At 62.2% G+C, this 57671-nt stretch carries 50 protein-coding genes (2 of these 50 cut by a window edge); 16 read left to right on the forward strand and 34 right to left on the reverse strand.

Annotated features, from left to right (window positions below):
- Positions 1 to 1484, reverse strand: the 5' portion of a protein-coding gene (gene acnD, locus L0U82_RS27935; RefSeq protein ID WP_233836194.1) for a Fe/S-dependent 2-methylisocitrate dehydratase AcnD. The gene continues 1114 nt to the left of window position 1, outside the view; the window shows 1484 of its 2598 coding nt (coding positions 1-1484); the start codon lies at positions 1482 to 1484; the stop codon falls past the left edge of the window.
- A 130-nt stretch (positions 1485 to 1614) separates the two neighbouring features.
- A complete protein-coding gene (gene prpC, locus L0U82_RS27940; protein ID WP_233836195.1) occupies positions 1615 to 2784 on the reverse strand; it encodes a bifunctional 2-methylcitrate synthase/citrate synthase in 1170 nt (389 codons plus the stop codon).
- Between the two features lie 274 nt (positions 2785 to 3058).
- Here prpC and prpR point away from each other — a divergent pair, with 274 nt between their 5' ends.
- The gene (gene prpR, locus L0U82_RS27945) at positions 3059 to 5074 is read left to right on the forward strand and encodes a propionate catabolism operon regulatory protein PrpR (protein WP_233836196.1); all 2016 of its coding nucleotides are present in this window, start codon (positions 3059 to 3061) and stop codon (positions 5072 to 5074) included.
- 63 nt (positions 5075 to 5137) lie between these two features.
- On the opposite strand, the gene L0U82_RS27950 is transcribed toward prpR, so the two are convergent.
- From L0U82_RS27950 to L0U82_RS27970, 5 genes are all read right to left on the reverse strand, one after another.
- On the reverse strand, positions 5138 to 5776 hold the full coding sequence (locus tag L0U82_RS27950; RefSeq protein ID WP_233836198.1) for a phage tail protein: 639 nt from the start codon (positions 5774 to 5776) through the stop codon (positions 5138 to 5140).
- Between the two features lie 203 nt (positions 5777 to 5979).
- Entirely contained in the window at positions 5980 to 6621 is a 642-nt protein-coding gene (locus tag L0U82_RS27955; protein WP_233836200.1) for a phage tail protein, read from the reverse strand.
- Between the two features lie 187 nt (positions 6622 to 6808).
- A complete protein-coding gene (locus tag L0U82_RS27960) occupies positions 6809 to 7204 on the reverse strand; it encodes a DUF6916 family protein (RefSeq protein WP_233836202.1) in 396 nt (131 codons plus the stop codon).
- 265 nt (positions 7205 to 7469) lie between these two features.
- Positions 7470 to 8072, reverse strand: a complete 603-nt coding sequence (locus L0U82_RS27965; RefSeq protein WP_233836204.1) for a GNAT family N-acetyltransferase — start codon at positions 8070 to 8072, stop codon at positions 7470 to 7472.
- A 166-nt stretch (positions 8073 to 8238) separates the two neighbouring features.
- On the reverse strand, positions 8239 to 9156 hold the full coding sequence (locus L0U82_RS27970) for a LysR substrate-binding domain-containing protein (protein WP_233836206.1): 918 nt from the start codon (positions 9154 to 9156) through the stop codon (positions 8239 to 8241).
- A gap of 125 nt (positions 9157 to 9281) precedes the next feature.
- Between L0U82_RS27970 and L0U82_RS27975 the strand changes: the two genes are divergently transcribed.
- The 3 genes from L0U82_RS27975 to L0U82_RS27985 all read left to right on the forward strand — a co-directional run bounded on the left by L0U82_RS27975 (position 9282) and on the right by L0U82_RS27985 (position 13422).
- Entirely contained in the window at positions 9282 to 10367 is a 1086-nt protein-coding gene (locus tag L0U82_RS27975) for a tartrate dehydrogenase (RefSeq protein WP_233836207.1), read from the forward strand.
- Between the two features lie 264 nt (positions 10368 to 10631).
- Positions 10632 to 11618, forward strand: a complete 987-nt coding sequence (locus L0U82_RS27980; protein WP_233836208.1) for a succinylglutamate desuccinylase/aspartoacylase domain-containing protein — start codon at positions 10632 to 10634, stop codon at positions 11616 to 11618.
- 445 nt (positions 11619 to 12063) lie between these two features.
- The gene (locus L0U82_RS27985) at positions 12064 to 13422 is read left to right on the forward strand and encodes an MFS transporter (protein ID WP_233836209.1); all 1359 of its coding nucleotides are present in this window, start codon (positions 12064 to 12066) and stop codon (positions 13420 to 13422) included.
- 147 nt (positions 13423 to 13569) lie between these two features.
- Here the strand turns inward: L0U82_RS27985 and L0U82_RS27990 are convergent, their stop codons facing one another.
- From L0U82_RS27990 to L0U82_RS28025, 8 genes are all read right to left on the reverse strand, one after another.
- Positions 13570 to 14829, reverse strand: a complete 1260-nt coding sequence (locus tag L0U82_RS27990; protein ID WP_233836210.1) for an MFS transporter — start codon at positions 14827 to 14829, stop codon at positions 13570 to 13572.
- A gap of 16 nt (positions 14830 to 14845) precedes the next feature.
- On the reverse strand, positions 14846 to 16024 hold the full coding sequence (locus tag L0U82_RS27995; protein WP_233836211.1) for a M20 aminoacylase family protein: 1179 nt from the start codon (positions 16022 to 16024) through the stop codon (positions 14846 to 14848).
- The gene (locus tag L0U82_RS28000; RefSeq protein WP_233836212.1) at positions 16021 to 16545 is read right to left on the reverse strand and encodes a 6,7-dimethyl-8-ribityllumazine synthase; all 525 of its coding nucleotides are present in this window, start codon (positions 16543 to 16545) and stop codon (positions 16021 to 16023) included. The genes L0U82_RS27995 and L0U82_RS28000 overlap by 4 nt, the downstream gene beginning before the upstream one ends.
- Before the next feature lie 53 nt (positions 16546 to 16598).
- Positions 16599 to 18074, reverse strand: a complete 1476-nt coding sequence (locus L0U82_RS28005; protein ID WP_233836214.1) for a sodium:solute symporter family protein — start codon at positions 18072 to 18074, stop codon at positions 16599 to 16601.
- On the reverse strand, positions 18071 to 18289 hold the full coding sequence (locus L0U82_RS28010; protein WP_233836216.1) for a DUF3311 domain-containing protein: 219 nt from the start codon (positions 18287 to 18289) through the stop codon (positions 18071 to 18073). Before L0U82_RS28010 ends, L0U82_RS28005 begins: the two co-directional genes overlap by 4 nt.
- 128 nt (positions 18290 to 18417) lie before the next feature.
- Positions 18418 to 19848 (reverse strand): NAD-dependent succinate-semialdehyde dehydrogenase, encoded by a 1431-nt coding sequence (locus L0U82_RS28015; RefSeq protein WP_233836218.1) that lies wholly within the window; start codon positions 19846 to 19848, stop codon positions 18418 to 18420.
- Between the two features lie 77 nt (positions 19849 to 19925).
- Positions 19926 to 20438 (reverse strand): flavin reductase, encoded by a 513-nt coding sequence (locus L0U82_RS28020; RefSeq protein ID WP_233836220.1) that lies wholly within the window; start codon positions 20436 to 20438, stop codon positions 19926 to 19928.
- Positions 20439 to 20464: 26 nt separating this feature from the next.
- Positions 20465 to 21841 (reverse strand): LLM class flavin-dependent oxidoreductase, encoded by a 1377-nt coding sequence (locus L0U82_RS28025; RefSeq protein ID WP_233836222.1) that lies wholly within the window; start codon positions 21839 to 21841, stop codon positions 20465 to 20467.
- Between the two features lie 232 nt (positions 21842 to 22073).
- On the opposite strand from L0U82_RS28025, the gene L0U82_RS28030 reads away from it, so the two are divergent.
- Together L0U82_RS28030 and L0U82_RS28035 are read left to right on the forward strand one after the other, a co-directional pair.
- Positions 22074 to 22631, forward strand: coding sequence for a helix-turn-helix domain-containing protein (locus L0U82_RS28030; protein ID WP_233836224.1), 558 nt, complete (start codon positions 22074 to 22076; stop codon positions 22629 to 22631).
- Positions 22632 to 22808: 177 nt separating this feature from the next.
- The gene (locus L0U82_RS28035) at positions 22809 to 23141 is read left to right on the forward strand and encodes a hypothetical protein (protein ID WP_233836226.1); all 333 of its coding nucleotides are present in this window, start codon (positions 22809 to 22811) and stop codon (positions 23139 to 23141) included.
- 43 nt (positions 23142 to 23184) lie between these two features.
- On the opposite strand, the gene L0U82_RS28040 is transcribed toward L0U82_RS28035, so the two are convergent.
- The 4 genes from L0U82_RS28040 to L0U82_RS28055 form a co-directional block, all read right to left on the reverse strand.
- Positions 23185 to 25149 (reverse strand): beta-galactosidase, encoded by a 1965-nt coding sequence (locus L0U82_RS28040; protein ID WP_233836227.1) that lies wholly within the window; start codon positions 25147 to 25149, stop codon positions 23185 to 23187.
- 90 nt (positions 25150 to 25239) lie between these two features.
- Positions 25240 to 26091 carry a carbohydrate ABC transporter permease gene (locus L0U82_RS28045; protein ID WP_233836228.1) on the reverse strand — a complete coding sequence of 284 codons (852 nt, stop codon included), beginning with the start codon at positions 26089 to 26091 and terminating at the stop codon, positions 25240 to 25242.
- A 41-nt stretch (positions 26092 to 26132) separates the two neighbouring features.
- Positions 26133 to 27038: a carbohydrate ABC transporter permease gene (locus L0U82_RS28050; protein WP_233836229.1), complete on the reverse strand. Its 906-nt coding sequence runs from the start codon at positions 27036 to 27038 to the stop codon at positions 26133 to 26135.
- 98 nt (positions 27039 to 27136) lie between these two features.
- Positions 27137 to 28390 (reverse strand): ABC transporter substrate-binding protein, encoded by a 1254-nt coding sequence (locus L0U82_RS28055; RefSeq protein ID WP_233836230.1) that lies wholly within the window; start codon positions 28388 to 28390, stop codon positions 27137 to 27139.
- Positions 28391 to 28763: 373 nt separating this feature from the next.
- Between L0U82_RS28055 and L0U82_RS28060 the strand changes: the two genes are divergently transcribed.
- Positions 28764 to 29798, forward strand: a complete 1035-nt coding sequence (locus L0U82_RS28060) for a LacI family DNA-binding transcriptional regulator (protein WP_233836231.1) — start codon at positions 28764 to 28766, stop codon at positions 29796 to 29798.
- A gap of 24 nt (positions 29799 to 29822) precedes the next feature.
- Here L0U82_RS28060 and L0U82_RS28065 read toward each other — a convergent pair whose 3' ends face one another.
- Both L0U82_RS28065 and L0U82_RS28070 read right to left on the reverse strand, forming a co-directional pair.
- Entirely contained in the window at positions 29823 to 30998 is a 1176-nt protein-coding gene (locus L0U82_RS28065; RefSeq protein ID WP_233836232.1) for an L-rhamnonate dehydratase, read from the reverse strand.
- A 48-nt stretch (positions 30999 to 31046) separates the two neighbouring features.
- Positions 31047 to 32399: an MFS transporter gene (locus tag L0U82_RS28070; protein WP_233836233.1), complete on the reverse strand. Its 1353-nt coding sequence runs from the start codon at positions 32397 to 32399 to the stop codon at positions 31047 to 31049.
- A 201-nt stretch (positions 32400 to 32600) separates the two neighbouring features.
- Between L0U82_RS28070 and L0U82_RS28075 the strand changes: the two genes are divergently transcribed.
- The 6 genes from L0U82_RS28075 (at position 32601) to L0U82_RS28100 (ending at position 38160) form a co-directional block, all read left to right on the forward strand.
- Complete coding sequence (locus L0U82_RS28075) at positions 32601 to 33500, forward strand: LysR family transcriptional regulator (RefSeq protein WP_233836235.1); 900 nt, start codon at positions 32601 to 32603, stop codon at positions 33498 to 33500.
- A 148-nt stretch (positions 33501 to 33648) separates the two neighbouring features.
- Entirely contained in the window at positions 33649 to 34971 is a 1323-nt protein-coding gene (locus L0U82_RS28080; protein ID WP_233836236.1) for an MFS transporter, read from the forward strand.
- 54 nt (positions 34972 to 35025) lie between these two features.
- Positions 35026 to 36066, forward strand: coding sequence for an amidohydrolase family protein (locus L0U82_RS28085; protein ID WP_233836237.1), 1041 nt, complete (start codon positions 35026 to 35028; stop codon positions 36064 to 36066).
- Complete coding sequence (locus tag L0U82_RS28090; protein ID WP_233836238.1) at positions 36063 to 36734, forward strand: RraA family protein; 672 nt, start codon at positions 36063 to 36065, stop codon at positions 36732 to 36734. Before L0U82_RS28085 ends, L0U82_RS28090 begins: the two co-directional genes overlap by 4 nt.
- Positions 36735 to 36752: 18 nt before the next feature.
- Positions 36753 to 37151: a hypothetical protein gene (locus L0U82_RS28095; protein ID WP_233836239.1), complete on the forward strand. Its 399-nt coding sequence runs from the start codon at positions 36753 to 36755 to the stop codon at positions 37149 to 37151.
- Positions 37152 to 37263: 112 nt separating this feature from the next.
- Positions 37264 to 38160, forward strand: a complete 897-nt coding sequence (locus L0U82_RS28100; RefSeq protein ID WP_233836240.1) for a DMT family transporter — start codon at positions 37264 to 37266, stop codon at positions 38158 to 38160.
- A 12-nt stretch (positions 38161 to 38172) separates the two neighbouring features.
- Here L0U82_RS28100 and L0U82_RS28105 read toward each other — a convergent pair whose 3' ends face one another.
- The 4 genes from L0U82_RS28105 to L0U82_RS28120 are packed head-to-tail and all read right to left on the reverse strand — an operon-like array spanning position 38173 to position 42591.
- Positions 38173 to 38520, reverse strand: coding sequence for a hypothetical protein (locus L0U82_RS28105; RefSeq protein WP_233836241.1), 348 nt, complete (start codon positions 38518 to 38520; stop codon positions 38173 to 38175).
- Positions 38521 to 38558: 38 nt separating this feature from the next.
- Positions 38559 to 39644, reverse strand: coding sequence for a sugar-transfer associated ATP-grasp domain-containing protein (locus L0U82_RS28110; protein ID WP_442793672.1), 1086 nt, complete (start codon positions 39642 to 39644; stop codon positions 38559 to 38561).
- A gap of 2 nt (positions 39645 to 39646) precedes the next feature.
- Complete coding sequence (locus L0U82_RS28115) at positions 39647 to 41029, reverse strand: undecaprenyl-phosphate glucose phosphotransferase (RefSeq protein WP_233836244.1); 1383 nt, start codon at positions 41027 to 41029, stop codon at positions 39647 to 39649.
- A 41-nt stretch (positions 41030 to 41070) separates the two neighbouring features.
- Positions 41071 to 42591: a mannose-1-phosphate guanylyltransferase/mannose-6-phosphate isomerase gene (locus L0U82_RS28120; RefSeq protein ID WP_233836245.1), complete on the reverse strand. Its 1521-nt coding sequence runs from the start codon at positions 42589 to 42591 to the stop codon at positions 41071 to 41073.
- A 715-nt stretch (positions 42592 to 43306) separates the two neighbouring features.
- On the opposite strand from L0U82_RS28120, the gene L0U82_RS28125 reads away from it, so the two are divergent.
- Positions 43307 to 44596 (forward strand): O-antigen ligase family protein, encoded by a 1290-nt coding sequence (locus tag L0U82_RS28125; RefSeq protein WP_233836246.1) that lies wholly within the window; start codon positions 43307 to 43309, stop codon positions 44594 to 44596.
- Here the strand turns inward: L0U82_RS28125 and L0U82_RS28130 are convergent.
- The 6 genes from L0U82_RS28130 to L0U82_RS28155 form a co-directional block, all read right to left on the reverse strand.
- Positions 44572 to 45759, reverse strand: a complete 1188-nt coding sequence (locus L0U82_RS28130; protein ID WP_233836247.1) for a glycosyltransferase family 4 protein — start codon at positions 45757 to 45759, stop codon at positions 44572 to 44574. The two genes, L0U82_RS28125 and L0U82_RS28130, sit on opposite strands and share 25 nt — an antisense overlap.
- Before the next feature lie 57 nt (positions 45760 to 45816).
- Positions 45817 to 47133 (reverse strand): oligosaccharide flippase family protein, encoded by a 1317-nt coding sequence (locus tag L0U82_RS28135; RefSeq protein ID WP_233836248.1) that lies wholly within the window; start codon positions 47131 to 47133, stop codon positions 45817 to 45819.
- Between the two features lie 23 nt (positions 47134 to 47156).
- A complete protein-coding gene (locus L0U82_RS28140; protein ID WP_233836249.1) occupies positions 47157 to 48167 on the reverse strand; it encodes a glycosyltransferase family 2 protein in 1011 nt (336 codons plus the stop codon).
- A 69-nt stretch (positions 48168 to 48236) separates the two neighbouring features.
- Entirely contained in the window at positions 48237 to 49739 is a 1503-nt protein-coding gene (locus L0U82_RS28145; RefSeq protein ID WP_233836251.1) for a hypothetical protein, read from the reverse strand.
- Between the two features lie 18 nt (positions 49740 to 49757).
- The gene (locus tag L0U82_RS28150) at positions 49758 to 50876 is read right to left on the reverse strand and encodes a glycosyltransferase family 4 protein (protein WP_233836253.1); all 1119 of its coding nucleotides are present in this window, start codon (positions 50874 to 50876) and stop codon (positions 49758 to 49760) included.
- A 58-nt stretch (positions 50877 to 50934) separates the two neighbouring features.
- Positions 50935 to 53259: a polysaccharide biosynthesis tyrosine autokinase gene (locus L0U82_RS28155; protein WP_233836254.1), complete on the reverse strand. Its 2325-nt coding sequence runs from the start codon at positions 53257 to 53259 to the stop codon at positions 50935 to 50937.
- A gap of 775 nt (positions 53260 to 54034) precedes the next feature.
- Here L0U82_RS28155 and L0U82_RS28160 point away from each other — a divergent pair.
- Positions 54035 to 55006 carry a GlxA family transcriptional regulator gene (locus tag L0U82_RS28160; RefSeq protein WP_233837530.1) on the forward strand — a complete coding sequence of 324 codons (972 nt, stop codon included), beginning with the start codon at positions 54035 to 54037 and terminating at the stop codon, positions 55004 to 55006.
- Positions 55007 to 55117: 111 nt separating this feature from the next.
- A complete protein-coding gene (locus L0U82_RS28165; protein WP_233836255.1) occupies positions 55118 to 56146 on the forward strand; it encodes an ATP-grasp fold amidoligase family protein in 1029 nt (342 codons plus the stop codon).
- A gap of 74 nt (positions 56147 to 56220) precedes the next feature.
- Here the strand turns inward: L0U82_RS28165 and L0U82_RS28170 are convergent, their stop codons facing one another.
- From L0U82_RS28170 to L0U82_RS28180, 3 genes are all read right to left on the reverse strand, one after another.
- Positions 56221 to 56880 carry a substrate-binding domain-containing protein gene (locus L0U82_RS28170; RefSeq protein ID WP_233837532.1) on the reverse strand — a complete coding sequence of 220 codons (660 nt, stop codon included), beginning with the start codon at positions 56878 to 56880 and terminating at the stop codon, positions 56221 to 56223.
- A 62-nt stretch (positions 56881 to 56942) separates the two neighbouring features.
- Positions 56943 to 57626 (reverse strand): 4-carboxy-4-hydroxy-2-oxoadipate aldolase/oxaloacetate decarboxylase, encoded by a 684-nt coding sequence (gene ligK, locus L0U82_RS28175; protein ID WP_233836256.1) that lies wholly within the window; start codon positions 57624 to 57626, stop codon positions 56943 to 56945.
- A gap of 2 nt (positions 57627 to 57628) precedes the next feature.
- A protein-coding gene (locus tag L0U82_RS28180) for an amidohydrolase family protein (protein WP_233836257.1) crosses the window boundary here: on the reverse strand, positions 57629 to 57671 show its 3' end. The gene runs 983 nt beyond the window's last position; only the last 43 of its 1026 coding nucleotides appear in the window; its start codon lies beyond the right edge, outside the window — the gene reads right to left on this strand; its stop codon occupies positions 57629 to 57631.

The following is a 57671-nucleotide window of genomic DNA, read 5'->3' on the forward strand; positions in this document are numbered from 1 at the left end:
AGATCGCGCTCGATCACTTCTTTCTGGATCACCGGATCCAGTGCACCGGACATGCCATTGCACGACGTGCACGCATACGCGACCACGCCAAAGCCGAGCTGTTCCAATTCGGGCAACAGCCCCGCCGCTTCCAGATACAGCGTGACCGCTTTCGAGCCCGGCGCGAGCGAGGTCTTCGCCCACGGCTTGCGCGTGAGTCCGCGGCGGTTCGCATTGCGCGCGAGCAGACCGGCCGCGATCATGTTGCGCGGATTGTTGGTATTCGTGCAGCTGGTGATCGCGGCGATGATGACCGCGCCGTCGGGCATCAGCCCCGGCTCGTTGTCGACCTTGCCGCTGATGCCGCGCGCGGCCAGCTCCGACACCGGCAGGCGGCGATGCGGATTCGACGGCCCGGCGAGCGTGCGCACCACGGTCGAGAGATCGAACTTCAGCACGCGCTCGTATTCCGCGTGCTTCAGCGTGTCGGCCCACAAGCCGGTTTGCTTCGCATAGGTCTCGACCAGCTTGACGAGTTCGTCGTCGCGGCCGGTCAGCTTCAGATAGCGGATCGTCTGTTCGTCGATATAGAACATCGCGGCGGTCGCGCCGAACTCGGGCGCCATATTGGCGATCGTTGCGCGGTCCCCCAAGGTCAGGTTCGCCGCGCCCTCGCCGTAAAACTCCAGATACGCACCGACCACCTTTTCCTTGCGCAGGAATTCGGTCAGCGACAGCACCACGTCGGTTGCCGTGATGCCCTCACCCGGCTTGCCGCTCAGCTCGACGCCGACGATATCGGGCAGCCGCATATACGATGCGCGGCCCAGCATCACGCTTTCCGCTTCGAGACCGCCGACGCCGACCGCGATCACGCCGAGTGCGTCGACCATCGGCGTATGCGAGTCGGTGCCGACCAGCGTGTCGGGAAACGCGACGCCGTCTTTCACCTGCACGACCGGGCTCATCCGTTCGAGGTTGATCTGATGCAGGATGCCGTTGCCTGGCGGAATCACATCGACATTGCGGAACGCGCGCTTGGTCCAGTTGATGAAGTCGAAGCGGTCTTCGTTGCGGCGATCTTCGATCGCGCGATTCTTCGCGAACGCATCCGGATCGAAACCGCCGCATTCGACCGCGAGCGAGTGATCGACCACCAGTTGCGTCGGCACCACCGGGTTGACGAGCGCCGGGTCGCCGCCTTGCGCGGCGATCGCATCGCGCAGGCCGGCGAGATCGACGAGCGCGGTCTGGCCGAGAATGTCGTGACAGACGACGCGCGCCGGAAACCACGGGAAATCCAGATCACGCTTGCGCCCGATGATCTGCTGCAGCGATGCGGTGAGCGTCGCCGGATCGCAGCGGCGCACCAGATTTTCGGCGAGCACGCGCGACGTGTACGGCAGTTTGTCGTAGGCGCCGGGTTCGATCGCGTCGACCGCGGCGCGCGTATCGAAGAAGTCGAGTTCGGTGCCGGGAAGGCGTTTGCGGTTGGCAGTATTCATGGCGTAGGGACAGGACGGTTATCGGCCGCCGGACAGTATGCCGGCGGCGGCCGGTCGCGCGCAGCGCACGTTTTCGAGCGATGCTTTGCTGGCGGACCGGTCAGGCAGTGGGTGTAGTGTAGCTCGCCGATCAGCCACGCTTCGACAGCGGCACGAACGGCAGATCGTCAGGCCCCGTGTAATTCGCGCTCGGGCGGATGATCTTGTTGTCGATGCGCTGCTCGATGATGTGCGCGCTCCAGCCCGCCGTTCGCGCGATCACGAAGACCGGCGTGAACATCGCGGTCGGCACGCCCATCATGTGATACGACACCGCGCTGAACCAGTCCAGATTCGGGAACATCTTCTTCGCGTCCCACATCACTGTTTCGAGCCGCTCGGCGATCGAGAACAGCTTCGTGTTGCCCGCTTCCTTCGACAGCTTCTTCGCGACGTCCTTGATCACCTTGTTGCGCGGATCGGAGATCGTGTACACCGGGTGGCCGAAGCCGATCACGACTTCCTTGTTTTCCACGCGGCGACGGATATCGGCTTCTGCTTCGTCGGGCGTCTGGTAGCGCGACTGGATCTCGAACGCGACCTCATTGGCGCCGCCGTGCTTCGGGCCGCGCAGCGCGCCGATCGCGCCGGTGATCGCCGAATACATGTCCGAGCCCGTGCCCGCGATCACGCGGCCGGTGAACGTCGACGCGTTGAATTCATGCTCGGCATACAGGTTCAGCGACACGTGCATCGCGTCGACCCACGACTTCGACGGCTCCACGCCGTGCAGCAGATGCAGGAAGTGGCCGCCGATCGAATCGTCGTCGGTTTCGACCTCGATGCGCTTGCCGTTGTGCGAGTAGTGATACCAGTACAGCAGCATCGAGCCGAGCGAGGCCATCAGCTTATCGGCGATATCGCGCGCGCCCGGCAGATTGTGGTCGTCCTTCTCGGGCAGCACGGTGCCGAGCGCGGACACGCCGGTGCGCATCACGTCCATCGGGTGCGCGGCGGCTGGGATCCATTCGAGCACGGCCTTCACGTTCGCGGGCAGGCCGCGCAGCGCTTTCAGCTTGGTCTTGTAAGCGCTCAGTTCGGCCTGGTTCGGCAGCTTGCCGTGCACCAGCAGATAAGCGATTTCCTCGAATTCGCACGCGCCGGCGATATCGAGAATGTCGTAGCCACGGTAATGCAGATCGTTGCCGGTCTTGCCGACCGTGCACAGCGCGGTGTTGCCCGCGGTCACGCCGGACAGCGCGACGGATTTCTTCGGTTTGAATGCGCCGGCGTTCGGCGTGCTGTTGTCTGCTTCGCTCATCGATTATCTCCAGATATTGGCGGGTGGCTTGGGGTCACGGCTTCGGTCACAGCCTGAATGGCAGTCTTGCTGACAGCTTTGGACGGCAGCCTGTAACGCAAAGAATGGGCCAGTTCGCGAAGCGGCTTCTAAGTCCCTGATTTGACGATGATCCGGCCGCAACCCCGGTACGGCCGGGTTTCGCGTTCATTTCATAAATGAAATCCCCATTTCAAATCCGCAACGAACACGCTCATAATCGGCCTATCTCCAACCCCGCCGCGAGCCGACCGCCTTGAGCACGTCCTTGTACGAACCGCCGCAACGTCCGCGCATCTGGGCGTTCTCGATCAGCCGCCTGCGCGATCTGTTCTTCGATATCGCCGGCGAATACGTCGAACGCGCCGATCTGCGCATCGTGTCGCATGGCTTCGAAGACGCGGTGCGCGAAATCGAAAGCGCGGGCGCCGGGCGCCCCGACGTCGTAATCGCCGGCGGCTCTAACGGCGCGTATCTGAAGACGCGCGTCGCGGTGCCGGTGGTGCGGATCAACCCGAGCGGCTACGACATGATGCATGCGCTCGCGCGTGCTCGCCGCGAAGGCGCGCGCGTCGCGCTCGTCACGCACGGCGACACGCCCGACGAAGTGCGCCGCTTCACCGCCGCGTACGCGCTCGACATCACGTTCGCGTCGTATCAGTCGGTGCAGGACGCGGAGAGCGTCGTGCTCGACCTGAGCGATCGCGGCATCGACGTCGTGGTCGGCCCCGGCCTCGTCACCGATCTCGCCGCGAACGCCGGCATGGGCGCGGTGTTTCTGTACTCGCGCGCGTCGGTTCGGACCGGCTTCGATACCGCGCTCGAAGTCGCGCAAGCGACACGGCGCGAAACCGTGCGACGGCAGCGGCTCGATACATTGCTGCAGCATCTGCGTGACGGCGTCGTCGCGCTCGACGCGCAAGGCCGCGTCGAAGTGATGAACCAGCGTCTCGCGAGCGTGCTTGCTATCGATCCGGCAAAAGCGGTCGGCCGCGCGCTGCTCGATCTCGCGCCGGATCTCGCCGGCAGCCTGCCCGATACCGACGGCGACAGCTTCTGCACGGTGCGCGGCGCGAGCTACGTCGTGCATCGCGGACCGCTCGCGAGCAGCGGTGCGACGGCGGGCACCGTGCTGACGTTTCAGGAATCGCGCGCGGTCGAGCGACTCGATCGCACGCTGCGCTCACGTCAGCGCGTGCAGCAGTTCACCGCGCGCTACCGGCTCGACGATATTGTCGGCGCGTCCGAGTCGATCGAACGGGTGCGCGCGCTGTTGCGGCGCTATGCGAGGTCGGATGCGACCGTGCTGATTCTCGGCGAGAGCGGGACCGGCAAGGAGATGGTTGCGCAGAGCATGCATCGGTTGAGCGCGCGGCGCGACTTCGCGTTCGTCGCGATCAATTGCGGCGCGTTTCCTGAAGCGCTGCTCGAAAGCGAATTGTTCGGCTACGAGGAAGGCGCGTTTACCGGCGCGCGCAAAGGCGGCAAGGCGGGGCTGATCGAAGTCGCGCATCGCGGCACGTTGTTTCTCGATGAAATCGGCGAGATGCCGCTGTCGTTGCAGAGCCGGCTATTGCGCGTGTTGCAGGAGCGCGAGGTCGTGCGGCTCGGTTCGACGGAGCCGATGCGCGTCGATATCCGCGTGGTCGCGGCGACGCATCGCGCGCTGACCGACAGTGTCGCGGCCGGCGGCTTTCGCGCCGATCTGTACTACCGGCTCAATATTCTCAGCATCGCGCTGCCGCCGCTGCGCGAGCGGCTAAACGATCTGTTGCCGCTCGCGGCGGAACTGTTGCGCCAGGCCGCCGCGCGCGAGCCGAGGCTGGCCGCGCGCGTGCCTGATGCCGCAACTGCCGCGCGGATGCTCGCGGGTCTCAGTACGTCGTTGCGGCGCTACACGTGGCCGGGGAATGTGCGCGAATTGCAGAACGTGATCGAGCGGATTGCGGTGGAGTTGGCGGATACCGATGCGGATGGGAATGCCACTGCGTTCGCGTCGCCGGCTCACACGCCGGCAGATACGCGGGAAAACACATCGGATAACACCGCCATCGTCACGCGCGACATGCTGCGCGCAGTCGCGCCGGAAATCGTCGAGCCCGCCGCTCGCGCGAAACCCGCCGCGCTCACGTTGCGCGAGCGCAGCCGTCATGTGGAAGCCGATCAGATTCGCGCGGCGCTCGCGGCCCACGATGGCGATCGCGACGCGGTGTGCGCCGCGCTCGGTATCAGCAAGACGACGCTGTGGCGCAAGCTGAACGCGGCGCGTTAGTTATCGCCTCGCTGCCTCGCCGTCTCGCGGTAAGCCGCGGACGGCTGAACGACGACGCGTTGGTTACTGTTGGCGCGTCGGAAAAATGCCCGCCAAAGCAACGATAAAATTAAGGCCGAGATATGGATTACGCACCTCGAACGGCTGATTGCCGCCCGTGACCGAGTTGACGATATACGGCGGCGAGACTCCCAACGAAACGTCAAACGCCTTGAGCGTGGTGTCCGCGGCGGCGGTGTTGTAGATCGTCGCCGGATGGCCTGCCGATAATGCACCGCCGAGCACCGCTGTCGGAGCCGGCACATTGGTCGCCACGGTCGGGTTGGCACCCGTCGTGCTCGCCGTGGCCGTCGAGGCCGGGATCGCGATCTGCCCGGTGGCCGACGACGTGCCCGTGGCCTGCACCGTATGCGTATGCGCGGGCATTTGCGACTGCTGCAACAGCACACCTTCGTAGCCGCCCTGCTGCGCGAGATCTATTGGCTGGAGTCCAGACGCCGTGCCCGTACCGACCGGCGAGCGGCCCCGCAGGTCCGGCAGACCGAAAGTGTTCAGGGAGTCACCGCCATAGAAGGTACCGAACAGCGCAAAGAGCGCCTGGTTTTGCTTGAGGGGCATTAACTGCCCCTGGCAAAGCGCCCAGCCTTTGGGTGCAAAGTTGAAACCCACCATGCGGATTTCGCCGAGATATGGATCGGACATGCTGCCTCCAGAAGAATTGGAAACAAAGACGGCGGAAAGGCCGTGCGGCTGAACGGAACGCGGCGTGCGCCGCGCCCGGCATCAGCAGGACAGCGCTGTGGCGCACGCTGAACACAGCGCGTTAGTCACCGCCTCGGTGCCGCGCGGCGAATCATGACGCGCGGCTCGGCTCGGCGTGCCGCAAACGGCTGACCAGCGACACTTTAGTCGCGCGTCGGATAAATGCCGTTCAACGCAACGATGAAATTGAGGCCGAGATACGGATTGCGCACCGCGAACGGCTGGCCACCGCCCGTGACCGAGTTGGCGATGGACGGAGCCGAGACCGTCAGCGACACGTCGAACGGCTTGAGCGTCGTGTCCGCGGCGGCGGTGTTGTAGATCGTCGCCGGATGGCCTGCCGACAGAGCGCCGCCGAGCACCGCTGTCGGAGCCGGCACATTGGTCGCCACGGTCGGGTTGGCACCCGCCGAGCTTCCCGTGGCCGTCGAGGCCGGAATCGCGATTTGCCCGCCGGCCGCCGACGCACCCGCGACCTGCGCCGTATGCGTATGCATCGGCATTTGCGTCTGCTCCAACGTGACGGTTTCGGCGCCGCCCACCTGGCCGAGGTTCACTGGCTGAAGTCCAGGGCTCACGCCCGTGCCTGTGCCGACCGGCGAGCGCCCCCGCAGGTCCGGCAGACCGAAAGTCAGCTGGCCGTTACCGCCGTAGACGGTACCGAACAGCGTAAAGAGCGCCTGGTTCTGCGTAATCTGCATGATCTGCCCCTGGCAGAGCGCCCAGCCGTAGGGTGCAAAGCTAAAACCCACCATGCGAATTTCACCGATATAGGGATCGGACATGCTGCCTCCAGAAGAATTGGAAACAAAGACGACGGAAAGGCCGTGCGGCTGAACGGAACGCAGCGCGCAACGGAACGATCAACGGCATGCAACGGACGATGAAAAGGGCAATGCATCGCGCCGCGCACAACGATGTGCGGCACGACAAACCGAATGGAATGCAACAGCAGACGAAACGCGGCGCGCGTCACACCGCGTCCGACGCAGCGGCTGGCGCCGTAGCCGGCGACACCTTGCGATGAATCACCGCGCAGAGCACCCCTGCTCCCGATTCAAGCGGCTTCGCCGGCGACACGAACAGCAGCCACGCGCGGCCATCGGATGCGATAAAGCGATAGGTATCCTGCGGTAACGCGATATTGAGCGGCAACTCGAAGCTCGCCGAATAGCACTCGTAGTCGTTGTTCATCGCGACGTCCGCCCATGCGTCGAGCAAACGCGTCTGCACGAGCGGGCGTGCCGCATCGTCCGCGCTTGCCAGTGTGAAGACATGTCCGAGTGCTGACTGCAACTCGTCCAGGGCCGGTAAATCGGAAACCGTGTTCGACAACTTCGCCCCCTGCTTCGATTGCAACGCGCGCACGCTCGGTCTGCTGATGCGGCATGCGGGTTGCCGTGTTTCTGGTTGTGCTTCCGGTTCGCGCGTGCTTTGTCGTACTTCGTCGCATTTCATCGCGCTTGCTTTGCGGATCCGGTTGCGCGTTGCATCACGCTCGCTTGTGATGGTCCAATTTCTATTTCCCAGTGCTTCTCTGTCGTCAAACTTACGGCAGCCGCGCTGCAGTTCTTTAGCGAATTGCACCGCTGTTATGCGAGTTCACTGCTTGCTCATTGCTTGCTCACGTACATCACATAGCCACCACATTCGCGTTACCACGCAGCGCCGCGAGCGAAACGGCCGGCGCGTCGAACGGCGCGCATTCACGACGCATCAGATCGTAGACACCCGACCCGCCGCTCTGCTTGACGAAACCAAGGCGCCGGTACAGCGCCTGCGCGGGGTTGTCGGTTTCGACATTCAGGCTCACCGGCAATTGCTCGCGCACCGCGTCGGCGATCAGCGCATGCAGCAGTTGCGTGCCGATTCCCTTGCCGCGCCATGCGGGCAGCAATGCGATATCGATGATCCGCACTTCGTCGCCGATCTGCGGCGGCCGCCACGCGTGATACAGACGTCCGACCGGCTCCGCGCCGGCCAGCACGACATCGAAACACGCATGCGGATAGTGCTCGTGGTAGTACGTGTGCTGAAACTGGAATTGCTGCCGCAGAAATGCTTCGATGCGTTGCGGCTCCCAGCCGGTGCGGGAGAATTCGTCCCAGCGCGTGCTGATAAATACATCGGCGAGAAACGCCTCGTCGGTATCGTTAGCTGCGTGCAAACTGACGGCGCTTACGTTTTCCGGATGACTGCATTGTGAATTCGCGGCGAAGGTAGATTCGGTTTGCATAAGAAAAGCTTTTCGTGAGAAAAGCATTGGAAAGCCAGTGGTATGACTAATAGCGAGTACCGTCGAATCCTAGTCAATTGTGATTTATGCAGCAACGGAAAACATCGCGTCGCGCGCGATATATGCGGGGTGATTCACGGCTGTGAATCAGAGCTGTAACTCACGCCTATGCGCGCGAGTTGTCGAGCCGTGCAAATTCTTCGCTAAGAAAATCGACGCACACGCGCACCTTTGCCGATTGGGCCAGCCGCTCCGGATACACGGCCCACACGTTCGCCGGCTGCGTGACCTCGGGCAACACCTGGCGCAACTCGCCGCTCGCGATCAGCGCGTGGACGTCCCACAACGACCGCAGCACGATGCCGCGTCCGGCGAGCGCCCATTGCACCGCGACTTCGCCGTGATTGGTCGACAGTGGCCCCGTGACCTTGATCGACGTCTCTTCGCCGCGCGCCGAGAGTCGCCACACACCGAATGGATGATCGCGCTCCTTGATCGCGAGACACGCATGCGACGACAGATCCGCGAGTTGCCGCGGCGTACCGTGTCGCGCAAGATAGTCAGGCGATGCGCACAGCACGCGATGATTCGACGCGAGCCGCCGCGCGATCAGATGCGGCGCGATTTCATCGCCGATACGAATGTCGAGGTCGAAGCCCTCGCCGCCGACATCGACGAGACGATCGAACAGATCGAGCCGCACGCTCAGTTGCGGATAGCGTTCGGTGAAACTTGCGAGCGCCGGCGCGACAAAGCGGCGACCAAAGCCGAAGCTGCTCGAAATGCGCAGCTTGCCGCCCGGAATCCGACGCGTCGTCGATACGTCTTCAACGAGTTGGTCGACGTCGTCGAGAATCTTTTCGGCCCACGCATAGACGCGCTCGCCCGCCTCGGTGATCGCGACGCGGCGCGTCGAGCGATGCAGCAGACGCGTGCCGAGCGTCGTCTCCAGCACGTTGATGCGTTTGCTCACATAGGCGGCCGATACCGACAGCGCATCGGCCGCCGCGCTGAAACTGCACTTGCGCGCGACTTCGCAGAACACACGCAGATCGCCGAGATCGGGAGACGGGACGCTATTCATCGGGACGCTCTTTATTCACGAATTGTGCATAGTGGCTTAACCAAAGCACACATTTTAGGCGCAAACAGCAGGAATAGAATAAGCACCGTCGAATCCCCGATTACATCCCAAAGGAGGAGCACAGCATGTCGAACAGATATCGGATCGCCGTCATTCCGGGTGACGGCATCGGCGTCGAAGTGATGCCCGAAGCACTGCGCGTACTGGAGGTCGCGACGCAGCGCTTTGGCATCGAACTCGACTATCAGCACATCGAGTGGGCGAGCTGCGATTACTACGCGAAGCACGGCAAGATGATGCCGGACGACTGGAAGCAACAACTGCAATCGCGCGATGCGATTCTGTTCGGCGCGGTCGGCTGGCCCGACACCGTGCCGGATCACATTTCGCTATGGGGGTCGCTCTTGAAGTTCCGCCGCGAGTTCGACCAGTATGTGAACCTGCGCCCTGCCCGGCTATTCGCCGGCGTGCCGTCGCCGCTCGCGGGACGCAAGGCCGGCGACATCGATTTCTGGATCGTGCGCGAGAACACCGAGGGCGAATATTCGTCGGTCGGCGGCGTGATGTTCGAAGGCACCGAGCGCGAATTCGTTCTGCAGGAATCGGTCTTCACACGGCACGGCAGCGAGCGCGTGCTGAAGTTCGCGTTCGATCTCGCGCAGCGCCGCGCGCGCAAGAAAATCACCGTCGCGACCAAGAGCAACGGCATCGCGATCAGCATGCCGTGGTGGGACAAATGCGCGGCCGGCATCGCCGCGCAATATCCGGACGTCACGTGGGACAAGCAGCACATCGACATCCTGTCCGCGCGCTTCGTGCTGAATCCGGATCGCTTCGACGTGGTGGTCGCGACCAATCTGTTCGGCGACATCCTGAGCGACCTCGGCCCTGCCTGCACCGGCACGATCGGCCTCGCGCCGTCGGGCAATCTGAATCCGGACCGCAAGTTTCCGTCGCTGTTCGAACCGGTGCACGGCTCGGCACCGGACATCGCCGGCAAGTACATCGCCAATCCGATCGCGATGATCTGGTCGGCCGCGATGATGCTCGACTTCCTCGGACACTCCACCGGCAAGGAGCGCGAGGCGCACGACGCGATTCTCGCGGCGATCGAGGCAACGCTCGTCTCGGGTCCGCATACTGGCGACCTCGGCGGCAAGGCGAGCACCAGCGATGTCGGCAAGGCGATCGCGGCGAAACTCGGGGCATGAGGTGAGCGGCGAATAATCGTTGCGCGGGGCGGATCGACATGCCGGTAATTCGGTCCGCTCGTGCGCGAAGCGGCTTGTGGTGATGGACGATTCGAGCCTATACACCCACTACAAGCTGGTGAAGTTTTCATTTGCCTGCCACCCGGGGCCGTCCAGATTCACGAAGGAACTCGCGCTTTCCGAATTACACTGGCTGGGCGGCGTAAGCCATAACAACGTCTTCATCAAGACCTGATCAACCCTTTTGCGCAAGGACGCATCTGCATGAGCATCGAAGCCTATCCGATCGAAGTCGAATTCCCCGATATCACGCCGCACGAGCAGTCGTCGTCCGGTATCGCGTATGTGCACACGTTCGATTCGGGCCTGCCCGGTCCGCACGTGATGATCAATGCGCTGACGCACGGCAACGAGGTGTGCGGCGCGATCGTCGTCGATGAACTGCTGCGCCGCGCGCTGCGTCCGCGGCGCGGGCGTCTGACGTTGTCGTTCGCGAACGTCGCCGCATACGGGCGCTTCGATCCGGCAAAGCCGGATGCCGCGCGCTTCGTCGATCAGGACTTCAATCGCGTGTGGACCGCGGCGGTGCTCGACGATACGTCGCGCACGTCGAGCGAACTGGAGCGCGCGCGGGCGCTGCGCCCGGTGGTCGACACCGTCGATGCGCTGCTCGATCTGCATTCGATGCACGAGAAGAGCAAGCCGCTGATCGTCGCGGGACCGCTGCAAAAAGGCATCGATCTGGCCACGCGGCTCGGCACGCCGGCCACGGTGATCTGCGACGAAGGGCATCCGGAAGGCCGCCGCATGCGCGACTACGAAGGTTTCGGCGATCCCGCGAGCGCGAAGAACGCGCTGCTGATCGAATGCGGCCAGCATTGGGAGCCGGGCGCGGTAGCCGTCGCGCGCGATACGACCGCGCGCTTCCTGCTGCTCGCCGGCGTGATCGACGAAGCGGATCTGCCGCCCGGCTGGCTCGCGCCGCTGCCGGCCGCGCAACACATCGTGCGCGTCACGCAGCCGGTCGTCGCCACCAGCATGGACTTCCGTTTCGCCGCGCCGTACACGGGCCTCGAGATTTTCCCCGAGGCCGGCGCGTTGATCGGCTGGTCGAACGGCGAGGAAGTGCGCACGCCCTATGACAACTGCATGCTCGTGATGCCGTCGCTGCGGCAGTTGCGCCCCGGCGTGACCGTCGTGCGGCTGGGCAAGATCGAGCAGACGATCGCGAATCCGGGCGCGGCGGGCTGATGATCGCTGTAACGCATTTTCGCGCCGCGCCTTCTCCCGCTTCAGCCTTCGCTTAAACCCCTCAGCTAACGCATGCCGCGCAACCACGCGCGGCATGCCGACGCGCCGCCGCTCCCTCCTTCGACGCGTCGAATTCCACCCAGCCGCACATAGGCCTACGCCCATTTTCCGTCCGTCTCGGGTATTCCCGCGTTGACCCGATACCGTCAAATTGCTTACAGTGGCGCGCGTTCGCGGGAAGAATCACCGTTCTGTAATCGAACAAATCGCAAACACATCGCCGACCCGATGCGGTTCCTGCAAGGCGACCGTCCGGGTATGATTTATTGCCGAAGCACAGCCATTTTTGCCGTGGCGCAGGGATCGCGCGCCGCCTGCAATCGGCGTACGGTCTTAAGGAAAAAATAGCTCGTCGTGCGGGCCTTTTCGCAGTAAGGAGACCATCATGAACCGCAGCACCACTGTGAATGTTCAAACCTTCATCAACGAGCATCCGTTTTCGCCGTTCCAGTGGCTGATCTTCTTCATGTGCTTTGTGATCGTGCTGCTGGACGGCTTCGACACGGCCGCGATCGGCTTTATCGCGCCTTCGCTGATTAACGAATGGGGTATCGACAAACCGTCGCTCGCACCGGTGCTGAGCGCGGCGCTGTTCGGCCTCGCGTGCGGCGCGCTGGGTTCGGGCCCGCTGTCCGACCGTCTCGGACGTCGCGGCATGCTGCTCGGCTCGGTGCTGCTGTTCGGTGTTGCCTGCCTCGGCTCCGCGTTCGCCGACAGCATCGAACACCTGACCATCCTGCGCTTCATTACCGGCGTTGGCCTCGGCGCCGCGATGCCGAATGCGGTGACGATGATGGGCGAGTACTGCCCGGATCGCCGCCGCGCCACCGTGATCAATCTGATGTTCTGCGGCTTCCCGCTCGGCGCCGCGTTCGGCGGCTTCCTCGCCGCATGGATGATTCCGCATTTCGGCTGGCGCAGCGTGCTGCTGCTCGGCGGTATCACGCCGCTGGTGCTGGTGTTGTTGCTGCTCGCGAAGATGCCGGAATCGGTGCGCTACATGGTTGCCAACAACAAGCCGGTCGAACGGATTCGCGCGGCGCTCGCGCGCATTTCCGGCGACGCGGTACAGGCCGGTGCATTCACGATGACCGAAACCGCGCCGCAGACCGGCGGCAAGGGTCTCGCCGTCGTGCTGTCGCGTTCGTATATCGTCGGCTCGGTGATGCTGTGGCTCGCGTACTTCATGGGCCTCGTGATCTTCTATGCGTCGATCAACTGGATGCCGATCCTGCTGAAGGACGCCGGCCTCACGCCGCAACGCGCGACGCTGATCTCCGCGCTGTTCCCGCTCGGCGGCATCGGCGCGGTGTTCGCCGGCTGGCTGATGGACCGCTTCAATGGCAATCGCGTCGTCGCGATCTGCTATGCGCTGACCGCCGTCAGCGTGTACTTCATCGGCCAGGCGGCCGGCAATGTCGGCGCGCTGGTGTTCATCGTGTTCGTCGCGGGCGTGCTGATGAATACCGCGCAATCGTCGCTGCCGGCGCTCGCCGCCGCGTTCTACCCGACCCAGGGCCGCGGTACCGGCGTTGCGTGGATGCTCGGCGTCGGCCGCTTCGGCGGCATCGCGGGGTCGTTCCTCGTGGCCGAACTGACGCGCCGTCACTTCTCGTTCGGCGGCATCTTCGCGACGATCGCGATCGCCGGTCTGGTGTCGTGCATCGCGTTGCTGATCAAGCAGGCAGCACGTCCACAGGCGATGGAAGCCGGAGCGTCGAAGGCGGAGTCGTTCGGACATTGAGCGCGTCGCACAACGGCGACACAGTTCGCTGACGAGCCGCCAGATTCGCAACTAGTCCGGTCGTAAAGTGAAGCCACCCTGCCTCGCGCAGGGTGGCTTTTTTTCTGGCACGCCGAACCGATATCGAATCACGAAGCGCTCTGGAAATCACTTCAGCCGTTGCGCGGCGCGCGCCTGTACGCCGCGATAAAAACCCACCAGTCCCAGCACGGGCCCCGGCACCAACAGCCAGACCGCATCGAGTCCCGCTACCTCGAACAGCTTCGTGGTGGCGGGAATCGCGACGACGGTGATCGCAAAGCCGATCGAGCTCTGGATCGCCAATGCCGCGCCGATCAGATCGCGAGGACAGCCTTGCGCGGACACCGCCGAGAACTGCGGCGAGTCCGCGATCACGGCCGCGCCCCACACCAGCAGCAGCACGAATAGCGCGACCGGCGGCAGGCTTCGCCAGCCGAACGCGAACGCGACCGCGCACAGCCCGGACAACGCCAGCGCGGTCGCCGCGACTCGCGCGCTGCCTACTCGCCGCGACCACCATCCGCCGGCAAGACAACCCAGCGCGCCGACGCCGATCACCAGAAACGACACGCCATACACGCCGCCGACGTCGATCGCTTTCAGTACGCCGGAATGGGACACCAGAAGCGGCACGATCGCCCAGAATGCGTACAGCTCCCACATATGGCCGAAGTAGCCATAAGCGGCGGTTCTGAAGGCCTTGATTCTGAATGCCGGCAATACGCTTCGCGAGCCGCTATCGGCAGCATTTCGCCGATCACTCGCCGCACCCGTCGCGCGACCGTCCTTGCCATCGCCGAGCGAGCCCACCATCAACGCGCCGAACAGCGCAAGCACGGACGAGCCTGTGATGATCCATTGCCACGACAGATCCGCGCCCGCGACACGCAGCAAATACGGCAGGTCGGTCCCGAGCGTCAGCATCGCGACGAGTTGAGCCAACGCGGCGCCCGCCTCCTCCGGTGCCCAGCCGACGACGAGCTTCATCCCCATCGGATAGATCCCCGCAAGGCAGATGCCGACGCAAAAGCGCAACACCATCGCGCTGCCCATGCCCTGCGCGAGCCACGCAAAGCACGCGTTGAAAATCGCGCCCGCCACCGCGCTGGCGAAAAATATCGCGCTCGCGCGGAACCGGTCAGCCGCGCCGGTCAGCGCGATGGTCAGCGTGCCGGCGATGAAACCCGCCTGAACCGCGCTCGTCAGCCAACCGATATCGGCGGTGCTCACGTGCCATGCGCGCATCAGATCGCTGGCCGCGCCATTCGCGCTGAACCACAACGACGTGCCAAACAGTTGCGCGATGGAGATGACCGTGACCGGTGCAAGCCATCTGGCGATTCCGCTTCGGCGCATCATCGCCGTATCGACAGTTTTTTCGATCATGTAGAGCCGCCGCGCGTCAACGCCCGCTGAAGTATCGGTGTGCGAGCGCGACCCAGTAGCGCGCGCCCGCCGGAATCACCGCGTCGTTGAAATCGAACTCGGGATGATGCAGGCCGGCCTGCTGCCCCGTGCCCGCGAGAATATAGGCGCCGGGTTTCACCGCGAGCATGAAGCCGAAATCCTCGGACGTCATATTGGGTTCGATGTCCGCGTGAACCCGCGCGTCGCCGAAGGTCGAGCGCAACACGGACTCGCACAGCGCGGTGTGCGCCGGCGTGTTGACGGTCGCCGGATAGTACTGAAAGAACTCGACATCGATCGATACGCCGTACGACTGCGCGATCCCTTTACAAAGCCGCGTGACGTCCTCTTTCAACTGATCGAGCAACGTGGTCGACAGCGTGCGAATCGTTCCACCGAGTTCGGCCGAATCGGGCACCACGTTGTCGGTGTCGCCCGCATGCATCATGCACACGGAAATCACGCCGGGGTCGACCGGGTCCTTGTGGCGCGCGCACAGCGTCTGACATTGCAGCACCAGCGCACACGCGATCGGAATCGGATCGACGCCGAGATGTGGCTGGGCCGCGTGCGCGCCCTTGCCTTTCACGCGAATCCGAAAGCGCGTGCCGGCCGCCATGATCGGCCCGGCGCGCAGTCCGAAATGCCCTTCCGGCAAGCGCGGCCAGTTGTGCATGCCGAACACGGCCTCGCAGGGAAACTGCTCGAACAGTCCATCGTCGATCATCTTTTGCGCGCCGGCGCCGCCCTCTTCGCCCGGCTGGAATACGAAGTGAACCGTGCCGGGCAATGGCGGCAATTCGCGCAACATGCGCGCCGCCGCCAGCAGCATCACCGTGTGGCCATCGTGCCCGCATGCGTGCATCTTGCCGGGCGACGTCGACACATGGTCGTGACTCGCCGCCTCGTGGATCGGCAACGCATCCATGTCCGCGCGTAGCATGATGGCGCGCGCCGGATCCTTGCCCGCCAGGCTCGCGACCACGCCGGTGCCGCCGAGCCCGCGCGAGACTTCGTAGCCGATCGCGCTCAGCTCCCGCGCAACGCGCTCCGCGGTCCGCAGCTCCTCGAAACGTAGCTCCGGATGCGCGTGCAGATCGTGTCGCAACTCGATCCAATGGCTCAGGTTCGCGTCGATCAACTCTGCGACGCAGTGTTCGTCGAACGTGCTCACGCGTGCGCCTCCATTATCGCGAGGCCGCTCAGATGACGGTCGCTTTCGCTCAGGTTCCGAAGCTGCGCCAGCGCCCCCAACTGATTGACGATCGCGTCGGCAAGCTCGGCGCCCTTGACGGCGAAATGCCCGGCAAAGAACGTCGCGTGCGTGTCGTGCTCGTGATAGTGATGCGGTGTCAGCACCATCGAGAACACCGGCACGTCCTGCTCCAGTTGTACCCGCATCAATGCATCGACCACCGAACCGGCGACGAAGTCGTGCCGGTAGATACCGCCGTCCACGACCAGCGCCGCGCCGACGATCGCGCCATAGCGGCGCGTCTGCGCGAGGCGGCGCGCGAACAGCGGAATCTCGAACGCGCCCGGCACCTGATGGAAGTCGACGTTCGCGCGCGCCACGCAATGTGTGTCGAGACGCGCAAGAAAAGCCTCGCGGCCATGTTCGAGGATATCCGTGTGCCAGCTCGCCTGAACATAGGCGATGCGGTTCGACGGCGGGGGCAAGGAAGTCGCGAGCATTGAATCAGTCCTTCGGAAAAAACCGTGCGCGACGTGGCGCGCACGGACTTGCGTTACAGCGTCGCGGCCTCGCGCCGCGTGCGCGCATCGGCGCGACGCGTGAGCGCGGTCACGACGATCAACGTCAGCACGTTCAGGATCAGCGCGACGATGCCTACATTGAGATCTTTCAGCGCGTCCGGCAAAAACGGCAGCAACTGCGCAATCGTCGATTTGGTCACCGACACATAGGCGACCGTCGCCTCGCCGACGATGATGCTGGCGAACGCCGCCGTCCGCGTGACCGGGTTCGAACGCAACAGCGACGCGAGCAGCACCGGGAACAACTGCGTGACCAGCGCATAGGCCATCAGCAGCAGCGACACGATCGTACGGCCGCCCTGCAGCGTGAAGTACACGGCGACCAGCATCACGCACGGCGCGACCCAGCGCGCGGTCGACGCAATATGTGCCTTGCTCGCACTGGGGCGCGCGAGACGATACACGTTGTACGACAGCAGCGTGGAGGCGGTCATCAGAATCATCGACGCAGGCACCAGCGCGGTCAGCACACCGGCCGCGCCGATCACGCCGACGAACCACGGGTCGAACGTTTGCAGCGAGATCTTCAGCAGCGCGAGGTCGATTTCACCGCCCTTCAGGCCCGGCACCTGCAACACCGCCGCGAAGCCGACGAAGAAGATGAACAGCAGCATCAGCTGATAGATCGGCAGCACGAACGCATTTCTGCGCAGTACGTCCTCCTGTTTGGCCGTATACGTCGCCATGAACATATGCGGCCACATATAGAAGCCGAGCGTCGACAGCACCACCGTCGACACCAGCCAGACGGGACTTTCGCCATGCGGCTGCAACGCGAGGAAACCGGGCTTGGCCTGCTCGATCGCGGCGAACATCGGGCCGACGCCGCCGTAGTAATGGAACGGCAGATACAGGCCGAGGAAGACCGCGACGCCCATCACGAGAATATCTTTGACGACAGACGTCCAGGCCGAACCGTGAACACCGGACACGGCCACGTAGATCGCGACCACCGTCGCGCCGATCCACACGCCTTGCGTCGACGACAGCGCGGAATACGACGCGACCCCGACAATGATGCCGAGCCCCTTCAATTGCAGCACCAGATACGGAATCAGCGCGATCACGCCGACGATCGCGACGAACACGCCGAGTGCCGGACTATCGTATTTCGCGGCGAAAAAGTCCGGCTGCGAAATCAGGCCTCTCTGTTTCGCGTAACGCCAGATCGGCGGAAGCAGCCAGTACGACAGCACGAAACACAGGCTGCCGTAACCGAGCATGTAATACGCGGCGCCGCCATGGCCATACGCGTAGCCGCTGCCGCCGAGAAACACGAAGGTCGTATAGATTTCGCCGGCCATCAGCAGAAACACGATGATCGTGCCGAAGCCCCGCCCGCCGACCGCCCATTGTTCGAGGCTCATCGGTTTGCCGAAGCGCGCGCGCACGCCGAGAAACAGCGCCAGCGCCATCGCGCCGAAGATCAGAAGAAGCGCCACGTTCATGCCGCGTCTCCTTCGACCTGACCGGCCGCGAGCCGATGCTGCCGGTCCGACAGATAGATCAGCGCCATCACGATGGACGTCACGACCAAGGTGCCCGCGAGCCACCCGAGCAGCAACGGCATGCCGAGCACGAAAGGCGTCACCTGGTTGATGAAAAATGGCATTACGAGTACGAACGCCACGGGCAGTGCAACTAGCGCATGAATGGGACGCATGCAATCTCCATTGGGCCTTTGTTAAAAGACGAGCGCGGACACGGGGCCCTCATGTCCCGACCGAACAACGAATCAGCTGATACGGTGTCGTACTGCGCTGAGCGTGCCCACCGTCGGCGCGCCCGGCTCTATAGCATCAGATGCGAGATGCTTTTGACGGTCGTGTAGCATTCGAGCCCTTCCACGCCGCCTTCACGCCCATAGCCGCTTTCCTTGATGCCGCCAAACGGCGTTTCGGAGACGGCCGACACGAAATGGTTGATCGCGAGATTGCCGACTTCCATTTCCTGGCCCAACCGGTAAGCGTTGGCGGCCGAGCGCGTGAACGCGTAGCCGGCGAGGCCGTACGGTGTCGCATTTGCTTTCGCGATCGCTTCGTCGAGCGAATCGACCGGCATCACCAGACAGACCGGACCGAACGGTTCCTCGACCAGCGCCCGCGCGTTGTCGGGTACGTCCGCGAGCACCGTCAGCGGGAATCTGAAACCGGGGCCGTCGGCACGCTTGCCGCCACACACGAGCCGCGCGCCCTTCGCGACCGCATCGTCGACCAGCGCGGTGATCGCGTCGAGCCGGCGACGGCTCGTCAGCGGACCGATGTCGCTATCGGCCGCGAACGGATCGCCGACGCGCACGTCCCGGCCGTGTTGACCGATCGCGTCGACGAACTGCGTATAGATCGAGCGGTGCACGAAGTAGCGGGTCGGCGCGACGCACACCTGGCCGGCGTTGTTCAGCTTGCCCTTGATGCAGGCGAGCGCGGTCTCCCACGGATCCACGTCGTCGCAGATCACCACCGGCGCATGACCGCCCAGTTCCATGATTGCCGGCTTCATGTAACGCGCGGCGATTTCGGCGAGATGCTTGCCGACCGGCGTCGAGCCGGTGAACGTAATGCCACGCACGATCGGACTCGCGATCAGATGCGCGGAGATTTGCGCCGGGTCGCCATACACGAGATTCAGCACGCCGTGCGGCAAACCCGCGTCGAGCAGCGCGGTCGCGAGCAGAACCGCGCCGGCCGGCGTTTCCTCGGCCGGCTTCAGGATGATCGAGCAGCCGCTCGCGAGCGCGCCGCCCACCTTGCGCGCCGGCGAACTCATCGGGAAATTCCACGGCGTGAACGCGGCAATCACGCCCAGCGGCTCGCGGATCACCGTATGCCGCATGCCCGGTTCGGCGGGAATCACGCGGCCGTAGATCCGCTTCGCCTCGTTGGCGTCCCAAGCCATCAGGTCGCAGCTACGCAGTACTTCGGCGCGCGCCTGCGCAAGCGTTTTGCCCTGTTCGAGCGCGATGACCGGTGCGTACGCATCGACCCGTTCGCGCAGCAGTTCGGTCGCCCGCAGAATGATTTCCGCGCGGCGCGCCGGCGCCGTCTGTTTCCAGATCTGCAGACCGTGCCGCGCCGCTTCGAGCGCGTCGTCCAGATCCTGCGCGGTGGCCTTCGGCACGGTGCCGATTTCGCTTTCGTCCGCGGGATTGATGACGGGCAGACCCGGCGCGTCGCGCCATGAAGCGCCGATCAGCAGACGGACTTTCGGATATTGAATCGTCATGGTGGTGTTGGGTCGGTTGATTCGGATGGGCGGCAACAGCGCCGCCAGCTGGCGCGCACTGATGCCGATACCAGCAGTTAGCCTTGCGCCGTGGCCAGTGCGGCCATCGCATTGCCCACGCGATGAAAGTCGCGCGCGAAGTAGATGAGGCCCTCGCCTTGCACCGGCGCGCGCGCCGCCTTGATCGTGCAGAAGAACACCGTGTGCGTGCCGACTTCGACGCTCGACTCGATGTCGCAATCGAGTGCGCTGAGCGCGTCGCTCAGCACCGGCGCGCCGGTGTCGAGCTGCTCCCACTCCGCGCACGCGAAACGTTCGTCGAGGCTCAGGTCTTTGGTCGAGAAGCGCATCGCGACATGCTGCTGCTCGGCGGACAGCACGTTCACGCACAGCCTGCCGTTTTCGCGAATCACCGCGTTATTGCGGCTCGCCCGATTGATGCAGACGAGCAGCGTGGGCGGCTCATCGGTGACCGCGCACACCGCGGAGGCCGTGCAGCCGGCCTTGCCCGCCGCGCCGTCGGTCGTGATTACGTTGACGGACGCGCCCAGCCCGGCCATCGCGTCGCGAAACATCGTCTTGCTGATCATGGCGCTCTCCTTCCGGTCGACGGAAATCAACGTTGTCCGGCGCTGCCGCCGTTGCGGTACTGCGCAGCGGTGTGCGACTCAGGCAGCCGCGCGTGGCCGAACAGCTTCTCGCGGTACGTGCCGTCGCGATACGCGGTCTTGTATGCACCGCGCTCCTGCAGGATCGGCACGAGCAGTTGCGTGACGTCGTCGAAGCATTCGGGCACCACGGTGCGCGACAGATTGAAGCCGCTGATGCCGGTCTCTTCCGACCAGCCGATCATCTGTTCCGCGATGCTTTCCGCGGAGCCGACCCACGGCGTCTGGCGGCTGCCCAGCACCATCTGTTCGAGCAGCTTGCGGCGTGTCCATTGCGGGCCCGCCGCGCGCGTCATCGCCGTCACGTTGGAGGTGATCGCCTGGCTGTTCTGCGTGTTGATCGGCTCGTCGATGTCGTAGCGCGCGAAGTCGATGCCCATCGACGCCGCCGCATGCGCGAGCGCCGCTTCCGAGTTCACATAGCGGCGATAGTCTTCGAGCTTGTCGCGCGCTTCGGCATCGGTGCGGCCGATCACCAGCGACGCGCCCATGAACACCTTCACGTCGTCGGCGTCACGCCCGTAGCCGACCGCTCGCGCGCGGATGCCGTCGACGATCTCTTTCACGCCGTCCTTCTTCTGGCCGTTGACGAACACGCATTCGGCGTGCGTGGCCGCGAACTTGACGCCGCGCGGCGACGAACCGGCCTGATACAGGACCGGCGTGCGCTGCGGCGAGGGCTCGCACAGATGCATCGCATCGACCCTGTATTGCGCGCCGCGATGATGGATCGCGCGAACCTTCGCGGGATCCGCGTAGACGCCGCGCGCGGCATCGCGGATCAGCGCGTCGTCATCCCAGCTGCCTTCCCACAGCTTGTAGACCAGCGACATGTATTCGTCCGCGAGATCGTAGCGGTCGTCGTGCGCCAACTGATGATCGATACCGATCGCGCGGGCCGCGCTGTCGAGATAACCGGTCACGATGTTCCAACCGATCCGGCCGCCGGTCAGATGATCGAGCGTCGACATGCGGCGCGCGAACAGGAACGGCTGCTCGTACGTCAGATTGCAGGTCACGCCGAAGCTGAGATGGTTGGTGACGGCGGCCATCGCCGGAATCAGCAGCGTGGGGTCGTTCACCGGCACCTGAACCGCACCGCGCAGCGACGCATCGGGACTCGCGCCATACACGTCGTACACGCCGACGACATCTGCAAAAAAGATACCGTCGAACAGGCCCGCTTCGAGTTTCTTCGCGTAATCAGTCCAATACCGCAGTTCGTTGTAACGGCTCGACTGATCGCGCGGATGGGTCCACATCCCCTGCTGGATGTGGCCCACGCAATTCATATCGAACGCATTCAGATGGATTTCTTTTGCCATGACCTTTCCCTGGTTTCAGTCGACCTGCACACGCACCTGCACACGCACGTGCATCAAAGTGTCGCGTCGTTTCGTTTACTATAGTGGACAATAGGACACTACAGTAAACAAATACGCTGGGGTTTACACCAGCCTGGGTGAACGTCGCCGGCATCAAAACGGGCGTGCCGGCCGTGTGAGACCGCCCGCTTATAATTCGGGCCCTCAGGCCTTTCGACGTACAGGAGCACGAGTGGTAAGCGATCCGACCGAAGCAATTGCTTCGCGCATCAAGACAGAACGCGAGGCGCGGAACTGGTCTCTCGCCGAACTGGCGGAGCGTTCGGGCGTGTCCAAGGCGATGATCAGCAAGATCGAGCGCAACGAGGCGAGCCCTACGGCGACGGTGCTGGGGCGGCTGTCGGGCGCCTTTGGCCTGCAACTGTCGACCTTGCTCGCGCTGGCCGAGCAGGCCGGCATGCGGCTCAGCCGGGCCGACGCACAACCGCTGTGGCGGGATCCGGAGACTGGATACACGCGGCGCGTCGTGTCGCCGCTGAACGGCTCGGCGCTCGAACTGGTGCATGTGACGTTGCCGCCGCAAACGCGCGTGGCCTATCCGCCGTCGGCGTTCTCGTTCCAGCACCAGCAGATTTGGGTAACGTCGGGCACCCTCGTCTTCGAAGAGGGCGAACTCACGCACGTTCTCGAGGAAGGCGACTGCCTGCAGTTAGGGCCGCCGGTTGCCTGCGCATTCGAGAATCGGACTGCGGATGAATGCGTCTATCTGCTTGGGCTGCTGAAGCGGTAGGCCGCCTGATGTGGCCGCGTGATGTGGCTACATGAGGTGGCCATATGCAGCAGGCCGCGTGGAAAAGCGCCCCGCGCTGCTTCCCGATACACTACGCGGTTGTTTATCCGCGCGCCGGCCGAACGGCGACGACCGCCGTCACCGCGCCGCCGCCCGTCTCATCTCAGGATTCAGGTAATGAAACGCGTCGTCGTATCCGCGCTCGTCGCGCTGTGCGTCGCGCAACCGGCCGCCCAGGCCGTTGCGCAAACCGTCAGCGATCAATGTTTTGCCTTGGGCGATATCGCCGGCCAGGTCGCGTCATGGCGCACGCACAAGAAAACCAAAGCGCAGGCGCTCGATCAGGCCGCCTACTACTACAAAGACCCGTCCGATCGCGCGGCGGTCGACGCGATCATCGACAAGATCTACCGCCCCGACGCGCCGCACATGACGCCCGATCAGGCCAGCATGGCCATCACGTCGGACTGCGTGAACCAGCAGAAGGAAAAGGCCGCGCCGGCGAAGTGATGTATGCGTGCTGCGGCGCGTGCGTTTTCGCGTATGCGCTGCATCACGCGTCTTGCCACACGCAAACATCTCCGCTCTTCAGCCGCGGCTCGCCGAGCACAAAGGTCGCCTTGGCCGGCGCAGGCACCTGCACCGGCTGCGCACTGAAATTGAAGGCGAACGTCAGGCCGCCGCGCCGGCGAATCCGCAATCCATCGACGAGCAATTGCGTATCGAGGCGCGCGTCGCGCGCCGCCTGCCGCAGTACCGTGCGATGCAGTTCGTGCGACAGCCATCCAGCGACATAACGCACATTGCCGTGCATCAGCAACGCGGGCCACGCATCGTCGAAGCGCGCGGCGACGCGCGTCTCGCCATTGGCGCGCACATGCTCGCGCCAGTGCAGCGCACTCCCCTGCATGTCGTCGATAGCCAGCGCGGGCGTCAGCGTCGGCCGCAGCGTTTCCACTTCCAGCACCTGAATCGGCAGCACGCGCTGCAATGCACCAGGCGGCAGATTGCCGGGAATCGCGAACGTGCTCGTCTTCGAACCGCTGCGCGGACCGAACACCCATTGCGCCGTGCTACGCGAGATCTGCGCGACGAGCGCGTCGTCGATCACCGCGAGGCTCGGCACGACGACGAGCCGATATGCCGAAAGATCCGCGCGGCTCGACACGATATCGACGTCGAGTCCGAGTTCGCGCAGCGACGCGTAGTAGTCGAACGCAAGCGTCTGATAATCGAAGCTCTTGCCGTGCCGTTGAATCTCGAACATCCATTGCGTTTCGTAATCGAACACCAACGCGACGGCCGAGCGCGCGGGCGCGGCGAGCGTCGACAGTGCCGTTGAATTCGCAATCTCGCGCGCCGCCTGCCGCACCTCCAGACCGCCCGGCGACAGCTCGCTATTCGGCAGATTGAGCCCGGAGTGCATCTGCTCCTGCGCATAAGGACACTGACGCCAGCGGAAATACGACACCAGCTCCGCGCCGTGCGCAAACGCCTCATACGCCCACAGCCGCACCATCCCCTGCGCCGGCACCGGATTCCACGAGGCCCAGTTCACCGGCCCCGCCTGCTGCTCCATCACCCAGAAGCGGCCGGCGCCAACGCCCCGATAGCGGTCGTGATCGAACGCGGACACATCGGGATGCCCGGTGCGCGCGAAGCGCGCTTTCTGTTCGTCGGGCAGCGCGATCGTTTCGGTGCGCGCGATCGGATAGCTGTCCCATGCGGCGACGTCGATCGCGTTATCCGCGGCAAAGCGATAGTGATCGAAGGTCGTGAAAAAGCCCATGAAGTTGTGCAGCAGATCGGCGTTCGGCGCGTGCTCGCGCAGCACGTCGATCTGCTCGCGATGGAAGCTCGCCACTTCGTCGGACATGAAGCGGCGAAAGTCGAGCAGATGGCTCGGGTTCGCGTCGGTGGGCGTCAGGTTCGGCAAGCCGATTGCGTCGAACGATGGATACTCCATGCTCCAGAACACGTTGCCCCACGCGTCGTTCAATGCGTCGACGGTTTCGTAACGCTGCCGCAGCCACGCGTGAAAACGCTTCAGTGCCGCGTCCGAATAGCTCGGCACCGTGTCGTGGCAACCGAGTTCATTGTCGGTCTGCCACGCGACGATCGACGGATGCCGTCCATAGCGTTGCGCCATCGCGGCGACGATACGCACGCATTCGCGCCGATACGTATTGCTCGAAATATCGTAATGACGGCGCGAGCCGAAATTCCAGCGCGTGCCGTCGTGACGCACCGGCAACACGTCCGGATAGGCATCGACGAGCCACTTCGGCGGCGACGCGGTCGGCGTGCCCAATACGAGTTTCAGGCCCGCATTCGCGAGCGCTTCAACGGCTTCGTCGAGCCATTGCCACGCGAATTCGCCGGCGCGCGGCTCCATGCGGCTCCATGCAAATTCGGCGATCCGCACGTGCGTGATGCCGAGTTCGACCATCCGCTGTGCGTCGTCGGCCCACATCGTGCGCGGCCATTGTTCCGGGTAGTAGCAGACACCTAGTTGCATGTGAAAGTCTCGTGGTGAATTGACGCCGACGTGTGCGTCAATCGTTGTTCAGGTCGTGATGCCGTTGCTTATCGGTTGCTTGTGCGTTGCTCATCCCTTGCTCGCGCCGAACGTCAGCCCAGCGACGAAGTGCCGTTGCATCGCGAAGAACATCAGCACCGAAGGCAACGCGGCCAGCACCGAGCCCGCCGCGACCAGATTCCACGCGGTGGTCCACTGCCCCTTCAGCGCGGCAACGCCGACCGTGATCGGTGCGGCATCGTCGCCCTGCGTCAGACACAGCGCCCAGAAATAGTCGTTCCATACGAACGTGAATACGAGAATGCCGAGCGCGGCCAACGCCGGACGAATCAATGGCAGCACGATGCGCAGATAGATCGTCCATTCCCCCGCGCCTTCGACGCGCGCCGCTTCGATCATCTCGAACGGCAACTGCTTGATGAAGTTGCGCAGAAACAGCGTGCAAAAGCCGGTCTGAAACGACACGTGAAAAATCACCAGCGCCCACACGGTATTGAAGAGTCCGACTTTCAATGCCATGTCGCGCACCGGAATCATCAGGATCTGGATCGGCACGAAATTACCGGCGACGAACGCGAACAGCACCGCCGTATTGCCCGGAAAGCGATAGATCGCCAACGCGAAGCCCGCCATCGACGCCAGTACGATCGCGCCGATCACCGAAGGCACCGTAATCAGCACGCTATTGGCGAAGTAATGCAGCATCGGCGTTTGCGTGAGCGCGGTGCCGTAGTTTTCGAGCAACGCGAAATGTTTTGGCCAACCCCAGTAATCGCCCTGCACCAGTTCATCCGACGAGCGGATCGACGTGACGAGCACCGCGAGCATCGGCAGCAGCCAGATCACCAATGCGAGTGGCAACGACGCCTTATAGAGCGCGCGATTGAGTGGTTTCCAGCGTTCGACCGGCAGCGGATACATGACGAAGTACTCCTCGGGAGCAGCGAAATCCAGCGATGAAATCAGCTTTCCTCGCGCAGCATGCGGCGCAAATGGAACACGATATAGACGAGCATGATCGCGAACAGCACGACGGCAATCGCCGCGGAATAGCCTTCTCGGTAGTACTTGATCGCCTGGTCGTACATGTAATAAGCGAGCACGGTCGAACTGTCGAATGGCCCGCCACTACTCATTACCGCGATCAGATCGAAGCTGCGCAGCGCACCGATCACGGTCAGCACGACCGCCATGAAGGTGGCGGGCCGCAATTGCGGCAGGATCACGTGCCACAAAAGACGCAGCCCTTGCGCGCCCTCCATCCGCGCAGCCTCGACCACCTCGGGATTGATGCCAGTGAGCCCGGTCAGATACAGCACCATACAGAACGGCGTTTGCGGCCACAGCGCGGCGAAGATGATGCCGAAGGTGACCGTGTGCGGATCGCCGAGCACCGGAATGCCGCGCCCGACGATCAGGCGCAAGAGCCCGAACGTCGGGTCGTAGAACCAGCTGAATACAAGGCCGACCACCACGCCCGACAATACGAACGGCGCGAAAAACAGCGACTTCACGACACGCATGCCGCGCACGTGCTGATTCAGATACAGCGCGAACATCAAGCCCAACGGCGGCGCCAGAAGAAACAACGCGAGCCAGATCAGGTTGTTCTTCAGCGCCGTATAAAACGTATCGGACTGAAACAGCTCGACGTAATTGGCGAGACCCGCGAAGGTCTTCGGCGTCATGCCGTCCCAGTTATAGAAGCTCAGCGAAATGCTGCTGATGATCGGATAGATCACGCACAGCGTGAACAACGCGCAGCCCGGCAGCAGAAAGAAAAACGCCGCGCGATGCTGATGACGGCGCGTCGTCGAGACGCGACGGGGCCGCGCCGCTGGCAGGCGGCGCGCTGCGGTATCGGACATGGATCGGCCTCGGCGAAAATCGAATGCGGAAAAACGAAAGCGAAAACAAAGACGCAAGCGAACACCGGCCGCGATCACACGGCCGGGCGTCGTGAGACTTACTTGTGATAGATGCGCTTGCGCGTCGCTTCGAGGTGAGCAAGTATCGTATCGATTTGCGACGGGTCGCTATAGAACTGCTGCATCGCCTTCATGCCTTCGTCGGCCATTTCCTTCTGCATGTCGCGATCGTAGAACTGCGCGATGCCGCCTTTCGTATTCGCGAGCGTCTGGAAGCCGACTTTCGAAATCGCGTCTTCCGGCTCGGCCGCCTGGCTATTGGACGGCAGTTGACCCCAGCCCTTCGCGAGTTCCGCGTTGATCTTCGGCGTCTCCATGAACGCAAGCAGCCTGCGCGCGTCGGCCTTGTTCTTCGCCTTCGCCGGAATCAGCAGTACGTTGACGGGACCGTCTTCGGCCATCGGCACGTTCGCATCGATCACCGGGAAACGGAAAAAGCCGATCTGGTCCTTGATCGACGCCGGGAAGCTCGCCGAGAAGAACGTGCCCATCAGCATCATCGCGGCCTTGCCGTTGACGAGAAACGGCGCGACCGAATCGACATCGTAGGACAGCGCATTGTCGATATACGCGTGATTGTCGAGCAGCGTTTTCCACGTCGTGTAGACCTTCTTCACGCGCGGATCGGTATAAGGGATTTCGCCGGCCATCAGCTTCTGATGGAACTCGTTGCCGTTGATACGCAGATCGAGGTAATCGAACCACGCGGCAAGCGTCCAGCCATCGCGCGCGGGCACCGCGATCGGCGCGACGCCGATCGCCTTCAGCTTGTTCGTCGCATCGATAAATTCTTCCCACGTTTTCGGCTCGCTTTTGATCCCCGCCTTCTCGAACAGATCCTTGCGATAGAAAAAGCCGTACGCGTCATACCCGAGTGGCGCCGCGTACTGCTTGCCCTGATATGTCGACGCCTCCTTGACCGACGCATACTGCTGCGACCAGTTGTTCTTCGCCCAATCCGGGCTCAGATCTTCGAGCAGCCCGCGTTGCGCGTAATAGGCCATCCGTTCGCCGTCGTGCCACGACACGACGTCGGGCGGATCGGTCGCGAGCCAGCCGCCCATCTGCACCTTGTACGCTTCCTCGGTGATGTACGTGACTTTCAGATCGACGTCGGGATTGGCTTTCTTGAACTGGTCGAATGCATCCTGCCAGGTCGAGCGCTGATTACCGCGCGCCGATACGTTGACGTTGAGCGTGGCCGCGTCGACGGCGGCGCTGCCGAGTGCACCGGCCACCAGCGCGGCGGCGATCGACACCCGGGCAAGACGGCGAAGGCGAAGAGCAATCATCCTGTGTCTCCTTGTCTACCTTGTTGACCGGCTACGCAGCGTGGCCGGCGATGTAAGCCGCTCTGTGGCGGAATCCGTAATTCGTCACTCGTCATTCGCAAGCCGGCCGGCTCATCGGCGGATGCTCGCCTCAGGCTTTCTGCGCATCCGCCAAACCAGTCGCCGCCATGCTTTCTCCGCGCTGATTTAACCGCTTAAATTGCGCGCAAAAATAAACGTGCCGCCCTTGTGCCGGCGGCATTTAATCGCTTAAATTCGAGTTCGATGGAGAAAGTCATGGTAGGTGTCTCCTGATGTTTTCCAGAAACTTAGCAATGTCGCCGATCGTCCGCAACATTTGAATTGCGCTCCCTGAATATGGGATATATCGAACATGGTCACGCTGTCTGAAGTGGCGAAGCGCGCGCAGGTTACCGCCGCCACCGTCTCCAATGTGCTGCGCAATCGCGAGAAAGTCCGCCCGGAAACCGCCGAGCGCGTGCTCAAAGCGATCGCCGATCTGGGCTACCGGCCCAACCTGAACGCGCGCGCGCTGGCCGAAGGCCGCTCGTCGACCCTGGCGCTGATGCTGTCGAATATCTCCAACCCGTTCTACCCGGAGTTCGTGCTCGCGGCCGAGCGCGCGGCGCGCAAACGCGGCTACTTCCTGATGGTCTGCAATACCGACGACGACGCCGAAATCGGCCGCGCGTATCTGAACCAGATTGCCGGCACGCTCGCCGACGGCGTGCTGGTAATGAACACGGACATCACGATCAACGACCTGTGCGCGTCGGCAACGCATAGCGCGCCGATCCTGCTGGCGATGTGGGAACACCCCGAAATGCCGCCCGCACTCCCCTGCATCGCGGTCGATTTCGCGCGTGCCGGCGAGTTGGCCGCGCAGCATCTGCTCGAACTCGGCCATCGCGACATCGGCCTGTTGATCGGTGACGGTTGCGGCGGTTTGCAGGATGCGCGCTCGAACGGTTTTCGCGCGGCAATGCGCGCGGCCGGCATCGAAGCCGACGCCGCCGCGGTGCTGCAGATTCGCGACTCGATCGACGCCGGCTACGCCGCCTGCATGCAATTGATGACGAACCGGCCGCAATTGAGCGCGATCTTCGCGACCAACGACCTGCTCGCGATCGGCGCCGTGCAGGCGCTGATCACGCTCGGGCGCTCGGTGCCCGGCGACGTATCGGTGATCGGCATCACCGACATCCAGCTCGCGCACCAGGTTCACCCCGCGCTGACCACCGTCGCGATCCAGACGGCGGCGGTCGCGGAGTTGTCGATAGACAGTCTGATCAAGCTGATTCAGACGCCGGCACGGCAGCCGCCGATGGTGCTCGGCCCATCGCCCGAGCTGATCGTGCGTGCATCGACGGGGCCGCGTAGAAAGCGCGCGGCGCGGCGCCAGCGCTAATATCAACGGCCGTTACTTGACGACTCACTCGACGATATTAAAGTCGGCAAGATACTTATCGCTCAACGTAATGCCGAGGCCCGGCACATCGTCCGATAGTTGCAGATAACCGTTCTCCGGCTGCGGTTCGCCATCGAAGATGTAGTAGAACAATTCGTTGCCCACTTCGACGTCGAACACCGGAAAGAACTCCGACATCGGGCTCGCGGTACTCGACATCGTCAGATGGTAATTGTGCATTTGCCCCGCGTGCGGAATCACCGGCACCGACCACGCTTCGGCCATTGCATTGATCTTGCGCGCGGCCGTAATGCCGCCGACGCGATTCGTGTCGTACTGGATCACATCGAGCGCGCGGCGTTCGAGCAGATCCTTGAAGCCATAGCTGGTGAACTCGTGTTCGCCGCCCGACACCGGTATCAGATTCATCTTCTTCAGTTCCTGATAGCCTTCGATATCGTCACCGATAACCGGCTCCTCGATCCAGCGCGGATTGAATTCGGCGAGACGCGGCAGCATCCGGCGCGCGTATTCGAGCGTCCAGCCCATATAGCACTCGACCATGATGTCGACCTCGTCGCCGGCCAGCTCGCGCAATAGCCGCACCTGTTCGAGGTTTTTCGCCATGCCTTGCGGGCCGTCCTTCGGCCCGTAACCGAAGCGCATTTTCAGTGCGGTAAAGCCGCTGTCCAGATAGCCTTGCGCTTCACCGAGAAACGCATCGCGATCGTCGTTGTTATAGAGCTTCGACGCATAGCACCAGATCTTCTCTTTCGTGCGGCCGCCGAGCAGCTTGAATACCGGCTTTTTCACGGCCTTGCCCATGATGTCCCACAGCGCGATATCGACCGCGGAAATTGCCGCCATGCCGATGCCTTTGCGGCCCCACGCAAGAGTGCGGCGATACATCTTCTGCCAGATGTACTCGTTGTCGAATGGATCTTCGCCAATTGCAATCGGCGCGAGGTATTCGTCGATGATCTGTTTGGCGATGCGCGGCGCGAGTGCGCAATTGCCGATGCCGACCGTGCCGTCGTCGCATTCGATTTCCACCACGAGCCAGCCGTGGAAGCGAAACGAACCCATTGCATCGCCGCGCTCGTAAAGAATATCGACCGCGTTCGTGCAGAAATGCGCTTGCGGCGGCACGACCTTGCCTTTCCATTCGAAGACGCGCGTACGGATATGCGTGATTTTCATCTGCAACGATTCCTTGAAAAGAATGCCGTGAAGAGTGAATGACCCGAGTCAATGGCCCGCGCGCTCGCCGAGCGGACCGCCGCGATGGGGAGCGGCGGTGGATGTCGGCGTGGATAGGCGCGGCGCGAAGCGAAACACGAGCAGCAGCAATGCGCCGATCATGCCGACCACCGCGAGCGAGAACATGCCCGCCTGCGGCGAGCCGATCATGTGTTCGGCGAGGCCCTTCAGATTCGGCGCGACGAAGCCGCCGAGATTGCCGATCGAATTGATCAGCGCGATCCCGCCAGCGGCAGCCGCGCCGCCGAGATAGCCGGTCGGTAGCGTCCAGAACAGCGGCTGCACGCAGACGAAGCCGATCGCCGCGACACAGAACGCCGCGATCGCCAACGCCACCGACGAAGTCATCGCCGATGCGGCGATCCCGAGTGCGGCGAGCACCAGCATCGCCGCAGCCCACTGCCGGTGATAGCCATGCCGGTCGGCGAAACGTGTCACGCAGAACGTGCCGATGATCGCGGCAATCCACGGAATCGCGGTGAGCAGCCCGACCTCGACGCCCACGTGGCCGCCGCTCGCGAGCGCGGCGACACGCGTCGGCAGATAGAACACGACACCGTATACGCTCATCTGCACGGCAAAGTAGATCGCGCTGCAGAACAGCACGCGCGAATCGCGCAGCGCGGCGAGCACCGACGCGGGGCCATGCGCGAGCTTCCGGCGGTCCTCCTCGCGCAGCGCGTGATCGAGTGCTTTGCGCTGCGCGTCATCGAGCCAGTTCGCCTGCGCGGGCCGGTCGGTCAGATAGAAGTAAGCGACGACACCCACCACCGACGCGGCCAGTCCCTCGACGACGAACAGCCACTGCCACGGATGCATGCCGAACGGACTGGCCGCATCGAGCAATAGACCCGACATCGGACTGCCGAACAGCATCGCGAGCGGAAAGCCGAAATAGAACATGCCGACGGTCTGCGCACGCGTTCTGGCCGGAAACCAGTTCGACAGGAACAGGATGATGCCGGGGAAGAAACCCGCCTCGGCAATCCCGAGCAGCGTGCGCAGCACATAGAAACTCGTCGCGCTATCGACCAACGCGGTGCACGCGGACACGATGCCCCACGTCACCATGATGCGGCTCATCCAGATCCGCGCGCCGAAGCGGTACATCAGCAGATTGCTCGGCACCTCGAATACCGCATAGCCGACGAAGAAAATGCCCGCGCCGAATGCGAATGCCGCATCGCTCAGGCCGGTGTCGGCCTGCAGCACGTTCTTCGCAAAGCCGACGTTCGCGCGATCGAGAAAAGCCAGCATATACATCAGGATCAGAAAAGGCAGCAGTCTCGTGCGCGCTTTGGCAATCGCGCTGTCGAGCACCGGGCTCGCGGTCATCGTCATGCATCGTCTCCTGGTTTTTTAAGGGCACGGCGGGCATCGCGACGACCGTCACGGCCATCCTGCCCATCGGGCGACAATCGCTAGTGTGCGAAACTATCCAGTCACTGACCACTGATTAATTCGAATCGGCCGATTCGTTAAAGTTATCGCTCGCGATCCTTATGCGGATTCATCGCAACCGGTCATGACAGGAATACGGATATGAATCTCAGGGCCCTTCAATGCTTCGTGATTCTCGCGGAGGAGCTCAATTTCAGCCGCGCGGCCGAACGGCTGCATATCGCGCAACCCGCGCTGAGCCAACAGATCCGTTCGCTGGAAGAAAGACTCGGCACGCAACTGGTCGATCGCGCGCGGCGGCCGCTGATGCTGACCGAGGCGGGACACTATCTGTGCACCGAAGCGCGCCAGATACTCGGCTCGCTGGACCAGATGGCGCTGGCCGCGCAGGAAATCGGCATCGGCCGGCGCGGCTGGCTGAGCATCGGCTTTACGCGCTCATCGATGTACAGCGTATTACCGCCCGCGTTGAAAAAATTCCACAAGGCGTATCCGCAGGTCGAACTGAAGCTGTTCGAAATGCTCACCGAGGAACAGACCGATGCGCTGCGCGACCTGCGCATCCATATCGGCATCGGCCGGCAACCGCTGGCCGCTGAAGGCTGCACGTCGGTCACGCTGCTGCGCGAGCGTGTGATGGTCGTGCTGGAAGCGGGCCATCCGCTCGCCGCACGCAAAACGGTGCGTATCGCCGATCTCGCCGATACGCCGCTGATTCTTTATCCGAAGCATCTGAATGCGCCATTCAAGCGCTCGGTGCAATCGCTGTATCGCGATGCCGGCGTGACGCCGCTCGTCGCGCACGAAGCTTACGAAATCCAGACAGCCATCGCGCTCGTCGCGGCAGGGCTCGGCGTGACCGTGGTCGGTGAATCGGTCGCGCGTCATGGACGTACCGATGTTGTGTTCCGTCATCTGGCGGGGCCGGGTTCGTCGCACCGCTCGACGCTGGCGGCCACCTTCCGCACCGACGATGCCTCACCGCATCTGCGCGCGTTCCTTGAATGTCTGCCGGCGCCGCTCAGCGACGCCGCACTATAAGCAAAAGCCTATACAAGCATAAGCAAGCGGTCTTGGACTCCCGGCCCGTGCGTTCCTATCATGGGCGGTACGCCGATTGCATCATCAGGCGCACATACGACAAAACGCAGCGACGGCGACAGCCGTCCGCGCATGGGACGGAGACAGCATGACCGCATTCGATGAAGCCGCAACGATGCGCAAAGTGTATGGGCGTTTGATGCCCATGCTCTTCGCGATGATGTTCGTCAATTATCTCGACCGGATCAATATCGGTTTCGCCGCGTTGGACATGAACAAGCAGCTAGGCTTCAGTCCAGCGGTGTTCGGGTTCGCCGGCAGCATCTTTTTCGTCGGCTATATGCTGCTCGAAGTGCCGAGCAATCTGATTCTGCATCGCGTCGGCGCGCGTGTGTGGATCGCGCGCATTCTGCTGACGTGGGGCGCGGTGGCCGCCGCGACCGCGTTCGTATTCAACGATACGAGCTTCTATGTGCTGCGCTTTCTGCTCGGCGTGATGGAAGCGGGCTTTCTGCCCGGCATCGCGGTCTATCTGACCAAATGGTTCCCGGTACGCTACCGGGCGCGCGCGGTCGGCGGCTATATCATCGCGGGCTCGTTTTCCGCGGTGCTCGGCGGTCCCATTTCGACCATGCTGATGACCTACGCGAACGGTATTTTCGGTCTCGCCGGCTGGCAATGGATGTTCATTCTCGAAGGCCTGCCCGCGATGCTGCTGGGCGTGCTGACGCTGCGCATCCTGACCGAGCGTCCCGCCGACGCGAACTGGCTGTCGAGCGCGGAAAAGAACTGGCTGGAAGCGACGCTCGCCGCCGAACGTGAAGCAGTCGGTGGCAACCGGCATTTTCCGCTGCTGCGGGTCGCGAGCGATATCCGCGTATGGAGCCTCGCCTGCCTGTTCGGCTGCGCGCTGGTCGGCATTTACGGGCTGTTTCTGTGGCTGCCGCAGATCGTCAAGAGCCTGGGCAACCTGAGCAATATCGAAGTCGGTTTTCTATCGGCCGCGCCGCCGCTGCTCGGCGTATTGGGCACCTTCCTGATCAGCCGCAGTTCCGACCGCACCGGCGACCGCAAGAAGCATCTCGCGTTCGTGTACGGCATGAGCGCGCTCGCGATTGCCGGCAGCGCATATGCGCCGAATCCCGTGATCGCCTATGCGCTGCTGTGCCTGACCGGCCTCTTTATCTACGCGGGCAATCCGCTGTTCTGGAGTCTCGCCTCGTCGTTCAGAACCGGCGCGGCGGGCGCGGCGACGATCGCGCTGATCAATACGATCGCGCAATTCGGCGGCCTGGTCGGGCCGTGGAGCATCGGGCTGGTGCGCAGCGCGACCGGCAACTTCAAGCTCGCGCTGTTGACGATCGCGGCATTTCTGGTCGTCGCGACGATCATCGCGCTGGTGATGCGGGTTACGCCGGCCGACGAGGAAGCCGCATCGCTCGCGCCCGGCGATGCCGCTCCGCGAGTTTGAAGCCCGCTTCGAAACACATGCACCGAACGCAACTGTAGAAAGGTCATTGCCTACATGATTATCGATTGCCACGGTCATTACACGACCTCTCCGCCGCAGCACGAAGCGTGGCGCAAACAGCAGATCGCCGCGCTGAAAGACGGTCTCGCGCCACCGCCACGTCCCTTTATCAGCGACGACCAGATTCGCGAAAGCATCGAAACCGGCCAGTTGCGCGTGCAACGGGAACGCGGCACTGATCTGACGATCTTCTCGCCGCGCGCGGCCGGCATGGGCCATCATCTCGCCACCGCTGACGCCAATGCGCACTGGTCGAGCGAATGCAACGACCTCGTGCAGCGTGTGTGCGAGATGTTTCCGCGCAACTTCGTCGGCGTGTGCCAATTGCCGCAAGCGCCCGGCGTCGCGCCCGCCAATTGCATCGGCGAATTGCGGCGCTGCGTGGAAGAACTCGGCTTTATCGGCTGCAACCTGAATCCCGATCCGTCCGGCGGACACTGGAGCGGCTTGCCGCTCACCGATCGCAGCTGGTATCCGCTGTATGAAGCGATGGTGGATCTCGACGTGCCCGCGATGATTCACGTGTCGTCGTCGTGCAACCCGAATTTCCATGCGACCGGCGCGCACTATCTGAACGGCGATACGTCGGCGTTCATGCAGCTATTGCAAGGCAATCTGTTCGCGGACTTCCCGACGCTGCGCTTCATCATTCCGCACGGTGGCGGCGCGGTGCCTTATCACTGGGGCCGTTATCGCGGACTCGCGCAGGACATGAAGCAGCCGCTGCTCGAAGAGCATCTGCTGAAGAACGTGTTCTTCGATACCTGCGTGTATCACCAGCCCGGCGCGGAATTGCTCGCGAAGGTGATTCCGGTCGAGAACATTCTGTTCGCGTCGGAAACGATCGGCGCGGTGCAAGGCATCGATCCGCGCACCGGTCACTACTACGACGACACGCGCCGCTATATCGATGCAATCGAATGGCTCAGTGAAGCGGACCGGCAACGCATCTACGAAGGCAACGCGCGGCGCGTGTATACGCGGCTGTCGGATCAACTCGATAAGCAATTCACCACACGGGGAGCAACGGTATGAATCCATTGGGATGGCGCGAATACGCGTGCGCGCCGCAGGCCAGCGCGGCGACGCTGGCTGCATTGCGTGAACTTGCGGTATCGCTGCTCAGCGACAACATGGCGCGCGCGAGCGGCACGGTCGGCCTGCAACCGTTTCATCGGCCCAAGCCGATGGCCGGTACCGCGCTGACGATTCGTACACGACCCGGCGACAATCTCGCGATTCATCGCGCGTTCGAGTTCTGCCGGCCGGGTGACGTGCTCGTCATCGACGGCGCCGGCGATCTGACCCAGGCGCTGATGGGCGAGATCATGGCAACCTTCGCGGCAAGCCTCGGCGTGCAGGGTCTCGTGATCGACGGCGCGATTCGCGACGTCGGCGCGTTGCGCGAGCGAGATTTCCCGGTGTACGCGCGCGGCGTCACGCATCGCGGCCCCTACAAGAACGGGCCGGGCGAAATCAACGTCCCGGTCACCGTGGGTGGCATGGTCGTGCATCCAGGCGATATCATTGTCGGCGACGAGGACGGTCTGCTTGCGATCCCACCCGCCGACGTCGATGCGGTGATCGAAGGCGCGCGGCGGCAGCAGGCGAAGGAAGCGGCCGCGCTTGCGTCGATTGCGAACGGCACGTTCGACCGGACCTGGGTCGCCGCGCAACGGGACCGGATGATGAACGGATCATGAACCACGACCATTAACTACATGGCGCAATATCTGAACGCCGCAACCCTGCTCGAACTCGCGCGCGCCGCGCAACAGCGCGCCACCACTGAGTGCGAATGCACTCGCACGCCGCTCGACGGCTGGCAATCGCAACCACTGTCGCTCGACGAAACGCTGTTCGAGGAAATCGGCACGCTGATGCCGGAAGACGATCCCGAACCGACATTCAGCGAATATCTGCCCGACAAGACCACCTACTGGGCCGCTAACGCGCCGATCGCGCCGCGCTATTTCCCGTACAACCGCTGCGGTGTCTGGCAATGCTCGTCGTGCAACCGTCTTTATCTGCGCTATGTGGAAGGCGGCGGGTACTTCGTCGATCGCAGAATTCGCGCGCTCAACGCCGAGTTGATCGAGGACGTGCCGCTGCCCGCATAGCGCCGTTGAATGCACATGCAACGAACGCAACGAAAGAAGTGCTGACGGCGCCGCAGGAAAATCACCGTACGCGGTAACATGGCGGCCTTGCACAACCGTCAAACACTATTCAATGAAGTCGACGCGCTGGACCGGGGTGTTTTTTCTGCTCGTCACCGCAACCGGCTGGGCCGTGAACTGGCCCGCGATGAAAATACTGCTGCGCGAGTGGCCTCCGCTATTCTCGCGCGGCGTCGCCGGTATCGTCGCGGCCCTGCTGCTGATCGTGATCGCGCGCTGCGCGGGCGAACGTATCGTGATTCCTCGCCGGCTGCTGCCGCGCGTGCTGCTCGCGGCCAGCACCAACGTGTTCGCGTGGATGGGCTTCTCGACGATGTCGATGAAATGGCTCAGCGTCAGCGAAGGCGCGCTGCTCGTCTACACGATGCCGATCTGGGCCATGCTGCTGGCGTGGCCGATCCTGTCGCGGCGGCCATCCGCCGAAGGTTTTATCTCACTGATACTCGGACTCGCGGGCGTCGTCGTCCTGCTCGGCGGCCAGGGTTTCGCATTCGATAGCGGCAAACTCGTCGGCGTGATGTTCGCGCTGCTCGCCGCCATATTGTTCGCGCTCGGCACCGTCATCACACGCACACCGATTCCCGTGCCGCCGATCACGCTGGTTGCATGGCAGGTCGGTATCGGCTGCGTGCCGATGGCCATCGTGGGATTGCTGGTCGAGCACCCGGACTTCCATGCGCTCGATAGCGCGGGCCGTGCGGTGATGATCTATATGACGCTGGTGCCGATGGCCGTCTGCTATCTGGCGTGGTTCGCGACGCTGCGTCATCTGCCGCCGGAGGTTGCGTCGATCGGCATGCTGCTCGTGCCGATCATGGGTATCGCCGCGGCGGCGCTATCGCTAGGCGAACCGCTCGGCCTCCGGGAATTCGCCGCGATGGCATTGACCTTGAGCGGCGTCGCGCTCGCCCTCAGACGCAAGCGCCCCGATACGCGCGTCGCGACCTGAAACGGAACCGGGCTACGCGTCGTCTTCCCGGTCCGCGTGCGTGACGGTCATCAGTTTCTTCACCCGCCTTGTAATATCGGCCAGCACGCCGCCGGAGCGATTCGCACCATCTGTGGCCTCGCGCCGGTGCGACATACGCTGCAGGTCATGCCAGTCTTCATCGAGCGCCCGAGCGTGAGCCGGCGCGCTAAACGGCCATTCGAGCGCGACCGCGCGCATCAGCGCGGCGCGCGAATCTTTACCGGCACTGTCGATATACGCATTGATGGTCGCCGCCTCGTGCCGCGCAGAGTCCTCTGAATCGACCGCAATGAAGTCGTTCAGCCCTTCTATATGGACGCACCACAACTGTTCGCTCACGTCGCGTCTCCTGCTGCGTGCCTGTTCCTCCGCGGGCTTCAGGCTATTGATCTGCGGGGCGAAGCTCGGCGCACGGCCCGAAGCCGTTCCCAGTTCAGATCCGAAAAGCACGGACCTTGCGTGGCTTCGCTGAACTTCACATCGTTGTGCTCGCCGTTCCACTCCATCACCTGCACGCGATTGTCCGCATCGACAGTCAGGTCCCAGCCCACGCAGCGCGCAAATGGAATCTTGCTGTGCAGCCGGAGCACGGTCGCCACGCACTGCGCAAATGATGGAATCGTGATACCCGCAAAACGCACGCCTGAATCCGGATGCGTTTCCGTCGCGCCCCAATCGCTCATATAGCCTTCATCGCCTAGCTCGCCAGTCGCGAGCCTGACCGGCACGCAGACTTCGCGATCGGGCTTGATATGCGTGTCATCCGCCCTGCCGAGGCGCAGAAAACACGCGCGAATCGAAATATCGCCAGTGTCGTCCACCACGGTCGTAAAACGCAGCGTCGCCACCGCTTTGGATGCAAACGCATCGAATAGCGGATGTTGAATGATGAATTTCTGTATCACCCCATTACCGAGCGACCGGATGAACTGGGGATCGAAATTCGTTCTGTCGAAGATATGAACGCCCGCGCCCTGGCGCGAGCCGTCGAGCTTGAAAACTACCCGCTCCACGCGTTCGAAAACCATCTCTTTCACGTCGCACTGCGGCACCACGACACTGTCGGCCGTGAAGAACAGACCATTGGCGAAATAGGCAATGTCCGGAAAAGCGTCACCATCGAAGATCAACCGCGTCAGCGGCTTCAGACTCGATATCCTGCCGTACCAGCCCTTCATATGCGGCACCACGACGCTTGCATAGTAGTTGTCCGGAATCCAGCCTTCCTTGAAGGTGCCGCTAAACGCGGTGTAGACCCGAAGCCACGGCGCGTAGATCGCATCGCCGAACACGTCGGACGCATACGTGTCCGCGAGTTTCAGGTTGGCCGGATCGGCCTTCCCGTACTTTTTTTCCAATAGCTGCAATACCCTCCTCGCCTGCGCGCCGTGCCCCCAATGAAATGTGTACTGGGCGACCCGCTTCGCGGATCGTCTCGCGATATGCTCGAAATTTGTTAGCATTTTTAGTAAGCGTTTGGATGATGCAGTCCCTTGAAGATCGTTGCCAGAATGATCTTGACGTCAAGCCAGAACGACCAGTTTTTCAGGTAGTAAAGATCGTGCGCGACGCGGCCCTCCATTTTTTCCAACCGGTCGGTTTCGCCCCGGAATCCATTGATCTGCGCCCACCCGGTAATACCCGGCTTGATCCGGTAGCGATGGATATAGCCGGACACGATGTTCTGGTAAAGATCGTCGTGTTCGATTGCGTGAGGACGCGGCCCCACGACCGACATATCGCCGCGCAGCACGTTAAAGAACTGCGGCAGCTCGTCGAGACTGGTCCGGCGCAGAAATGCGCCGACCGCAGTAATACGTGGATCGCCTCGCGTCGCCTGTTCGAGAATGCCAGGCTTCTGCTCGTGCAATCGCATCGTGCGAAATTTGTAGATCGTGAATACGCGGCCGTCAGCCCCTTTGCGGCGCTGCTTGAAAAACACCGGGCCGGGCGAACTCAATTTGACCGCAATCGCGCAGCCGAGAAGGATCGGCGAGATCGCCATCAACGCGCCGAGCGCAAACAGTCGGTCGAACAGTTCCTTTTTCAACAATGCATTCGGTGGCAACGGCGAAGCAGCGAGATTGATCGTCGGCAGACCGAGCAGATCGGTCATGCTGCCTTCGAACAGCGCGAGCGCGCGGACGTCAGGCATGAAGCGGATATTGATCAGGTCGTTGCGAAACTCCGCAACCAGCTTCAAAATCGCGCGCTCTTCGGTTAGCGGCAACGCGAGCCATACCTCGCCGATGTTGTGCTCCCTGACGTAGCGGGCGAAAGCGTCATGTTCTTCAAACACCTGCACCGCCGAGCGCATCGCGATGTTGCAGCCAGGGCTCAGGCTATACAGCGCATTCGCGCGAAAGCCGGCTGCCGGCGCCATCGCGATCTTGCGGATCACCTCGTCGCAATGATCGCCGCACGCGGCCACCGCAACCTGCTGCAGATTCATACCCGCGTAGCGCATGCGGCCGAGCAATGCGTGCGTCACCAGCCGGCCGGCCATCATCGCGATACCGGAGATGCCGGTCCAGTACGCAAACCATAGACGCGACACGAAATCGATCCGGTGCAACGAAAACATCAGCACCATCGCGCAGCACTGCACGAGCAACCAACCCAACGCGACATGGCTTGCCAATGCCCGCTTCGAGCGGCCGCGCCACGATTCATACACGCCGAGTGCCGGAAAGAGCGCGAGCGCGAAGGCCGCGGCAAACGCCACGAACGCGAAATAGAAACCCCGTTGCGAGCCGCCGTCGAAACGGATCTGCGAGGCCGCGCAAGCCCCCGCCACGATCATCGCGACGTCGAACAATCTTGCCAGTAGACCCGTCAGCAATCGCATAGCAGCCTCCTCAAAACACGTGTCGGTTCGACTCGCTCGCATTAGCCGCAGCGCCCGTACTTGTCGTCGAAACGGACGATGTCGTCTTCGCCGAGATAGGCGCCGGACTGAACTTCGATGATCTGCAACGGTACGCGGCCCGGGTTTTCGAGCCGGTGGCACACGCCCAGCGGGATGAAGGTCGATTCGTTCTCGCCGAGCAGAAACTGCTCTTCACCCCGTGTGACCAGCGCGGTGCCGCTCACGACCACCCAGTGTTCCGCGCGGTGATGGTGCATCTGCAACGACAGCCGTCCACCCGGCATCACGACGATGCGCTTCACCTGAAAGCGGTCGCCGTGATCGATCGAATCGTAAAAGCCCCATGGGCGACGCACTTTTCGATGCGCATCGGCCTCCGGCGATTTCTCGCTGCGGATACGCGAGACCAGCGTCTTGACGTCCTGCACGTGCGAGCGGTCCGCAACGAGCACCGCGTCGTCGGTTTCGACCACAACCAGATTGTGGGTGCCGACACAGGCGAGTAGCCTGCCGCCTTGCGAACGCGCGTAGGTCGCGCTCGAGCCTTCGAACAGCACACGTCCGTTCGATGCATTGCCGCACTCGTCCTTTTCCATCGCCTGCCAGACCGCGTCCCACGAACCCAGATCAGACCAGCCAGCCTCCAACGGCACCACCACGCCGGTGAAGTTCGAGCCGCGCTTGCCGAGTTGTTCCATCACCGCGTAGTCGATCGAGTCCGACGGCGAATTCAGGAACTCGCCGGCTTCCGGCATCACGCATTCGTCAGTTCTTTTCGCGTTGCGCCACGCGTGAACACAAGCGGCGTGCATGTCGGGCTGGAACTGCTCGATGACCGTGAGCCACACCGATGCGCGCACCACGAAGATGCCGCTGTTCCACCAGTAATTGCCCGAGCTGACGTACTGAGCCGCGAGTTCAGCGGCCGGTTTCTCGACGAAGCGCTCGATATGGCGCGCGCCATCGCGCAATGCGCCGCCCAGCCGGATATAACCGAAGCCTGTATCGGGCCGTTCGGGCGGCACGCCGAGCGTGACGATCGCCCCCTTGTGCGCGTGGCTCGCCGCGAGATCGATCGCCTGGTGCAGCGCTTCGAGGTTCGCTATCGCATGATCGGCCGGCATCGCGACCAGAATCGCGTCGTCGTTTTCCGCGTAGGCACTCAACGCGGCGAGCGTCAGCGCGGGCGCGGTATCGCGACGCGCGGGCTCGACGATGATGCGCGCATTCACACCGATCTCGCGCGCCTGTTCGTAAGTGGCGAAATAATGCTCCGCGCCGCACACGATCACCGGATCGGCCGCGATGTCCCATGCGCCTTCAAAACCCGCCATGCGTCCCATCGTTGCTTGCAGCAGCGTCTGATTACCGATCACGTCGATCAACTGCTTGGGAAACTGCTCGCGCGACACCGGCCACAGCCGCGTGCCGGAACCGCCGGCGAGAATCACCTGAACGAGAGGCGGCGAATCGACCGTGGCCGAATTCGATAGTGTCGTTTCGACATTCGTCGCGGCGGCTATTGCATCAACTTTGTCCATTTCTAACTCCGTCGCATTGAGCCCGGTTCGCAAATAATTCATCGACGACGCCCACGCGAAAAAGCGTGGCGACGCCGGGTGCGCCGAAACCGTCTCATGTGATTAGTGTGACCGGACGTCCGTGTCGGATGGACCAGACCAGCCCGTACAGTTCGCAGTGAAAAGATGCACGTGCCGGCAATGTCCAGCGCGATTGGAAAGTACGGAACCAGATTGGCCGGATCGCGGTGGTCTGCTCGACAACAACGACCGGATAAACGAAAGAAACGAAAAGAACGAATGGGGCGATGGCGTTCACTACCCTTTACTACGCGGTTCGACATCGCACCTCGATGTGATTCATCTTAGTCAGAGCAAACCCTTACCCTGAACTTGTGGCGCGAACAGCGGAGATTTTGGCTCAGCCTGGCGGCCTCATTTCGCCAATCGATGAAAGAGCTTGCACTTCTATTGCAGACGACTGGAGAAAACGGGAGAAGATTGGAAATCGGGCACTACACGTGCTACCGTTTATACGAACGTTCTGGTCCGTTTTCATGTCATAACCGCACGAGGATGCGGAAAATCCGTGCGGAAACCTCGTGTGGAAAGACCCGGTCCCACCCATGCCGTTCGGCGCGGAAGCCATGCGAGCTTCCCGCTTTTCAATTGATGCCATCGTCCAGTGCACGAGCCCATCGTCGACGTGCGCGATCCGTTTTTTTCTGGAGTTGCAATGGCCTATATCTCGCTGCTCGCTCTGTTTCTGACCGTCACCAATCTGGTGCCGATCAGTGCGATCGGGTTTGTCCCGCTGCTGTTCTGCTGGTGGCGCTTCGTCGGCCGCAGCTATCCTTCTTTTATCGCGCCGCTGACGGCCTTCACTGCGTTCGCGATCGTTTCGACGCTGCTCTACAATCCGCAATCTTTCCTCGAATTCGATTTTTACCGCCGCGATGGCAATTTCTTCATTTCGTATGCACCCATTTTTGCCGGCTGTTTGTATGCGCATCGCTGGGATCTGAACAAAGTACTTCGCGCATTCTTCACATTCGCGGTGATCGTCAATCTGCCGATGTACGCGTACTACATTGCGCAAAATGGTCTGCTGAGCATCTTCGTGAATCCGAATGACAGCTTCGGCAGCTATTTCATTGCCCGCAACGCCGCCGGCGGCTTCTTTGCGATGCTGTTCAGTCTGGGCGTGGCCTGCTACCTGCAAAAGCGCAGCAAATGGACGCTCGCGCTAATCGGCTGCAATGCGTTGATGCTGTTTTCCACCTATAGCCGCGGCTCGCTGCTCGGCGCGCTGGCGGTATTGCCGTATCTGTATTTCGGCCGCAAGCGCTGGGTACTGGCGTCGCTGATCGCGATCATGCTGGTCGCCTCGGTATCGATCGCGCTTTACCATACCGACCCGACCGTCGATTACATGGGCTATACGTTCTCGATCCACAATCAGGACGCGAAGGTGGCCAATCTGAACATCCGCTATGAATGGCTGTGGCCGCGTGCGCTGACCTATTTCGAACAGAGCCCGATTGTCGGTCTCGGCTTCGGCTCATTCGACGATCACATCGGCACGCTTGCATCGTACTTTCATCTGTTCAGCGTGCCGTCGAACATCGTGGTCGAACATAGCGACTCTCACGCGCACAACTCGTATCTGAACATCCTCGCGGAGCTCGGCGTGGTCGGCTTGATGTTGATGCTTGCTTTCTACTGGAAGCTGATCGAATGGAGCAAGCAGGGGGCGGCATTTTCCGCGCTGGCTGACGGGGGTCGAAACTTTGCGGCTTATCGCTTCGTCGAGATTGCGTCGATCTGCCTGCTGGTGATGTCGGCGACCGAACACCGGCTGGTCACGCCGTCGAATGTTCTGATTCTTTCTCTGGTCATCTCGCTGCTGATCGCAGCGCGACCGCTCGCATCAAGGGTGCCCGCGTTCGATCCGCGGGTGCCGCGCAAGGCGGCGACCACTGTCGTCGCGCAGCGCCCGTCTCAGGGCGTGACGTCGGCAAGGTGACGTTCGACCGATAGCGGCTCGCTCGCCTGATACGGCAGAAACTGTTCGACACACGCGTAGGGAAGGCGCGAATCGACGAAACTGGTCAGCGCCTTCTTGAAGTTCTCCGTTGAAAAGCGCTCGGCATTCTTGCGGCACTGGCGCGGATCGAAAGCGTCGCGATTGCTCTCGAAGTGGCTCACCGCTTCGAGCAGCGAATCGGTAGTCTGCTCGCCAAAAAATACTCCGGTAGCACGCTCGAGCGGCAGGCCCACGACCGATTCGAGCGCACCGCCCCTGCCGAACGCAATAACCGGCGTGCCGCACGCCTGTGCTTCCACCACCGAAATGCCGAAATCTTCCTCGGCCGCGAATACGAATGCACGAGCGCGGCGCAAATGGTCGATCAGAACATCGGACGGTTGATGTCCGAGGATTTGCACGTTGTCACCGGCAACCGCTCTGACCTTCTTCATTTCGGGACCGTCGCCGATCACGACGAGCTTGCGCTCCGGCGTTTGTGAAAACGCCTGCACGATCAGATCGATACGTTTGTAAGGCACCATGCGCGACGCCGTTACATAGAAATCTTCCTTCTGCGTGCCGAGCTTCATATTCGCCAGATCGACCGGCGGATAGATCACCGTCGCATCGCGTTGATACGCTTTGCGAATTCGCCGGGCAATGAATTGCGAATTGGCGACCAGGTAATCGACGCCATTCGCCGAACGCGCATCCCAGCCGCGAATGTAATGCAGCAGTACCCTGGCGAGCGCCGAGCGCAGGCCTCGGTCCAGATGCGATTCCCGCAGGTATTGATGCTGCAGGTCCCACGCATAGCGGATCGGCGAATGAATGTAGCTGATATGCACCTGGTTCGGCCCGGTCAGCACGCCTTTTGCCACCGCGTGCGAGCTGGAAATGACGAGGTCGTAGGCAGACAGATCGATCTGCTCGATCGCAATCGGCATCAATGGCAGATAGGCGCGATAACGCCTTCGCGCAAACGGCATCCGCTGGATGAACGATGTATTGACGGACTTTCCCTTCACGCACTCGCGGTCTTCGAGAAAATCGACAATCGAGAAGATGTCCGCATCGGGGAAGCACTCGATGATGTTCTTCAATACTTTTTCGGCGCCCGCCGACACTACCAGCCAATCGTGAACAATAGCGACTTTCACTGCGACCTCCTGTGACATTCCAACCCTACCGTCGGTAAATCCATGTAACGCAACGCGTCAATCATCCTTGCCGGCCGGTGCCTGAGCGCGAAGCCCGAACGCCATGCGAACCCGCCCCAGTGCCCGCTCAGCGCCGGGCACCAGACCGATCAGTTCGAGGCGGATCATCACGCCTAGCAAAATCATCGCCAACGTACCTTCGCCGATCACCCGCGCACACGCCATGCCTATCGCGCCGAAATGCGGCGCCAGCGCCAGTGCGGAGCACAGATTGACGAGCCCCGATGCCACGCCGCAAATGGCGAGCAACCGGTCTTTCTTGCGTGGCACGAATACATAGAACGCGACGAACTCGTTGAAGGCCGCGAACGGAAACATCCATGCGAATATCTGCAGCACATGCGCACTCGGTTCGAATGCGGGACCCAGAATCAAAGGCAGCACGAAAGGCGACAGCGCCAGCGCGCCACAAAAAGCCAGCAGTCCATAGCCGAGAAGTAGCGTCGCGCCGTGACGCGTCGTCACGCGCGCGCCGTCCTTGTCGCCGAGCGAGAGTTGCCGGGTTATCGTCGGAATAAAGACCTGAGCCGCTGGGCCCATCAGACTCAGTCCGATCGTCGCGAAGCGCTCGGCCGCGCCGAAATAACCGACCTCAGCGGGCGTGGACAATAGCGTCAACAGATAGGTCGACGATGCGGTGAGCACCACTGAGCCGGATGAATAGCAGAACAGCATCGTCGAGCTGCGCACGAGCGGCGCGACGCCCGATAAGCTCAGACGCGGCAGGCCAAGCTGCCACGTCGTCAGCCCATATGAAATGATCGACGACGCTATGCCAGCAATCAGCAGACTCGCAAGCACCCATACCGCGTCGCCCGGACCTTTGACGAAAGTCAGCACCAGCACGAGGCTGACCGCGAAGCCGAACACCTCGATCATGATCGGGGTTCGAAAGTACTGACGCCCCTGAAACAGCCAGCCCAGATTCAGTGCCGACACGATGCCGAGCACGGTCGCGAGCAGGCCGATCAGCGGCCGCTCGGATAGTACCGGCGAACTCAACGTCGCCACGACGCCGATCACGGCGCCGCCCGCGGCCAGTAGCAACCTCGCGCTGACGTGCAGCGAGTAGATCTGGTTGCATTCCTGCGCCGAGTGCGCTTTCGATACCTCGCGCATGCCGACGAACGTGAATCCGTAGCTGACGAGCATCCAGATCACGTTCATCAGCGACATCGACGCAAGGACCCGTCCGTACTCGGCGACGCCAAGCACGCGGCCATAAAACGGCACCACGATGATCAGGTACACGTACCTCATCAGGTATCCGCCGTACACAAACGCGATGACGTTGGCGCGTGCTCGTCTATCCATGCCGTCCTCCATGACTCCCGACTTCAGCGCCCGGCCGCGCGGCGACGCGCGAGCGGGTTGGCGATATAACGCACGGCGAAGTCGGACAGCGGCGAGTAAGGCACCAGACACAGACTCGAAAGCACGAGCGTGCCGAGCTTTTTCTTCAGACTCCAGAATGGATTCGCCACGATCGTGTGCAGATAGTTGTGCGAGTCATGCAACATCCAGCTCCAGCGCGACAGCAGTTTGGCTCGATAGAGACTCGAGCAGAACGTCGCTTTTTCATGCGAAAAGTCCAGAAATCCCGGTGGAAGTTCGATGTCGAGGCGGTCCCGCGCAATGTTCCTGAGGATCGCCCAACGCATGTTGAACGCACGCGGCGCTTTGGTCGGCTGTTCGGAGTTCGCGAACGACACCGATTCGCCGTCGGCGTTATGCACGCGGTAACCACCTAAAGACTTCGGCAGGTTAGCAATCGGCCCGGTCAGCGCGACGCCATAGATCGCGTAAAAGTCCGCGCCGTAACGATTCACGCCTTCTTCGGGAACCGGAAAGATCCGCCGCAGCGAACTGACACGGTAAGCATTGCCCGACGCGGGCGGCGACGGATAAAGCCACCCCCCGCGCAACAGCTTGCCGCAGTCGGCCGGCGGCTCGCTGTGCGGCACGAACGCGCCGGTCAATTGGCCATCGCCGTCCATCACGTCGAGACGGAACTGCACTTTTGCCCACGCGCTGTTTTCAAATAGTCGCATCACTTCGGACGCCGCGCCCGGGTAGAGCACGTCGTCCGAATCGAGAAAGATCACGAATTCGCTATCGATAAAGCCGATCGCGTGGTTGTACGCGGAGACCTGTCCGCCATTTTCCTTGCAGACCGACAGAATGCGACTGCCGTAGCTTTCCATCAACGCGCGGGAGCCATCGGTCGAACCATCGTCGATCACCATGACCTTGGTCGCCGGATAGTCCTGCGCTAACGCGGAGTCGATCGCCGCACCTAGAAAGTGCTCGTAGTTGTAATTGCAAATTGCAATGGTGATCTGTTTCATGATGCCTCGACGCTATCTGTCAGATTCAATACGCCGGCATCCGGCGTTCGTAAAGTTTTCGACATGCCGCTACGCCACGCGTTGCGCGGCGCCGCGCACAACGAGGTAAGCCAGATGATTCGGCGCATGGCTGCCGGGTTTGCCGCCTTCACCCTTCTGTTCATCGTGACTGTCACCATTCACCTCATCGGGTACTCTGAAGCGCACTTTCATCAGATCGTTATCCCAGCTCACCGCGACATCGTCGGCCGCGCTCGCGTCGCCGCTCAGCGCATCGATGAAATCGGCCCGCGCCGCGCCTGAACGCATCGATGCGAGCCCCGGAATAGCGACGGTTTGCCAGCCCGCGGGCGCGCGCACCTGCATTACCAGATCGTTACCGGACAACAAGGTATTCACAGCAACGCCCGGACCACCCTGCACCTGCTTCGGGAAACTCGCCAGTTGGCCGCCCGCGGTCTGGCGCAGCACGATCAGGCTGCGGCCGGACACGTTGTAAGTTCGCGCGGGCGGACCGCGATGCGTGAGACGGAAAGGTTCATAGCCGTCCCAGTGATAGATCATCGACACGTATTTGTCCGGGTCGTCCCAATTCCTGCCGAGCGCCCACACCGCGAGATCGAAGAAATAGCGCGGCAGGTAGTGCGGATCTTTCATGTACTCGTTGCCGATCTCCGTTTGCCAGATACCGCGCGCGGGACCGTTCTTCACGTATTGCTGATACAGCGATTCGAAATCGGACACCGGAAGATAGTGCGTATCGATGTAGTCGACCCAATCGAGCATCCGCTGGTTCGATGCCGGGCTGCGGTATTCGAGCCATTGGCGGAAGTTGTCGAGACCGCCCTGATCCGGCCAGCCGCCATAGACCACATACGCGTGATAACGGCGAATGATCCGCGCCGCCGGAATATGGATCCGCTCGACGTAGTCCTGCATCGCTCGCGGATAGGGTTTCGAGCGCTTCTCGTCCCTGCTGAAATCGGGGCCATGCCAGAACGTTGCCTGCGGCAATCCACCGGATAATTTCCCGGCGGCCTCGTTCCAGATCTGGAAATAGCGCAGGTTATAAGGCGGCGCCGAGTACTTGCGAACCACGGCTTCGACGTATTGCGTCCATGCATCCACATCGACCGGCGCCGAATTCGAATCGCCCGGCACGCTCGCATTCCATTTCGGCGTATAGCCGAGCAATAGCAGCGAGTTGATGCCGTTGCGCTCGTTTCGAATCAGGACCGACGGTAGATCGCCATCGAATGCGGAGCCGGTCCTGTCGATGCGCATGATCTCGCCGCGCCGGTCAGGTTGACCTGGACCGACCGAGCCACGCCCCCAACTGATACCCATCGCGCGCCACATTTCGATGTCGGCACTCGAACCGGCCCAGCCATTGGTGCCGATCAGGTCCGTGATCATGCGCGCGCGGGCGCGCGGCGGCGGTGAGCCTTGCGTCACTGCGGTCACTGCGCGCGCGGGCGCGACGTATGTCAACGGTATCGCCGCCTCGGCGGCCAATGCCGCGAGTGCGCGCAATGCACGTCTTCTGCCAGCACGGGTCTTCACGCGATCCATGTTCGGTCCCGTCCATCGCTAGCTCGTCGACGCGCGCGGCGCCAGCTCGGTCAGCCGGTCGCCGGTCTGCCCGTAGACAATTTCGAGAACCTTCTGCGCCGCGCGCTCCCAGCGAAATTCGTGCGCGTGCCGCAAGCCGAGCGCGCGGTGGCGTCGTCGCAGATCGGCGTCGCTCATCATCTGCTCGATCTTCGCGGCGATGTCGTCGGCGGACGTCGCGTCGCAGTACATCGCGGCATCGCCGCACGCTTCCGGTATCGACGTACGCGCCGAAGCGATCACCGGGCAGCCGCAGTACATCGCCTCCAGAGGCGGCAAGCCAAATCCCTCGTAGAGCGACGGGAAAACCAGACAGCCCGCGTTCTCGTACAGCGACTTCAATTCGCCATCCGACACGAAACCCGCCCATACGACCTGGCTGGAATGCGCGGCATGATCGTCCGCGCCATCGTTATTGAAGATGCGCGGATTCTTGCCGCCGACAATGACGAATTTGACCGCGCCCAGATGACCGAGCCGCTCGATCGCGTCGAGCACCCCGTGCAGGTTCTTGCGCGGATCGAGACTGCCCACGACGACGCAATAAGCGTCTTTATCCAGTTCGAGACGCGTGAGCACCGACGGATCGGCGACGATGCGGTCGAGATGATCCGCACCGGGATTCACCACGTTGACGCGCGATTCGTCGATCTTCAGGTGATGGCAGATGCGCGTCTTCGAGTAAGCCGATACGGTCAGGATCGTCGAATGCGTGCGTGGCAGCATCGAGAAGCACACGTGATACCACCAGCGGAATTTTCTGGAGAAGCCCTGAGGCACGTCATAGACCGCCATGTCATGAACCATGACGATCTGCTCGCGCTTGAATAGCGGATTCGTATTGCACAGATTGAGCAGCGTGATGCCGCGCGCGGCAAACGGCAACGTGATCTGTTCCCACAGCGTGCCGCGCAGCCACGGAAAACGCCGCTGCGGCTCCAGCAGCGCCCCGGGCGCCACCGCGTTGCGCGGCATGAATACCTCCGGCTTGTCGCCGTGTGCCGCGCGCATCTGCATCGCCCTCGTCAGTTCATACGCGACGCGCTGAACCCCCGTGACGGGTTGCGAAGTAAACTTTCCGTTGATTGCAAACGTCATCAGGTTCTCCGTGTTACGCCGTCGGGAGCGGTTCGGTTACTTTTCGCCGTTGACAGAATCACGCTCCATGCGGTGCTTGAGGCGGGATCCCCGGCTCGCCAAAGTCGCTGGCGTAATTCGTCTCGTAGCCATACTTCTTCGTGCTTCGACGCAGCGGAATGCCGTTGAACACCGCCCCCGCGATGCGCCCTTCCGCGCGCTCCATCTTCTTGAGCGTGTCGGCGATTTCCTCTTCGCTCTGCATACCGGAGCGCAACACGAGCAACGACGAACCGGCATCGCTCGCGATGATCGAGGCGTCGGTGACGGCAAGAAACGGCGGCGTATCGACGATCACCAGATCGAACTGGCTCGACAGGCGCTCGAGAATTTCCCTGAAACGCGGCTTCATCAGCAGCGCCGCCGGGTTCTCCGGACGCATGCCGCACGACAGGAAGGTCAAGCCCTCGACGCTGGTCGCGCGCAATGCGTTGCGCAGCGGCATCCGCTCCGACAGTACTTCGGACAGGCCGCCACGATTGCTCTCGTTGAATAGCGAGGCCAGATGGCCGCGCCGCATATCGGCGTCGATCAGCACGACACGCGCGCCGGTTTCCGCCTGCAGGCTCGCCAGATTCGCGGCGACGAAGCTCTTGCCCGCTGAAGGTGTCGGCCCGATGACCATCACGATGTTGTTGCGCGCATGCGCCACATCACGCGTGAGCGCGGTGCGAACTCCGCGCAGTGCTTCGACCGACGTATCGTGCGGGAAGCGCGCGGCAAGAATCCGGTTGTTGTCGCTGGCACCGAATTGCAGGTCGTGCATGCCCTTCTGCAGCGGCGGATGGGCGCGCGCGGCCGCGCCCGGCAGCGATTTATGGCCCGTGCTGCCCGCGGTGCGGTCCATCAGCAGTTGCTGCTGACTGAACAGGATTTCACCGAACACCGGTACGCTCAGCTGACGTTCGATAAAGCGCGGATCGGTCACGCCGGTCAGTACATGGCGGCGCATGAAGACCAGCACGACGCCCGACACGATGCCGAGTATCAATCCGCCGCCGAGCACGAGAATCGGCTGCGGCATCACCGGACGATGCGGCCGGATCGCCGAATCGAGGATGTGCGCACCGCCCGTCGTACTGGCGCGGCGAACCTGCAATTGCTCGGCCTTCTGCACCATACCCATATAGATCGTTTCCGCCACCTTCTGCGCGCGGATCAGATCGACGCTCTCACGCTCGGATGCCGGCATTCCGTTGAAATGGCCGTCGAATTTCCCTTTCGCCTCTTTCAGCTGTGCAAGTTGCTGGTCGATGTTCTGTACCCAGCGACTTTGTTCGGTATAGCGATCGAGCATTTGCGTACGCTGCACCTGCAACGTCGCGATCTGCTTATCCAGATCGAGGCCGCCTTGCAGATAGGCCTGAGCCTCGCTGGTCGGCTGCATCGATTGCGAATTCGAACGGTAGTTCTTTAGCGCCTCTTCGGTTTTCTTCAGATCGGCAAGCAGATGCGGCAACTCGCCGTTGATGAATGCAAGCGTTTTCGTATCGTTCAACTGGCGGCTCGCAATCGCCGAAGCGAGATACTGCTGCCCCAATGCATTGGCGACCTGCGCAGCCTTGTCCGGATCCTTGTCGCGGTACTCGACATCCATCAGACCCGAGTCCTTGACCTTGTCGCCGATCTTCAGCTGCGTCGTGAAGCGCTTGACCGCGTCGAGTTCATTCCAGCGGATCACTTCGAACTTCGTACCAGGCCGCGCGGCCAGTTCCTTGACTAGCATCGATACGCCATTGCCCGTGGCAGCCTCGCCCACTACGCCGGTCAGCAGCACATCACCGGAGGGGCCGCGCAATTCGTACGCACCGTTATCGCGCGTGACCAGGGTCAGCTTCTCTTCCTCGAGATTGCGCGGCACATCCAGCGAACCGATACGAACACGCTCGCCGCCCCACGCGAAAGAACTCAACCCGAGCCATGGCGCGGACGGATGTCCCGGTGTGGCAAATTTTTCAGCGATGTCGCCGAGAATCGGAATCTTGTGCGGTGTGACCGATACGTCGAAACGGAATTGATCGATGACCGGTTGCAATACCGAGCGGCTTTCCATCACCGCCATCTCAGTGACGGGCGATGGCGCGGGTGGAGGCAGCGCTTCCTGGTTCTGCAACGCAAGCCCGAGCGCATTCGGCTCGGGTGGATCGACCCGCACGGTGACGTCGGCCGAATAGATCGGCGTGGCGATCAGCAGATACGCGACCGCCAATGTGAGAACAACGGCCGTCGTGACGACGATCTCCCAGATGTGGTCACGCATCAGCGTGAGCATCCCGCGTGCACTGAGTTGACGCCGATCGGTCTCGATGGCGGGATAGAGCGAATTCTGCGGATAGTAGTCCACCGGTCTCATCCTTGCAGGTTGATGCGCAGAGCGGAGAGCAAGCTCGCTTTGCGTCGCTACGTCGCCTGGTACGCTGCCACCGGCCGCATCAGCCCTGAATAAATGGCAGGCCGCACGGCGAAGCGACGTGCTGGGTCGGGTTAGGTCGGGGAACCGCGTTCGGGACATCTCGAACGACGGATGGCTGCATACGCCTATTGCTTATCCACTTCGGTATTGCCAATTGTTCTTCTCGTGAATTCGAAATGCGAACTCCAATGCGCCGAATCACGGTGACAATTTGTCTATGGATGGTGCAGTGAAGCATAGACTCCAAAACAAGTGCGCAATCGCTCGCGGCATAAATTCGGGTGTTATTGGCCGATTGTGCGGAGCGTTTTACAGAAGCCTGCGAATAGCGTAAAGCCTTGTTGCGATCTGCAATTGGTGTAACAGATTTATACGGGGCGGCGCATACATCGCGACAGAACGCGTCACGCGCCAATCATGTGCGAAGACGAACCCGTTTATCGGGGTGCATCCCTCTCTTTCCTTGTGAGACGGTGCATTCGCCGATTTTTCGCACTGCACAATCGACGCAATGGCATTGAAATGGATCAGAAAAAACTTCTGCCCTCTTATATGTACTAGAACGCATTTCAATAGAGTGCAAGGTAACATTTTCTCGATCATGACTATTACGCCAAAACACCCGCGCATGCCAGCCAAGCTCGTCTCACTCAATTCGATGCGCTACTCTCAATGCAGAATTTTCCCGTCTGGAGAAGCACGCGTGATGAAGCATATTGGTCTGTTCGTCTTCCAGGATTGTTCGATGGCAAGTACCGGCGCGATCGGCGACGCGTTCCGTCTTGCCAATGAGTTCAAAAAAGCCGCCGGTGAAGAGCCCACCTATCGGTTCTCTGTACTGTCGGACGGCGGTGGTCTCGTGACCAGTTCGTCCGGCATCTCCATCTGGACGCAACGCCTCGAGCGATATTGCCTGTCCGATTTCCATGCGTTCTTTGTCGCATGCCGTGACGTCACTGAAGTGGCGGAATCCAACGATCGCTTTCTGTCGTGGATCTCGCTGCAAGGCTCGATCGCGTCGTTTGGCATGCAACAGGGTGCGAACCTCGCCGTCGTTTGCAACGATCCGCTGCAATCGACAGTACCTATATTTCTATTCGATGACAGCGGCGATGCCGCGCGGACTCAGAGCAATGTCACGCCCGCCGATCTCGCGATCGCGCAGATCGAGCGCGACGTCAATTCCGACACCGCGCGCAAGATCGGCCGCATTCTGCAGGTGGGCTATGTAGAAAAGAGCAAATCCGAGCTCGACGACGTGAACATCACGACGACGGCCGAAAAAATTCGCGAATCAGCTCGGTGGATCAAGGAAAACTACAGCAAGGCGATCTCGGTTGCGCAAGCCGCCGAATCCGTTGCGATGAGCAAGCGAAACTTTCAACGCCGTTTCAAATGCGAGTTCGGCATGACGCCGCTCGAATACCTGTTGCGTACCCGCTTCGAGATCGTTCGCTCGATGCTGAAGAACACCGACTTGCCGGTCGACAAGATCGCGCGCCGCTGCGGCATGGGCGATGGCAATCGGCTGGGGCGGCTATTCAAGGAACGCTATGGCATGTCGCCGACGCAGTTTCGCGCGCAACAGCATGTGGAAGCCGAGGAACGCTGGCTGACACCGGAGGAAAGCTGGACCGCCGCGACCGGCATGTTACGGCAGGCGGCCGCCACGCTCTGATTCTCTAACCCCAACTCTCTAACCTTCTTTTCCGGATTGCGCTTCCCCCACTCTCGATTCCTTCGATTCTCCGAGGACGACACCGTGCCTCGACCGCTCAGGGATTAGAACATGACAATTATCAGATCCGCCGAACTCGACGGCGAGGACGCGATATCCGCGCCGGAATATGGCGATGCGGAGCCTGCCGTCCACGCTATTATCGAAGAGCATCCACTACTGGGAACGGACCCACATGCGCTCGCACAGCTGAGTGCGCATCCATCGGCCCCGCAACCACCCTCCACGGTCAGAAGGATCAAGGAGGCCGCGAAAACGCTATTGCCGGACTCGCTATTTGTAAGCCTGTTACATCACAAATGTATCGGCCGCTACCCCAATCTGATTCATCCGGTCACCTTCAATGAAAAGATCCTGTTGCGCAATTTGCGACCGGACCCTCGTTACATTCATCTGACCGATAAGCTGCTGGTGCGTGAACATATTGCCGAAAAAATTGGCGAGCAGTATTTGATACCGCTACTCGCGGCACCCGATGTATTCACGCAGCAAGTATTCGACGCACTGCCGGATGCTTTCGTGATGAAAGCCAATCACGGCAGTACGTTCGTTGAAATCGTCAGGAACAAATCGGAAACGTCGTTCGAGAAGCTGCAGGTACTCGCCGAGCGCTGGCTTGCCACCTCTTTCTACTACGTTGCGCGCGAGCGGCACTATCGGGCGATCAGGCCGCGCATCTTCTTCGAGCATCTGCTGTTAGACCAGCAAGGACGGATACCGGCCGATCTGAAGATCCACTGCTTCGGCGGCAGGCCCGGGCGGCCGATCATCTATATCCTCGTGATCTCGGATCGCTTCGGCAACTCGCACGGCGATGTGTACGACGTCGACTGGAATCACCTCGATATCACAATCGGCCCGTACAAACGCAGTGCAGCGCCCGGCCCTCGACCATCGAATTTTCCGGACGTGCTGGACATCGCAATCCGGCTAGCCGAAGACTTCGACTATGTACGAGTCGATCTGTACGCGCCGGACAATCAGGTCTTTTTCGGTGAATTGACGTTTACGCCGGGCGCGGGCGTACTGCCCTTCAAACCGGATAGCGTCGACTACGAGTGGGGAAAGCTGCTGGCGTGAATGAAATCGATTGCATGAAGCGCCGCCTGGGCGGCGCTTCATGCATCGCTTCATACTTCGTTATTGCGCCGTTATTAGGCCGGCGTCATACCGTTGGCGATCTTTGCTCGGTCCGCGTCACGCGAAGCCAGAAACGACAGCAATTGACGTGCAGCGTCGCGCTGACGCACGGCCGTGCATAACGCAGCGGTAAAGACCGTCGTGGCCTGAGCATCCGCAGGCAATGGACCCAGCACGTCGATACCCTGCACGTGAATCAGCTCGCTGAATTGCTGAAAGCCGAGCGCGACGTCGCCCTGTGCGACGAGCTTGCCCACCGGCACACCCGGCGGCGCCTTCACGAGGCGCGGCGCGATATCGCCGGCAATCCCCCAGCGTTCGAACAGTTCGAGCAGATGCGTACCGCTCGGGCCGGTCGAATAACCAATGCTACGAGCGCCGAGTACCGCGTCGCGCAGCGCTGCCTCGCTGCCGATGTCGGGATGCGCGGCGCCTGCCGCCACCGCGACCGCAATACCCGAGCGCGCCAGTTCGACCCGGCTATCGTGATCGACATGGCCTGTGCTCGCGAGCTTGTCGATCGCGTCGGCCGCGAGCACGACGATATCGAATACCTCGCCCTGCTGAACGCGGCGTGCCGCATCGACGCCTCCAACCGACTCGATCGCCACTGTCTGTCCCGTCTGCTGCTGATACGACGCGGTGAGTTCGGCCAGCACCTGGCGCGTGGCCATCGATGAAATGCCGGTAATCGCCAGGTTCACGGCTTGACCATTGATGATCGCATCCACGCTCGTCAGTCCTTGTAACGCAAGCCGGCCTGCTCGAGCGGCCCACGCATGTTGTACATGTCGAGACCCAACACGCCGGAAGCGAGCTTCGCGCGCTTGTCCGCTTCATTGGCCTCGCGCGCGGCGGCTTTTTCGAGCACCGCGGGCGCGAGTGCGGTCGGCACGATCACCACACCGTCATCATCCGCGACGACGACATCGCCCGGCGTGACCAGTGCGCCTGCACACACGATGGGAATATTCACCGAACCGAGTGTCGCCTTGACCGTTCCCTTCGACGAAATGGCCTTGCTCCACACCGGAAAATTCATCTCGGTCAGCACGCTGACATCGCGCACACCGGCATCGATAATCAACGCATGCGCACCGCGCGCCTTGAAACTCGTGGCGAGAAGATCGCCGAAATAGCCGTCCGTGCAATCGGCAGTGACGCCGGCGATAACGATATCGCCAGGACGGATTTGTTCGGCCGCGACATGCAGCATCCAGTTGTCACCCGGTTGTAGCAATACCGTGACTGCCGTGCCACTTGCGCGCGCGCCGACATAAATCGGCCGCATATAGGGCTTCAGCAGACCGGTGCGCCCCATCGCTTCATGCACGGTAGCCGATCCGAGCGCGCCGAGTTTCGCGGCGACGTCACCGTCCGCGCGCTGAATGTTGCGATAAACAACTCCGAGTTCGTACATGATTACTGTCCTTTCGATTTGAGCATCGCGTCGAGACGCGGATAG

It is taken from the genome of Paraburkholderia sp. ZP32-5 (assembly GCF_021390495.1).
GTDB lineage: Bacteria > Pseudomonadota > Gammaproteobacteria > Burkholderiales > Burkholderiaceae > Paraburkholderia.

Coding starts and splice junctions, on each gene's coding strand:
- prpC (WP_233836195.1), bottom strand. CDS start 2,784: ATGAGCGAAGCAGACAACAGCACGCCGAACGCCGGCGCATTCAAACCG.
- L0U82_RS27950 (WP_233836198.1), bottom strand. CDS start 5,776: ATGTCCGATCCATATCTCGGCGAAATCCGCATGGTGGGTTTCAACTTT.
- L0U82_RS27955 (WP_233836200.1), bottom strand. CDS start 6,621: ATGTCCGATCCCTATATCGGTGAAATTCGCATGGTGGGTTTTAGCTTT.
- L0U82_RS27965 (WP_233836204.1), bottom strand. CDS start 8,072: ATGCAAACCGAATCTACCTTCGCCGCGAATTCACAATGCAGTCATCCG.
- L0U82_RS27970 (WP_233836206.1), bottom strand. CDS start 9,156: ATGAATAGCGTCCCGTCTCCCGATCTCGGCGATCTGCGTGTGTTCTGC.
- L0U82_RS27975 (WP_233836207.1), top strand. CDS start 9,282: ATGTCGAACAGATATCGGATCGCCGTCATTCCGGGTGACGGCATCGGC.
- L0U82_RS27980 (WP_233836208.1), top strand. CDS start 10,632: ATGAGCATCGAAGCCTATCCGATCGAAGTCGAATTCCCCGATATCACG.
- L0U82_RS27985 (WP_233836209.1), top strand. CDS start 12,064: ATGAACCGCAGCACCACTGTGAATGTTCAAACCTTCATCAACGAGCAT.
- L0U82_RS27990 (WP_233836210.1), bottom strand. CDS start 14,829: ATGATCGAAAAAACTGTCGATACGGCGATGATGCGCCGAAGCGGAATC.
- L0U82_RS28000 (WP_233836212.1), bottom strand. CDS start 16,545: ATGCTCGCGACTTCCTTGCCCCCGCCGTCGAACCGCATCGCCTATGTT.
- L0U82_RS28005 (WP_233836214.1), bottom strand. CDS start 18,074: ATGAACGTGGCGCTTCTTCTGATCTTCGGCGCGATGGCGCTGGCGCTG.
- L0U82_RS28010 (WP_233836216.1), bottom strand. CDS start 18,289: ATGCGTCCCATTCATGCGCTAGTTGCACTGCCCGTGGCGTTCGTACTC.
- L0U82_RS28015 (WP_233836218.1), bottom strand. CDS start 19,848: ATGACGATTCAATATCCGAAAGTCCGTCTGCTGATCGGCGCTTCATGG.
- L0U82_RS28020 (WP_233836220.1), bottom strand. CDS start 20,438: ATGATCAGCAAGACGATGTTTCGCGACGCGATGGCCGGGCTGGGCGCG.
- L0U82_RS28025 (WP_233836222.1), bottom strand. CDS start 21,841: ATGGCAAAAGAAATCCATCTGAATGCGTTCGATATGAATTGCGTGGGC.
- L0U82_RS28035 (WP_233836226.1), top strand. CDS start 22,809: ATGAAACGCGTCGTCGTATCCGCGCTCGTCGCGCTGTGCGTCGCGCAA.
- L0U82_RS28040 (WP_233836227.1), bottom strand. CDS start 25,149: ATGCAACTAGGTGTCTGCTACTACCCGGAACAATGGCCGCGCACGATG.
- L0U82_RS28045 (WP_233836228.1), bottom strand. CDS start 26,091: ATGTATCCGCTGCCGGTCGAACGCTGGAAACCACTCAATCGCGCGCTC.
- L0U82_RS28050 (WP_233836229.1), bottom strand. CDS start 27,038: ATGTCCGATACCGCAGCGCGCCGCCTGCCAGCGGCGCGGCCCCGTCGC.
- L0U82_RS28055 (WP_233836230.1), bottom strand. CDS start 28,390: ATGATTGCTCTTCGCCTTCGCCGTCTTGCCCGGGTGTCGATCGCCGCC.
- L0U82_RS28060 (WP_233836231.1), top strand. CDS start 28,764: ATGGTCACGCTGTCTGAAGTGGCGAAGCGCGCGCAGGTTACCGCCGCC.
- L0U82_RS28065 (WP_233836232.1), bottom strand. CDS start 30,998: ATGAAAATCACGCATATCCGTACGCGCGTCTTCGAATGGAAAGGCAAG.
- L0U82_RS28070 (WP_233836233.1), bottom strand. CDS start 32,399: ATGACGATGACCGCGAGCCCGGTGCTCGACAGCGCGATTGCCAAAGCG.
- L0U82_RS28075 (WP_233836235.1), top strand. CDS start 32,601: ATGAATCTCAGGGCCCTTCAATGCTTCGTGATTCTCGCGGAGGAGCTC.
- L0U82_RS28080 (WP_233836236.1), top strand. CDS start 33,649: ATGACCGCATTCGATGAAGCCGCAACGATGCGCAAAGTGTATGGGCGT.
- L0U82_RS28085 (WP_233836237.1), top strand. CDS start 35,026: ATGATTATCGATTGCCACGGTCATTACACGACCTCTCCGCCGCAGCAC.
- L0U82_RS28090 (WP_233836238.1), top strand. CDS start 36,063: ATGAATCCATTGGGATGGCGCGAATACGCGTGCGCGCCGCAGGCCAGC.
- L0U82_RS28095 (WP_233836239.1), top strand. CDS start 36,753: ATGGCGCAATATCTGAACGCCGCAACCCTGCTCGAACTCGCGCGCGCC.
- L0U82_RS28100 (WP_233836240.1), top strand. CDS start 37,264: ATGAAGTCGACGCGCTGGACCGGGGTGTTTTTTCTGCTCGTCACCGCA.
- L0U82_RS28110 (WP_442793672.1), bottom strand. CDS start 39,644: ATGCTAACAAATTTCGAGCATATCGCGAGACGATCCGCGAAGCGGGTC.
- L0U82_RS28115 (WP_233836244.1), bottom strand. CDS start 41,029: ATGCGATTGCTGACGGGTCTACTGGCAAGATTGTTCGACGTCGCGATG.
- L0U82_RS28120 (WP_233836245.1), bottom strand. CDS start 42,591: ATGGACAAAGTTGATGCAATAGCCGCCGCGACGAATGTCGAAACGACA.
- L0U82_RS28125 (WP_233836246.1), top strand. CDS start 43,307: ATGGCCTATATCTCGCTGCTCGCTCTGTTTCTGACCGTCACCAATCTG.
- L0U82_RS28135 (WP_233836248.1), bottom strand. CDS start 47,133: ATGGATAGACGAGCACGCGCCAACGTCATCGCGTTTGTGTACGGCGGA.
- L0U82_RS28140 (WP_233836249.1), bottom strand. CDS start 48,167: ATGAAACAGATCACCATTGCAATTTGCAATTACAACTACGAGCACTTT.
- L0U82_RS28145 (WP_233836251.1), bottom strand. CDS start 49,739: ATGGATCGCGTGAAGACCCGTGCTGGCAGAAGACGTGCATTGCGCGCA.
- L0U82_RS28150 (WP_233836253.1), bottom strand. CDS start 50,876: ATGACGTTTGCAATCAACGGAAAGTTTACTTCGCAACCCGTCACGGGG.
- L0U82_RS28160 (WP_233837530.1), top strand. CDS start 54,035: ATGAAGCATATTGGTCTGTTCGTCTTCCAGGATTGTTCGATGGCAAGT.
- L0U82_RS28165 (WP_233836255.1), top strand. CDS start 55,118: ATGACAATTATCAGATCCGCCGAACTCGACGGCGAGGACGCGATATCC.
- L0U82_RS28170 (WP_233837532.1), bottom strand. CDS start 56,880: ATGGCCACGCGCCAGGTGCTGGCCGAACTCACCGCGTCGTATCAGCAG.
- ligK (WP_233836256.1), bottom strand. CDS start 57,626: ATGTACGAACTCGGAGTTGTTTATCGCAACATTCAGCGCGCGGACGGT.